43 protein-coding genes (1 of these 43 only partly in view) are annotated in these 47,735 nt (G+C 64.4%); 18 read left to right on the top strand and 25 right to left on the bottom strand.

Going from position 1 to position 47,735, the window contains the following annotated elements; translation table 11 throughout:
- Nucleotides 1-89: 89 nt before the first annotated feature.
- Together AC1RR3_RS35200 and AC1RR3_RS35195 are read right to left on the bottom strand one after the other, a co-directional pair.
- Nucleotides 90-710: a TetR/AcrR family transcriptional regulator gene (locus AC1RR3_RS35200; protein WP_492829333.1), complete on the bottom strand. Its 621-nt coding sequence runs from the start codon at nt 708-710 to the stop codon at nt 90-92.
- Between the two features lie 69 nt (nt 711-779).
- The gene (locus tag AC1RR3_RS35195) at nt 780-1,310 is read right to left on the bottom strand and encodes a PaaI family thioesterase (protein WP_492829331.1); all 531 of its coding nucleotides are present in this window, start codon (nt 1,308-1,310) and stop codon (nt 780-782) included.
- 157 nt (nt 1,311-1,467) lie between these two features.
- Between AC1RR3_RS35195 and AC1RR3_RS35190 the strand changes: the two genes are divergently transcribed.
- The 3 genes from AC1RR3_RS35190 to AC1RR3_RS35180 all read left to right on the top strand — a co-directional run bounded on the left by AC1RR3_RS35190 (nt 1,468) and on the right by AC1RR3_RS35180 (nt 5,110).
- Nucleotides 1,468-2,238, top strand: a complete 771-nt coding sequence (locus AC1RR3_RS35190) for an enoyl-CoA hydratase (protein ID WP_492829329.1) — start codon at nt 1,468-1,470, stop codon at nt 2,236-2,238.
- Between the two features lie 264 nt (nt 2,239-2,502).
- Complete coding sequence (locus AC1RR3_RS35185) at nt 2,503-3,699, top strand: acetyl-CoA C-acyltransferase (RefSeq protein WP_492829327.1); 1,197 nt, start codon at nt 2,503-2,505, stop codon at nt 3,697-3,699.
- A 115-nt stretch (nt 3,700-3,814) separates the two neighbouring features.
- Nucleotides 3,815-5,110 carry an MFS transporter gene (locus tag AC1RR3_RS35180; protein ID WP_492829325.1) on the top strand — a complete coding sequence of 432 codons (1,296 nt, stop codon included), beginning with the start codon at nt 3,815-3,817 and terminating at the stop codon, nt 5,108-5,110.
- Here the strand turns inward: AC1RR3_RS35180 and AC1RR3_RS35175 are convergent.
- The 3 genes from AC1RR3_RS35175 to AC1RR3_RS35165 form a co-directional block, all read right to left on the bottom strand.
- Nucleotides 5,107-6,504, bottom strand: a complete 1,398-nt coding sequence (locus tag AC1RR3_RS35175) for a carbohydrate porin (RefSeq protein WP_492829323.1) — start codon at nt 6,502-6,504, stop codon at nt 5,107-5,109. The two genes, AC1RR3_RS35180 and AC1RR3_RS35175, sit on opposite strands and share 4 nt — an antisense overlap.
- Nucleotides 6,505-6,526: 22 nt before the next feature.
- Nucleotides 6,527-7,543: a transporter gene (locus AC1RR3_RS35170; protein ID WP_492829321.1), complete on the bottom strand. Its 1,017-nt coding sequence runs from the start codon at nt 7,541-7,543 to the stop codon at nt 6,527-6,529.
- Between the two features lie 111 nt (nt 7,544-7,654).
- A complete protein-coding gene (locus tag AC1RR3_RS35165; RefSeq protein ID WP_492829319.1) occupies nt 7,655-8,437 on the bottom strand; it encodes an acetoacetate decarboxylase in 783 nt (260 codons plus the stop codon).
- A gap of 226 nt (nt 8,438-8,663) precedes the next feature.
- On the opposite strand from AC1RR3_RS35165, the gene AC1RR3_RS35160 reads away from it, so the two are divergent.
- A complete protein-coding gene (locus AC1RR3_RS35160; RefSeq protein ID WP_492829317.1) occupies nt 8,664-9,839 on the top strand; it encodes a patatin-like phospholipase family protein in 1,176 nt (391 codons plus the stop codon).
- Nucleotides 9,840-9,977: 138 nt separating this feature from the next.
- Here AC1RR3_RS35160 and AC1RR3_RS35155 read toward each other — a convergent pair whose 3' ends face one another.
- Nucleotides 9,978-10,772, bottom strand: coding sequence for an IclR family transcriptional regulator (locus AC1RR3_RS35155; RefSeq protein ID WP_492829349.1), 795 nt, complete (start codon nt 10,770-10,772; stop codon nt 9,978-9,980).
- Nucleotides 10,773-11,006: 234 nt separating this feature from the next.
- Here AC1RR3_RS35155 and AC1RR3_RS35150 point away from each other — a divergent pair, with 234 nt between their 5' ends.
- From AC1RR3_RS35150 to AC1RR3_RS35110, 9 genes are all read left to right on the top strand, one after another.
- Nucleotides 11,007-12,167: an aminotransferase class V-fold PLP-dependent enzyme gene (locus AC1RR3_RS35150; protein ID WP_492829315.1), complete on the top strand. Its 1,161-nt coding sequence runs from the start codon at nt 11,007-11,009 to the stop codon at nt 12,165-12,167.
- 27 nt (nt 12,168-12,194) lie between these two features.
- Nucleotides 12,195-13,091 (top strand): amino acid ABC transporter substrate-binding protein, encoded by an 897-nt coding sequence (locus AC1RR3_RS35145; protein WP_492829313.1) that lies wholly within the window; start codon nt 12,195-12,197, stop codon nt 13,089-13,091.
- A gap of 63 nt (nt 13,092-13,154) precedes the next feature.
- Nucleotides 13,155-13,946, top strand: a complete 792-nt coding sequence (locus tag AC1RR3_RS35140; protein ID WP_492829311.1) for an amino acid ABC transporter permease — start codon at nt 13,155-13,157, stop codon at nt 13,944-13,946.
- Nucleotides 13,943-14,635 carry an amino acid ABC transporter permease gene (locus AC1RR3_RS35135; RefSeq protein WP_492829309.1) on the top strand — a complete coding sequence of 231 codons (693 nt, stop codon included), beginning with the start codon at nt 13,943-13,945 and terminating at the stop codon, nt 14,633-14,635. The genes AC1RR3_RS35140 and AC1RR3_RS35135 overlap by 4 nt, the downstream gene beginning before the upstream one ends.
- A 22-nt stretch (nt 14,636-14,657) precedes the next feature.
- A complete protein-coding gene (locus tag AC1RR3_RS35130; protein ID WP_492829307.1) occupies nt 14,658-15,425 on the top strand; it encodes an amino acid ABC transporter ATP-binding protein in 768 nt (255 codons plus the stop codon).
- A 192-nt stretch (nt 15,426-15,617) separates the two neighbouring features.
- Nucleotides 15,618-18,401 (top strand): ATP-binding protein, encoded by a 2,784-nt coding sequence (locus AC1RR3_RS35125; protein WP_492829305.1) that lies wholly within the window; start codon nt 15,618-15,620, stop codon nt 18,399-18,401.
- Between the two features lie 157 nt (nt 18,402-18,558).
- Nucleotides 18,559-19,023, top strand: coding sequence for a (2Fe-2S)-binding protein (locus tag AC1RR3_RS35120; RefSeq protein ID WP_492829303.1), 465 nt, complete (start codon nt 18,559-18,561; stop codon nt 19,021-19,023).
- A gap of 1 nt (nt 19,024) precedes the next feature.
- Nucleotides 19,025-21,277, top strand: a complete 2,253-nt coding sequence (locus AC1RR3_RS35115; protein WP_492829301.1) for a xanthine dehydrogenase family protein molybdopterin-binding subunit — start codon at nt 19,025-19,027, stop codon at nt 21,275-21,277.
- An 8-nt stretch (nt 21,278-21,285) separates the two neighbouring features.
- Entirely contained in the window at nt 21,286-21,918 is a 633-nt protein-coding gene (locus AC1RR3_RS35110) for a hypothetical protein (RefSeq protein WP_492829299.1), read from the top strand.
- Between the two features lie 6 nt (nt 21,919-21,924).
- On the opposite strand, the gene AC1RR3_RS35105 is transcribed toward AC1RR3_RS35110, so the two are convergent.
- The 3 genes from AC1RR3_RS35105 to AC1RR3_RS35095 all read right to left on the bottom strand — a co-directional run bounded on the left by AC1RR3_RS35105 (nt 21,925) and on the right by AC1RR3_RS35095 (nt 25,022).
- Entirely contained in the window at nt 21,925-22,419 is a 495-nt protein-coding gene (locus AC1RR3_RS35105; protein WP_492829297.1) for a hypothetical protein, read from the bottom strand.
- A gap of 139 nt (nt 22,420-22,558) precedes the next feature.
- Nucleotides 22,559-24,118, bottom strand: coding sequence for an acyl-CoA carboxylase subunit beta (locus AC1RR3_RS35100; RefSeq protein WP_492829295.1), 1,560 nt, complete (start codon nt 24,116-24,118; stop codon nt 22,559-22,561).
- Nucleotides 24,048-25,022 (bottom strand): IclR family transcriptional regulator, encoded by a 975-nt coding sequence (locus AC1RR3_RS35095; RefSeq protein ID WP_492829293.1) that lies wholly within the window; start codon nt 25,020-25,022, stop codon nt 24,048-24,050. Before AC1RR3_RS35095 ends, AC1RR3_RS35100 begins: the two co-directional genes overlap by 71 nt.
- A 47-nt stretch (nt 25,023-25,069) precedes the next feature.
- On the opposite strand from AC1RR3_RS35095, the gene AC1RR3_RS35090 reads away from it, so the two are divergent.
- The 4 genes from AC1RR3_RS35090 (at nt 25,070) to glsA (ending at nt 30,844) form a co-directional block, all read left to right on the top strand.
- Nucleotides 25,070-25,339, top strand: a complete 270-nt coding sequence (locus tag AC1RR3_RS35090; RefSeq protein WP_492829291.1) for an acyl-CoA carboxylase biotin carboxyl carrier protein subunit — start codon at nt 25,070-25,072, stop codon at nt 25,337-25,339.
- A gap of 166 nt (nt 25,340-25,505) precedes the next feature.
- Complete coding sequence (locus tag AC1RR3_RS35085; protein ID WP_492829289.1) at nt 25,506-26,672, top strand: TAXI family TRAP transporter solute-binding subunit; 1,167 nt, start codon at nt 25,506-25,508, stop codon at nt 26,670-26,672.
- A 236-nt stretch (nt 26,673-26,908) separates the two neighbouring features.
- Nucleotides 26,909-28,981 carry a TRAP transporter permease gene (locus AC1RR3_RS35080; protein ID WP_492829287.1) on the top strand — a complete coding sequence of 691 codons (2,073 nt, stop codon included), beginning with the start codon at nt 26,909-26,911 and terminating at the stop codon, nt 28,979-28,981.
- 21 nt (nt 28,982-29,002) lie between these two features.
- Nucleotides 29,003-30,844 (top strand): glutaminase A, encoded by a 1,842-nt coding sequence (glsA, locus tag AC1RR3_RS35075; RefSeq protein WP_492829285.1) that lies wholly within the window; start codon nt 29,003-29,005, stop codon nt 30,842-30,844.
- Nucleotides 30,845-30,997: 153 nt separating this feature from the next.
- On the opposite strand, the gene AC1RR3_RS35070 is transcribed toward glsA, so the two are convergent.
- The 5 genes from AC1RR3_RS35070 to AC1RR3_RS35050 form a co-directional block, all read right to left on the bottom strand.
- Nucleotides 30,998-31,300: a nucleoside triphosphate pyrophosphohydrolase family protein gene (locus AC1RR3_RS35070; protein WP_247506159.1), complete on the bottom strand. Its 303-nt coding sequence runs from the start codon at nt 31,298-31,300 to the stop codon at nt 30,998-31,000.
- Between the two features lie 26 nt (nt 31,301-31,326).
- Complete coding sequence (locus AC1RR3_RS35065; protein ID WP_492829282.1) at nt 31,327-31,854, bottom strand: carboxymuconolactone decarboxylase family protein; 528 nt, start codon at nt 31,852-31,854, stop codon at nt 31,327-31,329.
- Nucleotides 31,855-31,946: 92 nt separating this feature from the next.
- Nucleotides 31,947-34,175 carry a N,N-dimethylformamidase beta subunit family domain-containing protein gene (locus AC1RR3_RS35060; RefSeq protein WP_492829280.1) on the bottom strand — a complete coding sequence of 743 codons (2,229 nt, stop codon included), beginning with the start codon at nt 34,173-34,175 and terminating at the stop codon, nt 31,947-31,949.
- A 13-nt stretch (nt 34,176-34,188) separates the two neighbouring features.
- Complete coding sequence (locus AC1RR3_RS35055; RefSeq protein WP_492829278.1) at nt 34,189-35,793, bottom strand: ABC transporter substrate-binding protein; 1,605 nt, start codon at nt 35,791-35,793, stop codon at nt 34,189-34,191.
- Nucleotides 35,794-35,813: 20 nt separating this feature from the next.
- On the bottom strand, nt 35,814-37,205 hold the full coding sequence (locus AC1RR3_RS35050) for an aspartate aminotransferase family protein (RefSeq protein ID WP_492829276.1): 1,392 nt from the start codon (nt 37,203-37,205) through the stop codon (nt 35,814-35,816).
- Between the two features lie 130 nt (nt 37,206-37,335).
- Between AC1RR3_RS35050 and AC1RR3_RS35045 the strand changes: the two genes are divergently transcribed.
- The gene (locus tag AC1RR3_RS35045; RefSeq protein WP_492829274.1) at nt 37,336-38,103 is read left to right on the top strand and encodes a FadR/GntR family transcriptional regulator; all 768 of its coding nucleotides are present in this window, start codon (nt 37,336-37,338) and stop codon (nt 38,101-38,103) included.
- 471 nt (nt 38,104-38,574) lie between these two features.
- Here AC1RR3_RS35045 and AC1RR3_RS35040 read toward each other — a convergent pair whose 3' ends face one another.
- The 11 genes from AC1RR3_RS35040 to AC1RR3_RS34990 form a co-directional block, all read right to left on the bottom strand.
- Nucleotides 38,575-38,934 carry a Zn-ribbon domain-containing OB-fold protein gene (locus tag AC1RR3_RS35040; protein WP_492829272.1) on the bottom strand — a complete coding sequence of 120 codons (360 nt, stop codon included), beginning with the start codon at nt 38,932-38,934 and terminating at the stop codon, nt 38,575-38,577.
- Nucleotides 38,931-40,067 (bottom strand): thiolase family protein, encoded by a 1,137-nt coding sequence (locus AC1RR3_RS35035; RefSeq protein ID WP_492829270.1) that lies wholly within the window; start codon nt 40,065-40,067, stop codon nt 38,931-38,933. Before AC1RR3_RS35035 ends, AC1RR3_RS35040 begins: the two co-directional genes overlap by 4 nt.
- Before the next feature lie 121 nt (nt 40,068-40,188).
- The gene (locus AC1RR3_RS35030; protein ID WP_492829268.1) at nt 40,189-41,388 is read right to left on the bottom strand and encodes a CaiB/BaiF CoA transferase family protein; all 1,200 of its coding nucleotides are present in this window, start codon (nt 41,386-41,388) and stop codon (nt 40,189-40,191) included.
- A 119-nt stretch (nt 41,389-41,507) separates the two neighbouring features.
- Complete coding sequence (locus AC1RR3_RS35025) at nt 41,508-41,714, bottom strand: hypothetical protein (RefSeq protein WP_492829266.1); 207 nt, start codon at nt 41,712-41,714, stop codon at nt 41,508-41,510.
- Nucleotides 41,715-41,833: 119 nt separating this feature from the next.
- On the bottom strand, nt 41,834-43,003 hold the full coding sequence (locus AC1RR3_RS35020; RefSeq protein WP_492829264.1) for an acetyl-CoA acetyltransferase: 1,170 nt from the start codon (nt 43,001-43,003) through the stop codon (nt 41,834-41,836).
- 59 nt (nt 43,004-43,062) lie between these two features.
- Nucleotides 43,063-43,713, bottom strand: coding sequence for a bifunctional 4-hydroxy-2-oxoglutarate aldolase/2-dehydro-3-deoxy-phosphogluconate aldolase (gene eda, locus AC1RR3_RS35015; RefSeq protein ID WP_492829262.1), 651 nt, complete (start codon nt 43,711-43,713; stop codon nt 43,063-43,065).
- Nucleotides 43,714-43,741: 28 nt separating this feature from the next.
- Complete coding sequence (locus AC1RR3_RS35010; protein WP_492829260.1) at nt 43,742-44,719, bottom strand: sugar kinase; 978 nt, start codon at nt 44,717-44,719, stop codon at nt 43,742-43,744.
- A gap of 29 nt (nt 44,720-44,748) precedes the next feature.
- Nucleotides 44,749-45,735, bottom strand: coding sequence for a D-erythronate dehydrogenase (denD, locus tag AC1RR3_RS35005; RefSeq protein ID WP_492829258.1), 987 nt, complete (start codon nt 45,733-45,735; stop codon nt 44,749-44,751).
- 90 nt (nt 45,736-45,825) lie between these two features.
- On the bottom strand, nt 45,826-46,701 hold the full coding sequence (locus AC1RR3_RS35000) for a carbohydrate ABC transporter permease (protein WP_492829256.1): 876 nt from the start codon (nt 46,699-46,701) through the stop codon (nt 45,826-45,828).
- Nucleotides 46,702-46,703: 2 nt separating this feature from the next.
- On the bottom strand, nt 46,704-47,651 hold the full coding sequence (locus AC1RR3_RS34995) for a carbohydrate ABC transporter permease (RefSeq protein WP_492829254.1): 948 nt from the start codon (nt 47,649-47,651) through the stop codon (nt 46,704-46,706).
- Nucleotides 47,652-47,718: 67 nt separating this feature from the next.
- On the bottom strand, nt 47,719-47,735 hold the final stretch of the coding sequence (locus tag AC1RR3_RS34990; RefSeq protein WP_492829252.1) for an ABC transporter substrate-binding protein. The gene runs 1,297 nt beyond the window's last position; only the last 17 of its 1,314 coding nucleotides appear in the window; the start codon falls outside the window, past its right edge; the stop codon is at nt 47,719-47,721.

The raw sequence follows: 47,735 nt of genomic DNA, 5'->3' as shown, positions 1-47,735 counted from the left end.
CAGCCGAAGGCGTAACCCACCATGCTTCCGCGCACGCGGGACGAAGTTGGTGGGTTACGCTTCGCTAACCCACCCTACGGCACCCCGGCCTAATTCTGCTTCGCCCTCTTCGCAGCCGACACCTTCGGCTCGCGCTTCGCGCCATCGAGCGCACTGTCCCTGCCCGCCTTCAGCACCTCGTCCGACAATTCGCTGGAGCCTGCGATGCGCGCCAGCAGCATGGTGCCGGCCATCGTGGCCAGCGTCGCGATCGCCTGCTTGCGCGCGGCCTTGCGCGGCAGGTTCGGGATGAAATCGGCCATCATCTCGACCATCTCGTCGAGCTTGCCGGCAAACGCCTTGCGCGTCTTCGGGCTCTCGCGAGCGATCTCGGCGCCGAGCGCCGGGATCGAGCAACCATGGCCGGGATTGTCGCGGTGGAGCGCAGAGAGATAGGCCTCTGCGATCAGCGCCAGCTGCTTTTCGGGCGCGGCCTCGCCGGTGAGCTTGCGCCAATGCTCCATCGAGCGGTCCATGGCGTAGCCAAAGGCCTCGATCACCAGCGCCTCGCGGGAATCGAAATGCGCGTAGAAGCCGCCATGGGTCAGGCCCGCCTCCTTCATGAGGTCGGCGACGCCGATGCCGTGGGCGCCCTTTTCGCGCAGCCGCACGGAGGCCTTCTTCACGATGCGGTCGTGGGTTTCCTGCTTGTGTTCCCGGGAATAGCGCATGCGCGTCTCATTGAATGTCGGAGATCATCTCATAACACAGAAATGGACCAGGCGGTGAATTAAATCATGTTAAGTTGCTGCGCCGATCATGGAAAAGGTTGCAGTTGCATGGACCGCGAGCGCGCCCTTGCCGTCGCGCACAAAACCCTCGGCGTAGCTGGTCTGGCGTCCCAGCTTGATCACTTTACCTTCCGCCGAGATCAGCCCGGACCGGACCGACAGCGGGCGCAGGAAGGTCATTTTCAAGTCGAGCGTCACCGACGATTGCCCGGCCTCCAGCCGCGTCGAAATTGCACAGCCCATGGCGGTATCGATCAGCGCCGCAGCGGTCGCGCCATGCAGAAGGCCGATGGTATTTTCGAGATCCTCGCGCGGCTCCAGTTCCATCACGATCCGGCCCGGCTCGACCACCGCCATGGTGAAGCCGATCAACTTTGCAAAGGGCGGCGGCGGCAACCGGCCGTCGCGGATGCCCAGCATGGCGTCCATGCCTGATAGGCCCATCGCCACTTTCGCAACCGGCGCAGGCACCTGCCAGTCCACCACGCGCTCACGCCGCTGCGCGGACGAAAACAGGTCGAGTAGATCGGTGTTGGTCATGAGGCGCCTCTTTGAATGATATACGTCATACTATGCTGCGGACTTCGCGCTGGCAACTCGACCTCGCCTGCCGGCTTGACAAGGAGGGTGTTTCGGCCCGGAAGTGATCTCGACCTGCGCGCCTTGCGCCTGTCCACGAAACCTTCGAGATCCCACGATGGAAATGCTCAACAACCATTGCGGCGTGACGCGCGATGCGCGCGGCGTCGTTCATGTCGCGATCTGCAACGCGGGCTCGCTCAACATTCTGGGCTCGCCCATCACCGATGCCGTCCGCGAAGGACTCCAGAGGCTCGCAGCTGATCGCAGCATCCGCGCCTTGGTGCTGCGCGGCCAGAGCGAGAAGAGCATGATCGGCGGTGCCGACATCAAGGAGATGGCCAAGCTCGACCAGAAATCCGCCGAGGCCTTCATCAGCCGCCTGCGCGATCTCTGCGAGGCCGTACGCCAGTTCCCCGCCCCCGTGATCGCGCGCATGCCCGGCTGGTGCCTCGGCGGCGGCCTCGAGGTCGCAGCGGCCTGCGACTTCCGCATCGCCGCGTATGATGCGCATTTCGGCATGCCGGAGGTCCGCGTCGGCATCCCCTCGGTGATTCACGCCGCTCTGCTGCCGCGCCTGATCGGCTGGGCCCGCGCGCGCTGGCTCGTGATGACGGCGGAGAACATCGACGCGCCGACGGCGCTTGCCTGGGGCCTGGTGGACAAGGTCGCGCCCGAAGGCGGACTGGACGCAGCCGTCGAGCACCTCGTGAACGCGCTGCTCGAATGCGGCCCCGAGGCGCTGCGCTCGCAGAAGGCGCTGCTGCGGCAATGGGAGGAATTGCCGCTGACGGAATCGGTGAACCTCAGCGTCAAGGTGTTCGGCGAGTCGTTCCTGACCGACGAGCCGACGCGGCTGATGGGCGCGTTTGTGAACCGGAAGCGATAGGCCCCTCCAACAACGGTGTCATGCCCCGCGCAGGCGGGGCATCCAGTACGCCGCGGCCCGTCGGTTCATCACAACGGCCTCGGCGTACTGGATCTCCCGCCTGCGCGGACGATGACAGCAAGTTGTGGGGCAACCTCCTCCGATCACACGAGGAAATCTCATGCGAACGGCAAGATTTTCTCATGCCGGCCGCGGTTGCATTTTTTGCGCCGCATCATATGATGGTCATAATCTTACTCAGCCATCATCGCAGGGAGTTTTGTCATGGCCGAAGCCGCCGACCCCGTCGTCATCGTCTCCGCCGTCCGGACCCCGCTCGGCCGCTTCATGGGCGAGCTGTCGCCGCTGGCCGCGCACAAGCTCGGATCGCATGTGATCGGAGCCGCACTGGAGCGCGCCAAGCTCGCGCCGGAGAAGGTGGACGAGGTCTTCATGGGCTGCGTGCTGCCCGCCGGACAAGGCCAGGCGCCGGCGCGGCAAGCTGCGCGTGCAGCCGGACTGCCAGACGCGACCGGCGCCACCACCGTGAACAAGGTCTGCGGCTCCGGCATGAAGGCGACCATGCTGGCGCACGACATCATCCGCGCCGGCTCGGCCGAGATCGTCGTCTCCGGCGGCATGGAGAGCATGAGCAACGCGCCCTATCTGCTGGCGAAGGCACGCGGCGGCTATCGCGCCGGTCACGACCGCATCATCGACCACATGATGATGGACGGCCTCGAGGACGCCTACGAGACCGGCCGCTCCATGGGCGATTTCGGCGAGGCGACGGCTGAGGCCTACCAGTTCACCCGCAAGGACCAGGACGCCTATGCGATGGAGACGCTGAGCCGCGCCCGCAAGGCGGTCGAAAGCGGCGCGTTCAAGGCCGAGATTGCGCCGATCACGCTGAGCGAGAAGGCAGGTCCCCGCGTGGTTGCCAATGACGAACATCCGCTGAAGGTCGATCCCGCAAAGATCCCCGGATTGAAGCCGGCATTCCGTGCCAACGGCACCATCACGCCGGCCGCCTCCTCCGCCAATGCCGACGGCGCCGCCGCACTGGTGCTGACCAAGCGCTCGCTCGCCGATCGGGGCGGCCTGCCGGCGCTGGCCGTGATCAAGGGCCACGCCACCCACAGCCAGGAGCCGCAATGGTTCACGACGGCGCCGATCCCGGCGATCCGCAAGCTGCTCGACAAGGTCGGCTGGGCTGCCTCCGACGTCGACCTGTTCGAGATCAACGAAGCCTTCGCTGTGGTGGCGATGGCGGCGCAGCGCGATCTCGGCATTCCCCGTGACAAGCTCAACATCAATGGCGGCGCCTGCGCGCTGGGTCATCCCATCGGCGCGACTGGCGCGCGGCTGATCGTGACGCTGCTGCATGCGCTCGAGGCCAACAACCTCAAGCGCGGTGTCGCGGCGCTCTGCATCGGCGGCGGCGAGGCGACCGCGATCGCGGTCGAGCGTCTTGCCCACTGATCGCCCCGGATGTCCGAAATAGAGGGAAGTCTGTCATTTCAGACTTCCCGCTTCCATGCCAGACTGCAACAATGACGCGGGTCTCCCTGAGCCCGCCAACCACGATTGAGGGGCAATGATTTCGAACTGGCTCGCGGCAGCGCTCGGCCGCCGCAATATCCACTACGGCTGGGTGATGGTCGGCGTGACCTTCCTCGCCGCGCTGATCAGCGCCGGCACGGTCGGCGCGCCCGGCGTGTTCATCGTTCCACTGCAAAAGGAATTCGGCTGGAGCACCGCGCAAATCTCCTCCGCGCTCTCGATCCGCTTCATCCTGTTCGGGTTGATGGCGCCGTTCGCCGCGGCCCTTCTGAACCGCTACGGCCTGCGCAACGTGACGCTGACCGCACAGCTCATCGTGGTCTCGGCGCTCGTGCTCTCGCTCGGCATGACCGAGGTCTGGCAGCTCGTGGCGCTCTGGGGCGTCGTGATCGGCATCGGCACCGGCATGACCGCGCTGGTGCTGGGCGCGACCATCGCCACGCGCTGGTTCGCGGCGCGGCGCGGCCTCGTCATCGGCATCATGACTGCGAGCGTCGCCACCGGCCAGCTCGTGTTCCTGCCGCTGCTCGCAAGCATGACTGAACGTTACGGCTGGCGGCTTGCGCTGGGATTCGTCTGCATCGCGCTTGGCGTGTCCGCATTCGCCGTGCTGCTGGTGATGCGCGACCGGCCGAGCGATGTCGGCCTGCGTCCGTTCGGCGACGAGGGTACCTCACCCCTGCCCGTCCCGCCGGTCAACCACGGTTCGATCACGGCGGTGGCGCTCGGGACATTGCGCGACGCCTCGAAGTCGAGTGCGTTCTGGATTCTGTTCGCGACCTTCTTCGTCTGCGGCGCCTCGACCAACGGCCTCGTTCAGGTCCACCTGATCCCGATGTGTCTCGATTTTGGCATCCCGCAGGTGCAGGCGGCGAGCCTGCTCGCGGCGATGGGGATCTTCGATTTCTTCGGCACCATCATGTCGGGCTGGCTGTCGGACCGCTACGACAATCGCTATTTGCTGTTCTGGTACTACGGCCTGCGCGGGCTCTCGCTGATCTTCCTGCCCTTCAGCGATTTCTCGTTCTATGGGCTCTCGATCTTCGCGATGTTCTACGGGCTCGACTGGATCGCGACGGTGCCGCCGACGGTGCGTCTCACGGCGCAAAAATTCGGGCCCGAGCGCGCCAATCTGGTGTTCGGCTGGATCTTTGCCGGCCATCAGCTCGGCGCCGGCACCGCGGCATTCGGTGCAGGCTTGTCTCGGACGCTGCTGCAAAGCTACCTGCCCGCTTTCTTCGTCGCCGGCGCGCTCTGCGTGCTCGCTTCGCTGATCGTGCTCGCGATCTCGCGGCAGCCGAAGGCCGAACCGAAGCCGGCGATGGCCTAGTACCTGATCGTGGTGGTGACGCCGAACACTGCGGCGTCACCGATGCGCGAAACACCGGTCGAATCGTTCGGGTTCGGGATGCCGCCGGAGGGACGGAACACATACTGGAAGTATGGCGCGATCAGCCAGCCCGGCTTGATGTGCGCCTCGTAGATCATCTCGAGCAGGGTCTCGTTGCTGCGCAGCGGGCCCTGGACGCCAGTGTAGAAATTCGTATCGATGTCGAGATTGCGCGCGGTGTTCGATATCCGCATATAAGCCGCCGCCACGCCGAAGCGGTCGAGCGGACGGCCCGGGACAAACCCGACGAAGCCGATGCCGCCATCGAGATAGAGATCGATCAGATTACGGTCCGGCGGACTGTAGGCAATGCGGCCGAATGCCGTGACGCCGGGGATCGAGGCCGAGGTAGTGTTGTCCTTGACCTCCGGCGGGCGATAGAGCACCTGCTCGATCACGGCGAAGATGCCGTAATTGCCCCGGAGTTTTGCAGGAATGCCGCTCCCAGAGGGATCGGCGATCGACTGCCCGTCCGTCGTAAACCGCTGGCTGTCGAACGAGCCATAATGCTTCCAGGCACCGGGCGTGACATTGCCGGCGAGCGAGCGGCCGCCGATATCGATGTCGTAATTGAAGCGGACCTGCCCGATCACCCAGGGCGGGTCGTTGACGCGGAAGGCGAGACCGTGATGGTCGCGCAGCTGTGGGTCCTGATCACCCGGCCCTGAGGGATCGCCGTTGAACACTGCACCGAACAGGGTGACCTGGTCTGACAGCGTGGCCTTGATGCGGATGCCGGGCACCGCGATCGGCGGCGCCGGGCCGCCAGCCGGAAGGTTGCTAGCCTTGATTGCGGGCCAGCCGAAGGTGCCGTTGATGAAGAGATCGTCGGTCTGGCTGTCGAAGAACTCGACGTCAGCCGCCTGCTGCCCGGCCCGGATATTCAGCCGATCGTTGAAGAAGCTCTGCTCGAAATAGGCGTTGTACAGCCGCTGGTCCGGCAGCGCCTCGATCTCGCTGATGGTGGCGAGGTTCTGCACGTAGTTGCGCGAGAGCCCCTGGCCATAGATCACGAAGGCATTGGCGTAGAAGCGGCCGCCGGTCCAGCCGACGAGCTTGTCCAGATCGGCATCGACGGAGAGATCGAGCCGGCCGAAATGGATGGCACCGCGCTTCACGCCGCCGGAGACGTTGCCAATATTATCGGCGATGTAGGTGGCGCCAAAATTCAGGCCTTTGTTGGCGAGACCATCATGCCATTCGTTGAACCATTTTGGCGCCAGCCATTCCGCCGCGCTTTCGTCCTTGGCGCCGGCCAGCGCAGCCGTGCTCGTCATCGCGCAGGCAAGCACGATCGCATATCGCAATGAAGAGCTGTGGGCGGTCGCGATCACGGCTGGTATCCGCAGGCTTATTCTATTTGAATATGCCCGTGCGCCGCATGAAGAGATAGGCAGCACCGATCGACGAGGCCATCAAGACGGCCGCCCAGAGAAAACCGCTCTCGACGTCGGTCAGCGGCAGGCCCTTGGTGTTCATGCCGAAAATGCCGGTGATCAGCGTCGGCGGCAGCAACAGCGTCGTCACGATCGAGAGCGTGTGGAGGTGGCGATTGCTCTCCTCCTCGTTCTTGAAGCGCAGCTCCTCCTCAAGCAGGCGGCTGCGCTCCCTGAGTTCGACGATGTCGTGATCGAGACCGTCGAGCCGCTGCGCCAGCTTGCCGGCCTGGATTCGCAGGTCCGGCGCGAGGTGATCGGTGTTCTTCTGGTCGAGGCGATGAAACAGCGTGCGCAGGCCGGTGAGCTGGCGATGCAGCCTGACACAGGTACGGCGGAGACGGCCGAGATTGCGGCGCATCTCCGGCTTGGCGTCATCGGCGAGGATGCGCTCCTCGATCTCGTCGATCTCCTGGCCGAGCTTGTCGGCCATCCTGTCCAGCGTGTCGGCGACCTCGTCGACGATCTTTTCCAGGAGATGGGCGACGTTGTCGACGCGGTAGCCGCCTTCGAGCACCCGGCGCGTCGCGTCCGCCGAGCACAGCGCCTGATGACGTCCGCTGACCAGCAGGCGCTCGGTCATGGCGAAGCGCAGGAAAGCGGTCTCCTCCGTCGCGCTGTCGATGTCGCGCACGAGATCGGAGAACACACCATAGACGCAATGGTCGATGACATGGAGCTGCTGGAAGGTGTCATTCGAGAGCAGCAATTCGCGCGCCAGCGGCGGCAGATGCGAGGTCGCGATCCACGGCCGCGCCCGCGCATCGGTCAGGTTGAAATGCAGCCAGAGCCGGCCGTCATGGCTGAACTCGATCGCCTGATCGATCCGCAGCGGTTCGGCGCTGCCGTCGCTGTGCAGGCGGAACGCCCACACCAGGCCGGGGATGGCCGGTTCGGCGTTCGATGTCGCGCTGACAAGCTTTGCCGGCTCAGCCATGGCCAACCCCAACCGTCAACAAATGCCCCGTCTCCGGAAGATGGCTGACGGCATCTTCCGGATCCACGCGGGTACTCAATTACGGCTTTGTTACAGTTTGATGATGGCCGCCTATTCCGCGGCCAGCCCTGTCGCAGCCGCCGCCTCGGCTTCCCTGATGTAGTCGTGCACGACGCGGCCGAACGGCAGCGTCAGATCGGCAATGTAGTGATGCGCGCCGAGGCAGCGGCGGACCGGGAAATCGGCAACCGGCGCATTCACATGCGGCACCAGATGCAGCCGGCCGGGTCCGATCCAGGAGCCCTTCGGCACGATGTCGATGAGGTTGATGGCGACGAGCTGGCAGATCTCGAGCCGGCCGTCGACGCCGGGGATCATCTTCAGATTGACTTGCGTCTTCGACAGCGTCGCGCGGGTGAGATCGCCGTTGCCGGCCATGCTCTCGTGCTTGTAGCCCATCGTGCCCATGGCAACGAGCTGGCCGGCATATTCCAGCGTGCCGGTCAGCGTGTCCTTGACGATCTCGAGTTTCGGATGGGCGTATTTCTTGGGGAAGCCCCAGATCTCGCGGCCCGCGGCGATCGGCGGATCATCGTCGAGGTACATCTGCGAGACGAAGTTGACCTCCTCGCCGTTGAGGCGCGCGGGGATGACGAGGCCGGATTCGGTGTAGCTGCCGAAGCCGGACGAATCCGGCATCTTGATCCATTCGTAATGCACGATCGGCTGGTCGATCGGCTCCAGCGGCTCGGGCAGTCCGGCACGGATCAGGTCCGGGTCGGTCTCGTAGGTGATGACGAGGAATTCGCGGTTGACGAAGCGATAGGGCCCGGCCGGATAGCTCGGCCCCGCGGCCGGCATGGATGGAAGCCTCAGCAAATCTTCCCTGCGCATCGCTGGTCTCCTGTGTGATGTCTGTGAGGCCCGCCCGGCCGCTTCAGGCTCATGCAAATTGCTAGCCGCCAACATTGACTGCGATGTGAAGGATTTCCGTCAGACGCACGACCCGAGGCCATTCCCGCGGCGGCCATCCGGCATGCAAGCGATGCATCAGCGCCAGCATTGTCATCACGCCGTCACTGCCGGACGCAATCGTTCGGCGCAAGCAGGAGGCATCGCCATGGACGCCCGCACGTCGCAACCGACTTATGCAACGCATCAGCCGCCCGCACGGGGCTGGCGGCCCGAACGCTGCGACCGCGTCGCACTGGTGCTGCAAGGCGGCGGCGCACTCGGCGCCTACCAGGCCGGCGTCTACCAGGCGCTGCACGAGGCCGGCATCGAGCCCGACTGGGTCTGCGGTGTTTCAATCGGTGCGATCAACTCCGCCATCATCGCCGGCAACAAGCCGGAGCAGCGGTTAGATGCGCTGCGCACCTTCTGGGAGCGCATCACTGACCGCAAGATCTGGCACTACACGCCTGATGGCGATGTCTTCCGCCAGTGGCGCAACCTCACCAGCGCCTGGATGACGTCGGCGATGGGCCAGCCCGGCTTCTTCAGCCCGCACCAGGTCAATCCCTGGTTCAGCCCGGTCGGCGCCCGAACCGCGACGAGCTATTACGACACGGCGCCGCTCAAGGAGAGCCTGCTGGAGCTCGTCGATTTCGATCTCATCAACGAGAAGAAGGTCCGCTTCGCGGTCGGCGCGGTCAACGTGCTCTCAGGCAATTTCATCTATTTCGACAACGCCCATGACGAGATCGAGCCGGAGCACATCATGGCCTCCGGCGCCCTGCCCCCGGCGCTGCCGATGGTGCGGATCGGCACCGATCATTTCTGGGACGGCGGCATCGTCTCCAACACGCCGCTGCAGCATCTGCTCGACCAGGAGGACGCGCTCAATTCGCTGGTGTTCCAGGTCGACCTGTTCAGCGCCCGCGGCGTGCTGCCGCGCTCGATCCAGGACGTGATGGCCCGCCACAAGGACATCATGTATTCCTCACGCACCCGCCACAACACCGACGTCTATCGCCGCACGCACAATCTCAAGGTCCTGCTCTACAAGGCCCTGGCGAAGCTGCCGGAGGAACAGCTCTCCGACGAAGAGCGTGATCTCAAGACCAGCCTGTGCCACATGCCGGAGATCGCGATCCTGCATCTGATCTACCAGCAGAAGGCCTATGAGGGCGACGCCAAGGACCACGAATTCTCGGGCACCTCGATGCGCGAGCACTGGGCATCGGGCTATGAGGACACCAAGCGCACGCTGAAGCGCCGCGACTGGATCAAGATGCCGGAGCAAGGCATGGGGCTCGTGGTGCACGACGTGCACCGGGAGACGGAGAGCGCGTGAGGGGCGCTTCGGGCGGGCCGCTCAAGACAAAAATGCGAAAACAACCCCATGCACAGTAGAAGGGGCTTGGCGGATCAATGACTTACGCTTTTCCCGAATAAGATTTGACTCGTCGGGCAAAACAGGAGCATGATGGCATCATCGAGCATCCCCGCCGTCGTCCTCCTCAACCTGCAGAATTGTCTCCGATAGCAGCGCCGCGGCCTTTTGCAGCGGTGGGATGAACCGGTCCAGCTCGGCGAAGCTCACGCGCGCCACTGGCACGGAGACGCCGAGGCAGGCAATCAACTCCCGATCCGGGGACAGGATGGGGACGGCACATCCCACTACGCCCTTCACGTATTCTTCGTTGGTCTTGGCCCAGCCGCGTTGTCGCGTGTCATCGAGGACCTTCATCAGTCCGTGGACATCGACGATCGTCGTTTCCGTGAACTTTGTGAGAGGGAGTGCGCGGCACAGGTCCGCTCTGGTCCGCTGGGGCAATCTGCTCATGTAGATCTTTCCCGTGGACGTGCAGTGGAGCGGCGCCGCTTCGCCCGGATTGAACTGAAGACCCTGCGGCTCTGACACGCGGACGCTGTCGACATAGGCAACGACATTGTCGCGCACGACGCCGATCTCGCATTGCTCGCCGATCTCTCCCGCGACCGCCCGAAGCACGGCGTGCCGCCGCGCGGTACGGAAGGCCGCTCCGATGACAGAGGCGGACAACGTGACGAGCTGGTTTCCTACGACGTACCGCTTCGTCCCCAATGCTCTCTGAAGCAGTCCGCGGTCCTCGAGATTTCCGATCAACCTGTGTGCGGTCGGAAGAGGCAGCGAAAGAGCCTTTGCGATCTCGGCCGCCGAGACGGCTTTGCGTTGGTCGGCAACGTGCCGAACGATCGCGAAGGCGCGATCCAACGGTCCATCCTTATCAACTGGCTTGGTCATTTTCCCACCGGCTGGAATTCGCAGCGAAATCAAGATCAACGCCACTCATTATCATTTTTCGGAATAAAATATATTGAAATTCGACAAATTCGTTTGTCGAAATCGCCAAAGCTCATATTCTTGGCGTTGCCGGTGATTGACTAGAAATTGTGCAATGCAGTCTCGCCGTTCCGAGAATCCCGCTCCGCCGCTTGGCCGAGGGCCAGGTCCTGACGGCGCCAACAGGAGATGTGCATGTCTCGTCACTACGACGTGGACGCTGTGAGGAAGGAATTCCCCGCTGTCGAACGAATGGTGTACCTGGACGCCGGCTTTCAAACACCCCTCGCGCGTCCGGTGAAGGCAGCAATCGAGCTCTTCCTTCGCGAGGGTTTCGAGACGGCCGGTCCGAAGAGCGTCTGGCTCGACCGGGTGGAGCAGACCCGCGCGAAGGTCGCTCGCCTTCTCGGGGTCACGGCGGCTGAGATCGCCTTCACGAAGAACACGTCGGAAAGCATGAACATCGCGGCCAATGCGCTGCCGCTTCTGGCCGGCGACAATGTCCTGATGATCCACGGCGATCATCCGAACAACGCCTACGCGTTCCTCAACCTGCAACGGAAGGGCGTCGAAACGCGCTTCATTCCGATGACCGACATCGTCGATGCCGACAGCTTTGCTCCGTTCATCGACGACAGGACCCGTGCGATCTCGATGTCGCATGTAACGTTCCATGCCGGTCACCGCTTCGACATCGGGAGCGTCGGCGCACTGTGCGCGAGGAAGAAGCTCTACTTCGTCGTGGACGTGATGCAGGCAATCGGCGTCGTGCCTGTTGACGCCAAGGCGATCGGCGCCAGCTTCATCGGCTCCGGAAGCCACAAGGGATTGCTCGTGCCGCAGGGGCTCGGCCTGCTCTACTGGGACAAATCCCTCGGAGAGCTCGAACCGGCCTATCTCGCCGCCGCGAGTCTCGCCGAGGTCCCCGATGATCTCATCGCGCGTCCCGACAGGATGGCGCCCTCGCCGGCCGCAAGGCGGTTCGAGCTCGGCAATTTCAATCTGCCCGCGATCCATGCCCTGGGTGCGTCCCTCGACATGATCGAGCAGATCGGGGTGCAGAACATCCAGAACCACTGCTTCGACCTCGGCGACCACCTGATCGCGCGGCTGGACGAGCTGGGCGCGCGCCTCGTCGGCCCGCGCGATCGACAGCATCGCGCTCCGCACATCTATGTCATCGCCCTGCCAGCCACGGACTGGCTCAGCCATTTCGAGCAGAACGGCGTGCGCGTGTCGCCCGAACGCGACGGCATTCGCGTCTCGCTCGGCATGTTCAACACCACCGACGACATCGATCGCCTGATCGACGTCATTCGCCGGCGGGGGCTCGGACGCCCGTCGGTCGCAGCTTGAATTCGGCAAATGAGGGAAGGCAAAACCATGAAGAAGCTCGTTCAGGCGCTGGGACTTCTCCTGGCGCTCGTGGCTGGCAGCGCAAGCCCGTCCATGGCCGCTGACAGCCCGACGCTGGACAAGATCAAATCCAGCGGCGCGATCACCATCGGCTACCGCGAGGCCTCGATTCCATTCTCCTATCTCGGGCCCGATCAGAAGCCCGTCGGCTTCTCGCTCGATCTCTGCGCGGCGATCGTCGATCGCATCAAGGATGACCTGAAGTTGGCCAGTCTCAAGGTCAACTATACCCCGGTCAACTCCTCCAACCGGATACCGCTGATCCAGAGCGGGACCGTCGACATCGAGTGCGGCGGCACCGCGAACGACAAGAAGCGGCAGGAACAGGTCTCGTTTTCGGTCGCAACGTTCGTCAGCCAGCCGCGATGGCTCGTCAAGGCCGCCAGTGGCATCAAGACCGCCGGCGAACTGAAGGGCAAGACGGTGGTGGTCACGCAAGGCTCCAACGCGGTCGGTTTTGCACAGAGTGTCAATGCCAAGGAGCAGCTCGGCCTCAACATCGTCCAGGCCAAGGACCATGCGGAATCCTTCCTGATGCTGAACACCGGCCGTGCCGTCGCCTTCATGGAGGATGATATCCTGCTTGCCGGGCTGAAGGCCGCGGCGCCGAATCCGGACGCGCTCCTGTTCCTTCCCGAGGGTTACGCGAAAATCTACTACGGGCTGATGTTCACGAAGGGCGATGCCGGCTTCAAGGCACTCGTCGACGACGTTCTGTCCAGGCAGATGGCGTCCGGCCAATTCGAGAAGACCTACGCGAAATGGTTCACCAAGCCGATCCCGCCCAAGGGAGAGAATCTCGCGTTCCCGCTCACCGACGAATTGATCGGACGGATCGCTCATCCCAGCGACGCCGTCGACTGATTGACGGAGCTGATCGTCTGGCAAGGTCATCCTCGTCCGCACCTGCAACCTTGAGGACTCACGATGTTCGGAGTGCTTTTTGAACAGGCGGCAGACGGCCAGCGCTACATCGACTGGCTGCTGTCGGGTCTCGGCTGGACGCTCGCTCTCGCATTCTTCGGCTGGTGGATCGCCTTCGGCATCGGCGTGATCGTCGGCGTGGGCCGCACGGTGCAAAATCGCCTCTTCGCGATACCCGCCCGGCTCTATGTCGAGATATTCCGGAACATTCCCGTCCTCGTTCAGATGTTCCTCTGGTATTTCGTCTTTCCGGAGGTCGTGCCCAGCGCGCTCGGAGATGCCATCAAGCAGATCCCGCCGCCCTGGGCATCCTTCTTTCCGGCACTCCTGTGCCTGGGGCTCTATACGGCGTCTCGCATAGCCGAGCAGGTCCGGGCGGGAATCGAAGCGTTGCCGAAAGGACAACTTGAAGCGGCCAATGCTCTCGGCCTCGGCGGTTACCTCACCTATCGACACGTTATCGTGCCGCAGGCCTTGCGCCTGATCTTGCCGAGCCTCACCAGCGAGGTGATGGGCATCTACAAGAACACCTCCGTTGCCCTCACGATCGGCCTGATGGAGCTGACCGCCCAGGCTCGCCAGATCAGTGAAGCCACGTTTCAGACATTCACAGCCTTTGGCGCGGCGACCATCATCTACCTCTGTCTGGCACTGATCGCCTATCAAGCCATGACGCTGATCGACAAAGCCGTCCGGATTCCAGGTAGCGCGCCCGCCAGGCTCCCAGCTGACCAGGATCTCGCCGGTGAAGTGCAGCAGGACACCTTGCCCGGCACCATGGAGGCCGCGAAATGAATGCCCTCGATTTCTCCATCGTTGCGCAAGCCTGGCCCTATCTCTGGTCAGGGCTGATCTTCTCGCTTTCGCTCACGGCGGCCGCGTTCACCGTCGGCATGGTTCTCGGGACCTGTCTTGCGCTGGTCCAGCACTTCGAGATCCCGGTGTTCGCCCAGCTCATCCGCGGCTACGTGGCGGTCATCCGGTCGATCCCGCTGATCCTCGTCCTGTTCTGGTTCTTCTTCCTGGTGCCGATCTTGCTCGGGCATCTCGTCGGCAACGGTCGAGCGATCCCGATCGGGGCCACCTATACCGCCTTCATCACCTTTGGCTTGTTCGAGGCCGCCTACTACTCCGAGATCATCCGCGTCGGGCTGCGTGCCGTGAACAAGGGCCAGTTCGAGGCCTGCCAGGCGCTCGCACTGTCCACCTACGACACTTACCGCCATGTCGTCCTGCCGCAGGTCCTGCGCGTGGCCAGTCCGATCATCCTGAGCCAAACCATCATCCTGTTTCAGGACACCTCTCTCGTTTACGTCCTTTCGCTGACGGATCTTCTGGGCGCCGCCTCCAAGCTCGCGCAACTCAACGGCCGCCTCGTCGAAATGTACCTCGCCGTAGCCCTGGCCTACCTCGCCATCAGCTCCGCGGCGTCGCAGTGTGTCGCGGCCCTCCGCAAGCGATACGCCATTACCACATCGCGATAACGCCTCGAATTGGGAGAAAAGCATGCCTCAAGACACTCAGAGCGCTGCCGCGCAGGCTGCTGCGATCGTCGTGGTCGAGAACGTGATCAAGCGGTTCGGCGCATTCACCGCGCTGAACGACGTCACCCTTACGGTCGGCAAGGGTGAGAAGATCGTGCTTTGCGGGCCATCGGGCTCCGGCAAGTCGACGCTGATCCGGTGCATCAACCATATCGAGAAACACGACGGAGGCCGGATCATCGTCGACGGTGTCGAACTGAGCCATCGCGTCGCCGACATCAACAGCGTTCGCTGTGAAGTCGGAATGGTGTTTCAGAGTTTCAATCTCTTTCCACATCTCACCGTCGCCGAGAATCGCATGCTGGCCCCGACCAAGGTTCGCGGCCTGTCACGAGCCGAAGCGCGTGAACGCGCACTCAGCTTGCTGCGGAAAGTGCGCATCCAGGATCAGGCAGACAAGTATCCTGCCCAATTGTCTGGCGGCCAGCAGCAACGCGTCGCCATTGCGCGAGCGCTGTGCATGCAGCCCAAGATCATGCTGTTCGACGAACCGACATCCGCGCTCGACCCCGAGATGGTCAAGGAAGTGCTGGACACCATGGTCGAGCTGGCGCGAGAGGGAATGACGATGGTCTGCGTGACCCACGAGATGGGCTTCGCCCGCGAGGTCGCCGACCGGGTCGTCTTCATGGATCGCGGGAGCATCATCGAGGAAGCAGATCCCGAGACATTCTTCCGGACTCCGCGCACCGAACGGGCCAAAGGCTTCCTGAACCGGATCATCCACTAGCAGGCAAGACAGGGACGTCTTGTCATACTTGCCAAATCGCACGACAGACCCACTCCGCGCCAATCCGCGCCATTGGCGAGACCGCTCGCGATGCCATAAACTGCGGACCAGGAGCGTCAGGAGGCTAACGTGCGCCCGGTCAGCGAAGGCGCGTATTTCTTTGACGAGTATCGATTTTTTCCCCGGAGACAGTTGCTGCTGCGGGGACAGGTGCCCGTCCGGGTCGGCGCGCGCGCGCTCGATCTGCTTCAGGTGCTGCTCGAGCGCCAGGGCGAGCTGGTCAGCAAGGCCGATCTGATCCGCTTCGCCTGGCCCGACACTTTCGTGCATGAGAGCAATCTGAAAGTGAACATCGCGGCCCTGCGCCGGTCGCTGCCGCAGGACCAGGCCGAGCTTCCCTACATCATCACCGTTCCGGGCCGCGGTTATCGGTTCGCCGCGCCGGTCCGGTTCGAGACGGCCTCTGCCTCGTCCGCGACACCCTCACAGGGTGGCGGCGGCTTCGACCGGCATCCGCAAGGGCCTCCCCTCCTGATCGGGCGCGAGGATGACGTCGCCGAACTCACAAGGCGGGTTTGTGATCGCGGCTTTGTCACCGTTGTCGGCCCCGCCGGCGTCGGCAAGACCAGCCTCGCCATCGCAGCCGCCCGGGAGCTCGGAGAACGTTTTGGCGACGGTGTCTGCTTCGTCGATCTCGCCGCGATCAACGATCCCCAATTGGTGTGCGCGGCGATCGCGTCCGCCCTTGGATCGGGCGCCGGGCTGGTCGATCTGCTCGTCGGCATCGTCGAAGCCTTGCGTTCCAAGGACATGCTGCTGATCCTGGACAATTGCGAGCATGTGCTGGCCACCGCCGCCGTCGTGGCCGAGCACATTCATCTCGCGCTGCCCGATATCGGCATCATCGCGACCAGCCGCGAGCCCTTTCGCTCGAAGACGGAGAATGTGTACCGGCTGCCGCCGCTCCGCTGTCCCGCAGATGATTTGCGCCTCGACGGACGACGGGCGATGGCGTTCCCGGCGGTCGAGCTGTTCGTCACAAGGGCCCAGGAGGCGGCAGGTTTTGGCCTGAGTGATGGCGACGCGCCAGTGATTGCCGAGATCTGCCGGCGGCTGGATGGAATTCCCCTCGCCATCGAGCTTGCGGCACCGCGGCTGAAAAGCCATGACCCGGCCACCCTGCTCCGGCATCTCAACGAGAGCTTTGACCTCCTGAACTACGGCCCGCGCACCGCGCCGCTCCGGCACCAGGCGCTTCAGGCCACCCTCGACTGGAGCTACCGGCTGCTGTCCGAGGGCGAAGCGTCGCTGCTGCGTCACTTGTCCGTGTTTTCAGGACGCTTCACGACCGAGGACGTCCTCGGCATCACCAGCGACATCGTGGCCTCGCCGGGCGAGACAGCGGCATGCCTCGAAAGCCTCGCATCGAAGTCGCTGGTCGCGCAGACCATCACGGACGGCAAGGCCGCCTACCGGCTGCTCGACACGACCAAGAGCTACGCCGCCGAGCGGCTGCGCGCCGAAGGTGAACATCGGCGTGCCTGCGAGAGCCATGCCGTCTATCTGCTCGATCTGTTCGAGCGGGCCGAGGCGGAATGGAAATGGCTGGCGCGGGACGACTGGATGGCGACCTATGGCCAGCGCGCCAATGATCTGCGCAAGGCGATCGACTGGGCTTTCGGCGCGGAAGGCGATGTCGAGACTGGCCTCAGACTATCCGCTGCCGCCATACCGCTCTGGGACGAGCTCTCGTCGGTCGCTGAATGCCGGCAGCGCGTGCGCACGGCGCTGGACACCGCAAAGCAGACGGCTCATCCGGATCTCGAATTGCAGATGAAGCTGGCGACGGCCTACGCCCGCAGCCTCTCCTTCACCGCCCGGCTGGAACCGGAGGCGGAAGCGGCGTGCCGCGAGAGCGTGCGGCTGGCCGAGCTGAAAGGCGATGCGGATTATCAGCTCCGCGCGATCTGGGGTCTCGCAGTGCTCCAATCATTCGCCGGGCGTCACCGCGACGTTCTGGCGAGCCTCGATCGCTTCGATGCGATCAGCGCGCGGGCCAAGGATCGTTCGGCGGCAGCGTCCGGCGCGCGCTTTCGGATCATGACGCAGTTCTATCGCGGCGACATCGGCGGCGCGCATGACGCCCTGAAGCGGCTCGCCAGACAGCACGACCGTCTTGCCCAGCGCACGCGCATCTCGCGCTTCCAGGTCGATCCCTATGTCGTGATCCGCGTCTCGCTCGCCTTCGTCGGCTGGGTGCGCGGGGATACGCTCGAAGCCGTCAGGACCGCCAGAGCCGCCGTCGAAGGTGCCGCCGCGACCGAGCACCTGGTGACACAGTCCAACGCGCTTGCCCTGGCCTTCATTCCCATCGCGATCTGGACCGGCGATGTCGATGCCGCCGAGCAGCACCTGAACCTGCTCGACGACAACCTCAACCAGAGGAACCTTGCGAGCTGGGCGCCGCTCAGCCACTTCTTCCGTGCCGCGATCCACCACCAGCGCGGCAAGGCGGATGCCGTCGAACAGATGCGCATTGCCGCCAACGAGATCCTCGGCAGCCAATTCCTGATACGCGCCCCGATCTATCTCGGCATGCTGGCCGAAGCAGCGCTCGAGCGCGGCCGGATCGACGTCGCGTGCGCAAGCATTACTGCGGCCTTGAGGCATGCGGAGCAACTGGATGAGACCTGGTGTCAGCCTGAACTGCTGCGCATCCTCGGGCGGATCGAATATCGACACGGCGATCGGATGCGCGGCGAGCAGACCCTGATCCGCGCGGTGCAGACCGCCGGCGAGGCAGGCGCCCTCTCCTTCCAGCTCCGCGCGGCCACCGACCTTGCGGATGTGTGGGCAGAGACCGGGGCGCCTTCGGCGGCCATCGCCCTGCTCGATCCGATCTGCCGGGTGTTTGCCCCTGATGGCGCGGACAAGGACATCACGAGGGCGCGGCGTTTACTGGATCTTCTGCTTTGAGAATTGCAGAGCGCCGGTTCCACCTGATCCCAGCCGTACGCTTTTACCACATTTAACCGCGGCTCCCTCGACACCTCGCTAGACTCGAACGGCGATGGCCGAACTCGGACCGGGACTTCAGCCGTGAGGACGGCAATCTTTCGAAGGACGCACCGACATGATCGAGCTCACCGTCAATGGGACCAGGCATCGGGTCGATGTCGTTCCCGAGATGCCCCTGCTCTGGGTCCTGCGCGACGAGCTCGGCATCACCAGCCCCAAATACGGCTGCGGTGTCGCGCAATGCGGGGCCTGCACCGTCCGGATCGACGGCATGGCCGTCCGGTCGTGCCAGGCGCATATCGGCGAGGTCGCGGGCAAGTCGGTCGTCACGCTCGAAGGCCTGGAGAAAAGAGAGCAGAACCCGGTCATCCAGGCCTGGATCGAGCATCAGGTGCCGCAATGCGGCTACTGCCAGACCGGCCAGATCATGCAGGCGATCTCGCTGCTCGACCTGATTTCGAATCCCACGGATGACGAGATCAACCAGGTGATGTCAGGCAATCTCTGCCGCTGCGGCACCTATCCGCGCATCCGCGCCGCGATCCATGCGGCCGCGGCCAAGAAGATGGCGGAGAAGTGAGATGGGCCATATCGAAAACCTCTCCCGCCGCGCGTTCGTCTTCGGCTCCGCCGCCATCGCCGGCGGCATCGCCTTCGGCGCCTTTGGCACCGCTGAAGCCGCTGCCAGCGCCGATGACAATCCGCTGACCGCCGGTCTCGGACCGAACTCCGTGACCTTCAATCCCTGGGTCGAGATCAGCCCGGACAAGATCACGCTGATCGCGCAGCATGCCGATATCGGCCAGGGCGTCGGCTCGGTGCAGCCGATCATGATTGCCGAGGAGATGGACCTCGATCCCGGCCAGTTCGAGGTTCGCTTCGCAGGCCCCAGCCCCGCCTATTTCAACACCGGCTTTGCCGACGAGCTGGCACCGTTCGTGGCTGCGGACCAAAGTCCGGCCGCCGAGGAAGCGCGCGCCAAGATGCTCGAATGGCTGAGACAGGCTGGCCTGCAGATGACCGGCGGGTCGAGCACGCTGCCGGATACCTATGACAAGCTGCGCGTTGCCGGCGCGGTCGCGCGCGAGACGCTGAAGGCGGCTGCCGCCAAGCGGTCAGGCGTGGCTGTGGCTGACCTGCGCACCCAATCGGGCCATGTGATCCTGCCCAACGGCACCAAGATCGCCTATGTCGATCTCTCCGCGGATGCCGCGAAGATTCCGCCGGTGCTCGATGCCAAGCCGCGCGATCCCTCGAAATGGCGCATGCTGGGCAAGCCGATGACGCGCCTCGACATTCGCGACAAGGTCATGGGCGAGCTGAAGTTCGGCATCGACCTGAAGATGGACGGCATGCTGTATGCCGCCGTCAAGCTGAACCCCGGCAAGGGCCAGCCGCTGAAGTCATACGACGCCAGCAAGGCGCGCGCGATGCCGGGGGTCAAGACGGTCCTCGAACTCAAGACTGGCGTCGCGGTGATCGCCACCAACAGCTGGTACGCCATGAAGGCGGTCGACGCCGTGGTTTGCGAGTGGGCGCCTTCGGCGTATCCCGCCGAGCAGGCTGACCACTGGAAGGTGCTGGAATCCTCGTTCAAGCCTGAATTCCTCGGCAAGGAGTGGCGCAAGATCGGCGATATCGAAGCCGGGCTGAAGATGGGCAAGCTCGTCGAGGCCGAGTATCGCGCGCCCTATGTGGGGCATCAGCCGCTCGAGCCGCTCAATGGAATCGGCCTCGTCACCGACAAGGGAATGGAGATCTGGGTCGGCCATCAGAGCCCCCGCTTCGTGCAATATGTCGCGGCAACGGCGATCGGCCTCAAGCCGGAGCAGGTGACCTTCCACAATCAGTGGGTTGGTGGAAGTTTTGGCCACCGTCTCGAATACGAGAACGTCCGCGCCCTCGCCGAGATCGCCAATCAGATGAAGGGAACGCCGATCAAGCTGGTGTTCTCGCGCGAGGAAGATTTCCTCCAGGACATTCCGCGGCAGATTGCGCTCGCCCGGCACCGCGGCAGCGTCGACAAGGGCAAGATCGTCGCAGCCGATCTGCAACTCGCCTCGACGGCACCGTTCAAGGGGCTGCTCGAGCGTTCGGGCACACCAACCAAGGATCCCGACGGGCAATTGGCCGCAGGTCTGTGGAACGTCTATTACGACATTCCCAATTTCCGGGGCACGAGCTTTGAGGCGCAAGGACTGTCGCCGTGCACCACATGGCGCTCGGTCGGCGCCTCGACATCGGGCTTCTTCACCGAGAGCTTCATCGACGAGCTGATTCATGCCGCGGGTCTCGATCCCATGAAGGCGCGCATCGCGATGTGCAACGTGCCGCACTATCGCAAGGTGCTGGAGACGGTCGCGGAGATGTCGGACTGGAATGGACCGCTCGGCAACGGCCGGGGTCGCGGCGTCGCGTTCGTCGAATCCTTTGGCACGCCGGTCGCCGAAGTCGTCGAGGTCTCGGTGACGGACAGAGGCATCAAGATCGACAAGGTCTGGATTGCGGTCGACGTCGGCAAGGTCGTCGATCCCGTCAATTTCGAGAACCAGGTGCAGGGCGGCGTGATCTGGGGGCTCGGCCACGCCATCAACTGCGAGCTCACTTACGCCAAGGGCGCGGTGCAGCAGACCAACTACAACCATCACGAGGCGATGCGGATCTACCAATGCCCCGTCATCGAGGTTCGCGGGCTCGAGAACGATCCCAAGGTGAGAGGCGTCGGGGAGCCGCCCGTTCCCCCTGCCGCGCCCGCGCTCGCCAACGCGATCTTCGCGGCGACCGGAAAACGGATCCGCGAAATGCCCTTCAACAAGTTCATCGATTTCGTGTGAGGCGCGCCATGAAGAGATCTCTGATCGCGCTCGTCTTCGCGGCCTCGTCCATCGCGGCCCTCACGGGCATCGTCGTGGCCAAGGACGAGCCCGCCAGGGGCGCGCTGCCGCCGGGCAGCGTCAGCCGCGCCGAGGGGCTGGAGGCCTGGAAGCGGATCGAAGCCGTGGTGACGCATCCGCGCTGCGCCAACTGCCACGTCGACGCCAAGGCGATCCCGATCTGGACGCCGGCCGGCGAAACCAGGCCGCGTGTGCACGGCATGAACATCCACGGCGGAGAGAGCCGGATCGGGGCTGAAGCGATCCGCTGCTCGACCTGCCACATGACGTCAACCCAGGCGAATGAGCCGGCACCGTCGCCGCCGCGCGCCGGCATCGACTGGCAGCTTGCGCCGGTCGCCTTCATCTGGTTCGGCAAGAGCGGCGCCGAGATCTGTGCGCAGCTGAAGGACCCCAAGCGCAATGGCGGCCGCGACGCCGCCGGCCTGGTCGAGCATCTCAGGCACGATGCGTCCCTCAACGGATTCATCCCGCGCGGATGGGCGCCCGGCGCAGGCCGCTCGACGCCGCCGGGCAGCTTTGAGGAGCACGTCAAGGACATGGCGCTGTGGGGAGCAGCGGGACAGCCCTGCCCGAATTGATCGAGGTTACTTCGCGTCCTTGTTCAGTTCGATCGCGACCTCCGCCATCCAGGAGCCCGGCGCTTCCATCAGGAAGGACTGATGGCTGGCCTTGGTCTGGATCGTGACTAGCGCAGCGACGGTGTTTCCTTCAATCCGCGCCTCGATCAGGCCGTCCTTGTTGGTGCCGTAGACCTTGCCGCCCTGACGATATTCGCTCTCGAACCAGTTGCCCGAGAGCTCCGTCCCGCTCTGCTCGATGTTGGCGGACAGGACCATCTTGTAGGCATCGCTGGCGCAGCGCAGGTCGAGGGTCAACGAGCGTCCAGGCCGCGTGACGTTGTACGCCACCTTGCAGCGAACCTTTTCACGCGGACCATCGGACGGCTTCATGGTGCCGATGCCCGACCATGCGCCGGCGAGCGTGTCGAACACCGGCTCCGCGCGTAACGGCTTGATGCCGGCAAGCACGAGGCAAATCGCGCTGGTGCCGATACGCGCGGCCATGGTCTTCAATAGCATCTGCCCATCCTGATCCCGTCAAATCAGGGCGCGTCCTACGCGCCAACAGCCGCAGGATGTTGGCGAAGATGTTTTGGGATGTTGCAGAGATTGGCTGAATGTTGCCAAGACGTCATTGCGAGCGCCGCGACGGCCAGGCTTACGGCCTGATCGAAAAATTCTCCGGCGGCCCGGCCTTGCGCAGCGGCTCGGCCAGCCTTGCGAACTCGCACAGCAGCGAGCGCGTCTTGCGGGGATCGATGATCTCCTCGACCCAGAATTTTTCAGCCGAGCGGAACGGCGAGCGCAGCTTGTTGAGGCGCTGCTGGATCTCCTCCAGCTTTGCGCCCTTGTCCTCGGCCGCCTCGATGTCGGCGCGATACGCCGCCTCGATGCCGCCTTCGAGCGGGAGCGAGCCCCAATAGGCTGACGGCCAGGCGTAGCGGATCGAGAAGCGGTCTGCCGGCTGATGCACGACGCCGGCGACGCCGAACGCATTGCGCAGGATCACCGTGCACCACGGCACCGTGGTCTGGTTGACCGCGGCCATGGCGCGGACGCCGTGGCGGATGGTCGCCGCCTTCTCGGCATCGAGGCCAATCATGAAGCCGGGGCAATCCATGAGATAGACGATCGGCAGATGGAAAGTCTCGGCGAAGTCGACCCAGCGCACCACCTTCTGGCAGGCGTCCGCGGTCCAGGAGCCGCCATAGTGGAAACTGTCGCTGGCGAGCAGCATCACCGCCCTGCCTTCGAGCCGCGCGAGACCGACGATGACAGGCCTGCCGAAATTGGAGGCCACCTCGAAGAACGAGCCCTTGTCCACGACCTGCTCGATGATCGGCCGGATCTTGTAGACCTGCTTGCGGTTGCGCGGCACCGCGTTCATCAGCGCCTCTTCGCTGCGCTCCGGATTATCGGCGCAGGGCACGGTCGGCGGCAGCTCGTAGACCGATGACGGCAGGTAAGAGAGGAAACGCCGCGCGCAGGCGAACGCCTCCTCTTCCGTATCGACAGCGTGGTCGACCGCGCCGGCGCGGGTCTGGATATCGGCGCCACCGAGCTCCTCCTTCGAGAGGTCCTGCCCCAACGCCTTCACCACCGGCGGCCCTGCGACGAACATCGCGGACTTCCGGGTCATGATGGAATAGTGGCTGGCGGCGAGGCGCGCGGCGCCGAGGCCCGCGACCGAGCCGAGGCCGAGCGCGACGACAGGCACGCGCGACAGATTCTCCGTCGTGAAGCGATACCAGCGGGTGCCGCCGATGCCGCCGGGCAGATTCGCAGCGCCCTTGGTCTCGATGGTCTTGACCGAGCCGCCGCCGCCGGATCCCTCGATGATGCGGACGATGGGCAGGCGGAAGTCGTGCGCCATCTCCTCCGCCATCAGCGGCTTGGCCGAGATCGACGCATCGGCCGAGCCGCCGCGCACCGTAAAATCGTCGCCGACGACGACCACGGTGCGGCCGTCGACGCGTCCGCGGCCGAACACGCAGTTCGCCGGCGTCAATTTCTGCAGCTCGCCGCTGGAATCGTACTCACCGATGCCGGAGACGGCACCGATCTCGTGAAAGCTGCCTCTGTCGATCAGCTTGTCGATACGCTCCCGAACAGTCAGCCGGCCCTGGTCATGCTGACGCTTGACCTTGTCAACGCCGCCCATCTCCCGCGCGAAGGCTTCGCGCCGGGCGAGCTCGTCGAGTTCCGGCTTCCAGTTCATTCACTCCCTCCGAATTGATCGGCTTGTTATTGTTGTGCACGGCCATTGCGACCGGTTTACGCGGGATGCGGTTGTTGAAGACGTCGCCTTCCGCGCCCTCGAGCAGGCTGCCGAGCGAGCGGCCGAGCGCGAGCATCAGCGGCGCGACTTCGGCATGCAGACGCTGCTCGTCATACATCGCCGAGAGCAGACCGATCGTGATGACGACGAAGGTCTGGTACTGCGGCGACCAGATCGGCACCGCGAGCCCGTTGATGTGCGGGCTCCAGATGCCGCAGGCGACGACATAGCCGCGCTCGCGCAGCGACTGCCTGTTGGCCTCGATGCGGGGCCGCAGGATTTTCGCAGCCTCGGGCGCTTCGCGCTCCATGTCCGCAATGAAGGCATCGCCGATCTCGGGCGCCAGCGCCGCGGTGTAGGCCGCGCCCGCGGCGGTCGAGGCCATCGAGATGCGGCTGCCGGTGCCCTCGTGCAGGCCGAGTGCGGTGGCCGAGCGCGCGAACTGGAGATAGACCAGATGGAAGCGATCGGGGACGACGAAGCCGACCGTGCCGGGCAGTTGCTCGGCGACTTCCTGGAGCCGCTGGCGGATCATGCTGCGGAGCTGCGCGCCCTTCATCATCGAGGCGCTCATCGCTACCGCGCTCGGACCGATGCGATATTTCTGATCGCGCGGCAGATAGACCAGCTGGCCCATGCGCGTCAGCGTGTGCGTGAGCCGCGACACCGTCGAGCGCGGCAGACCGCAGCGATTTGAAATCTCGAGATTGCCGAGCCTGATCTCGTGGCCCTCGAAGCATCGCAACACGTCGAACGCGCGCGACACCACCTGGATGACATCACCCTCACCGGCTTCGCCAGCGAGCGCACCTTGCCTACTCAACCGCTCCGAACGTCGTCCCATGATCCCTACCGTTTGTTCCGCTGTGCGGAATTAAATTCCACTTGTAGATGACGCTACCTCAGGCATTTTGCGACGACAACAAAAAGGCGATTGGCATGCCAGAAATAAAGATCGTCACCGAAGTCGCGGGACGCATCTGCGCAACGCCCGTGCAGGTTGGAGGAACCGTCGCAGATGGTGATGACGTTGTGGTCGTCGAAGCCATGAAGATGGAGATTCCGGTGCCCTCGCCCGCGAGCGGCACCATCACATCGCTTCTGGTCAAGCTCGATGATGTCGTTGCCGAAGGACAGGCGATCGCGATCGTCGCGAACTGACTGCATTCTCCGTCATTTCCGCGACAATCTGTCTGCCTCATTGCTGCGTTCGCGGTACGGCGTTGCCATCGCCTGATCGCGATGACATGATCTGTTTCAAACAAATCTTGTTTCAAACAAAGAAAGAAAATCTTCGCGGCCAACGCGGGGATCATTGGAGGGGAACATGTTTCGTGGACTGCTCATGCTCGCGCCTGCCTTGGTTGCGGACATTTCTTTTGCGTCTACACGCTATGCATTCGCCGAAGACATCAAGCTGCCGGCGACATTGACCTTCACCGCCTATGACACCGGCACCGCCGGCTTCAATATCGCGGTCGGCGTCGGCAAGATGATGAAGGACAAATACAGTACCGATGTGCGCGTGCTGCCCGCGGGCAACGACGTCGCGCGGCTCGCGCCGCTGCGCGCCAAGCGCGCGGCGGCCGCGGCGATGGGATCCGGGACCTATTTCGCGCAGGAAGGCGTGTTCGAGTTCGGCTCCAGGGAATGGGGTCCGCAGCCGCTCCAGATCCTGCTCTCGACGGTCGACTGCAATTGCGGTTCGCTTGGCGTCGCCGCCGATACCGGAGTGAAAGATCTGAAAGACCTGAAAGGCAAGCGCGTCGGATTCGTCGTCGGCTCGCCCGCGCTGAACCAGAACTCGCTCGCCGTGCTCGCCTTCGCCGGGCTGACCCAGAAGGACGTCAAGGTCGTCGAGTTCGCCAGCTACGGCGCGATGTGGAAGGGCTTGATCAACAACGACACCGATGCCGCCTTCGGCACCACCATCACCGGCCCGGCGAAAGAGGCCGAGACCTCGCCGCGCGGGCTGGTCTGGCCGCCGCTGCCGGCGGGCGACAAGGAAGGCTGGGCGCGGATGCAGAAAGTCGGCTCGTTCTTCTTCCCGCAGCTTGCCACCTGCGGCGCGGGCATCACGCCGGAGAAACCGATCGAGCTCGGCAACTATCCCTACCCGATCTTCGTCACCTATGCCTCGCAGCCGGCCGACCAGATCTATGCCATCACCAAGGCGATGATCACCAATTACGATGCCTACAAGGACTCCGCGCCCGGCGCCGGCGGGCTCGCTGCTGACCGGCAGACCAAGAACTGGGTGGTGCCGGTGCATCCCGGCGCCGTGAAGGCGCTGAAGGAAGCGGGTCAATGGAGCGACGCGCAGGACGCCCACAACAACAAGCTGATCAAGCGGCAGGAGGTGCTCGGCGCCGCCTGGGCCGAATACGGCAAGTCCAGCCCGCCAGCGGATGACAAGGCGTTCCTCGACGGCTGGATGAAGGCGCGCGCGGCTGCGCTTGCGAAGGCCGACATGGTGAACGGCTTCGAGGACTAGAGCGGGATGGGATCGATCGTCGCCACGCACGAGATGTGCTCCCTCTCCCGCTTGCGGGAGAGGGTTGGGGAGAGGGTCTCTCCACAGTGGGGTTCCCCAGAGGCGAGAGCCCTCACCCGCCGCTTCGCGCCGACCTCTCCCGCAAGCGGGAGAGGTTTGGTCGCCCGCGGCCCGACCGCTTCAACCAACTGCCATTCGCCTAGTCTGCATTCAACAACCCACGCGCGGGGTCGATCATGTCTGCTTCAATCTCCACCGCCCCGCAGGACGACGCCAAGCGGGTCGTGTTCGACGATCCGCACGGCGCCGCCGCCAACATGCAGGAGGCGGAGGTCACGCGCGTCCGCACGCTGCGCGGTGCATGGCGCTGGACGCTGATCGCTGCGACCGCCGCAACCATCCTGCTCTGCATCAACCAGCAATTCTCGCTGCGCTTCTTCATCGGCTACACCCAGCTCAACACGGAGTATTTTTATCTCCTGATCGCGTTGATGCTGCCCTTCACCTTCCTGATCTTTCCGGGGACGGAGCGCGCGCCGCTCGATCGCATTCCCTGGTATGACCTGCTCTTCTTCATCGTGACGTTCGGCGCGGCATTGCTGCTGATGTCGAACGTGCGCAAGGCGGCCGAGGCCGGCTGGGAGTTCGGCGGCGCGCCGAACACCGTGATCGCCGCGGGCCTCGTGATGTGGGTGATGCTGATGGAGGCGCTGCGCCGCACCGGCGGCTGGAGCCTGCTCTTGAGCGTACTGCCCTTCACCGTCTATCCGCTGTTCGCGGAGTCCGGCTGGTTAGGTCCGTTCCGCGGCACGCAGTCGACATTGGAACAGGCGACCGCCTATCACGTGCTCTCGGGCGAGAGCCTGCTCGGCATTCCCATCCAGGCCTTCGCCGACACCGTGATCGGCTTCCTCGTATTCGGCACCGCGCTGATGATGACGGGCGCCGGAAAATTCTTCATCAACCTTGCCTTCGCGCTGTGCGGCACGTTTCGCGGGGGCGCGGCAAAAGTCTGCATCTTTGCCAGCGGGCTGCTCGGCATGATGTCGGGCTCGATCATCTCCAACGTGCTCACCGCTGGCACCATGACCATTCCGGTCATGAAGAAGAGCGGCTTTCGCGCCTCCTATGCCGGCGCGATCGAGGCCTGCGCCTCCACAGGCGCGGTGCTGGCGCCGCCGGTGATGGGCGCGACCGCCTTCGTGATCGCCCAGTTCCTCAATGTCAGCTATGCCGACGTCGCGATCGCCGCGATCATTCCCGCGGCGCTCTACTACATCGGCCTGTTCATGCAGGTCGATTCCTACGCCGCGCGCCACGGGCTGAAGGGGATTCCGCGGGCCGAGCTGCCGCGGGTCATGGATACGATCAAGGACGGCTGGTACTACGTCTTCGTCATCGCGCTGCTGATCGTGATGCTGCTCTATTTCAAGCGCGAGAGCCACGCGCCTTTCTACGCGACCGCGCTGCTGCTGGTGCTCAACCAGCTGTTCTCCAGGGATACCCGCTGGACACTGGCGACGATCGGTAAATTCCTCGAGGTCAACGGCCGCACCTTCGTCGAGCTGGTCGGCATCCTCGCCGGCTGCGGTCTCTTGATCGGCGCGTTCTCGATGACCGGCGTGGTGTCGAGCCTCGCCAACGACCTCTTGCACATTGCCGGCGACAATCCGTTCCTACTGCTCGGCATGTGCGCCCTCACCAGCCTCATTCTCGGCCTCGGGCTGACGACGACGGCCTGCTACATCTTCCTCGCCATCCTGGTCGCACCCGCGCTGGAGAAGCTCGGGCTGAACAAGATGGCCGTGCACATGTTCATCTTCTACTGGGGCATGCTGTCGTCGATCACGCCGCCGGTGGCGATCGCTTCGTTCGCGGCGGCAGGCATCGCCGGCTCGCCGGCGATGAAGACCGGCTGGGAATCGATGTGGGTCGGCAGCATCATCTATTTCATCCCGTTCTTCTTCGTGCTCAATCCGGCGCTGGTGCTGCAGGGGCCGAGCCCCTATCTCGCCGGTCTCGGCCTGATGGGACTTGCCGCGTTCGGAACGTTGTTCATCTGCGGCGGCATCCAAGGCTACCAGCCCTTCGTCGGCGATCTCCGCGGCGCTGGTGCGCTGGAATGGCCGATCCGCGTGCTGCTGGTGATCGGCGGCTTCGTGGTGGCAACCCCGGGCGGCGGCATCATGCCGCTGTCACAGATGCAGGTCACGCTGCTGGGGCTCGCGATCCTCGCGCCCACGGTCCTGATCGCCCTGTTGCTGGTTCGGCGGCAGGCCTCGATGCCTGATGGGTTGCGCGTGCCCTGATTGCGTTGCACAAGAGGGGCGATGACATCGCCTCTCGCCTCCGCCTGGACCCGTTCGAAGCCGCCTTTGTTGCGGTTTCTCGACACTTGCCTCAACGAATTCTCGGCCGAAACATCCGGCCATGTGGCCGACTACATCCCCGAGCTCGGCAAGGCCGACCCTGCCTATTTTGGCATCAGCCTCGCGACGCTCGACGGCCATGTCTATGAAGTCGGCGACTCCAGGGTGCCCTTCACCATCCAGTCGATGTCAAAACCGTTCGTGTTCGCGCTGGCGCTGGACCTGCTCGGCGCAGGCAAGGTCGAGAGCGCGATCGGCGTTGAACCCTCCGGCGATCCCTTCAACTCGATCCGGCTGAATGCGGAAAACCATCCATTCAACCCGATGGTCAATGCCGGCGCGATCGCCTGCACCGGGCTGATCTACGACAGCAAAGGCCCTGAGGCTTTCGAGCAGATCCTGCTCGCACTCAGCCGTTTTGCCGGCCGCGATCTCGCGGTGGATGAGGCGGTCTACACTTCCGAAAGCCAGACCGGCGACCGCAACCGCGCCATCGGCTATCTGCTCAAGACCAACGCCGTGATTTCCGACAATGTCGCCGGCGTGCTCGACGTCTATTTCCGGCAATGCGCGGTGCTGGTCACTGCGCGCGATATCGCGGTGATGGCCGCAACGCTCGCCAACCGCGGCGTCAACCCGGTCACGGGCGAGCAGGTGATGACGCCGTATGCGATCTCGCGCACGCTGTCGGTGATGACGTCGTCGGGCATGTACGATTATGCCGGCGAATGGATCTACCGGATCGGCATCCCCGCCAAGAGCGGCGTCGGCGGCGGCATTCTGGCGGCCCTGCCCGCCCGCCTCGGCCTCGGCAGTTATTCGCCAAAGCTCGACAAGCACGGCAACAGCGTGCGCGGCATCAAGGTCTGTGAGGCCCTGTCCTCGCATTACGATCTGCACATGCTCAACCGCAGCGACGACGCGCGCAACGCGGTCATCGCCGATTACGACATCGGCAAGAGCCCGTCCCGCCGCGTGCGCCGTCCGCAGGAGCGCGAGATCCTCGCCGCCCACGAGCAGGAGGTGCGGGTCATCGAGCTGGTCGGCACGCTGTCGCTCTCCGCGGTCGACTACATCTCGCGCCGGCTTGCGGGGCGGCCGCGGCCGCAATTCGTGGTCTTCGACCTTCACCGCGTCACCTCCACCACACGGGCCGGCGCCCGGCTCGTGGCCGAAGCCTTCGAGGAGCTCGCCGCGCTCAATGTCACCGTGATCTTGTCCGGTGTCAGGCGCGCGTCGAAGGAATGGAATACGCTGCGGGAGTGGACCGCGGAGCTGAAGAACGTCCGCGATTTCTATCTGCTCGACACCGCAATCGAATGGGCCGAAGACCAGATCGTCTACCGCCATGGCGGCTCGATCGATTTTCACGAGACCACCGAGCTTGTCGAGCAGCCGCTGCTTGAAGGTCTCAGCACGGAAGAGCTGGCGGAGCTCGGCGCGACCTGCACCATCAGGACTTACCCATCCGGCGCAAAGATCCTCACGACAGGCGATCCCGCCGATGCCCTGTTCTTCCTGCGCAGCGGCGCGGTGCATGTCACGCTGCCGGACGGCGTGCGCCTCGCGACGCTGACCGCCGGCATGGCGTTCGGCGAGATGGCACTGCTGGAGCAGACCCGCTCGGCCGACGTCTTTGCCGACATGGCGGCCACCGCCTTCGAGGTCCCGTTGAAGGATTTCGAACGCTTCCGCGAGCAGCACCCGCGCGCGTCCGAGCGCATCATGCGCAATCTGGCAAAGCTCCTGGCCGATCGCCTGATCGTGGCCAATGCCAAGGTGGATATCCTGACGTCGACGTAATGATAGTCGAGGTTCATTCACGAGAGGTCGTCATGCCCGGGCTTGTCCCGGGCATCCACGTTCTTTTTGCTGCATGGCGAGACGTGGATGGCCGGGACAGGCCCGGCCATGACGCCGCGGAGACTGTCGGTGTCCCCAGCATACGCCTCGTGCTCAGCGGCTCGCCGCCTCGCTGATCCGCCGATTGATCTTGGCCGCACTGGCCTTGAGCAATTCGGATGGCTGCTGGCCGGTCGCGGCGCACAAGCAGGCCCAATAGTAGATGACATCGCCGAGCTCTTCGACGAGACCGGCCTTGTCGAGCCAGTCATCGCGCAGCAGCTTCTTGATGTGCTCGGCGACCTCGCCGGATTCACCGGCGAGGCCGAGACCGAGGTAGGACAGCCGCTCGTTGGACGGATGCTCGTCGACTTTCGCAATGCTTGCGGCCCAGGCCGCGTATTCATCGATCGTCATCGGCAGACCTCGCCGCGGTTTTTGGATCAGCCCACCACTTCCGTGACGGGCTGGAGGTCGATCTCGAACGTCTCCAGGAATTTCGAGGTCATGATGTAGAAGCCGACCGAGAGCTGGAGCTCGACCAGCGCGGCCGGCGTCAGCTTCGAGGCGATCGCCTTGAAGGTCGCATCCGTCGGCTTGTTCAATTTCACGATCTCGTCGGTGAAAGCGAGCGCGGCACGCTGTACCTCATTGAAACAGGTCGCGGCCTGCCAGTTCTCGAGCGCCTCGTTCTGCTCGTCGGTGACGCCGACATTCTTGCCGATCCGCTTGTGCGCGACGATCTCGTACGGCGCCTCGCACAAAATTCCGGTGCGGGTGATCGCAAGCTCGCGCACGACAGGATCGAGCTCACCCTTGTGGCGGATAGCGCCGCCGAGACGGCAATATTGCTCAAAATAGCTTGGCGAATGCGCCATCATGCGGAAGATGTTGGCATGACGGTTCTTGTCGAGGATGTCGCGGGTGCGGTCGGACGCGTTGATCGGGTCGCTGTAGAGGATGCGGGCCATCAGTCACCTTGGGGCTTGTTCTCGTTTTTAAGCAACCCCAAGAGTATTCTTGCGCCAGCACAAGAGCAACATCCTCGCGTGAAGCCCCAGCCTTACGCAGGCGTCTTCGGCACCGGGAACGGCGCGGGATCGGCAAAGCGCCTGACGATGTTGGTCACCAGCAGGGCCGCCACGTTGTCGTAGCCGTCCACCGGCAACGCGCCGATGAAATTCATCGAGCCGACCGAAAACACCGCACCGCCATTTTCCGTCTCGAAGAAGGTCAGGTCGGAGCGGATGATGTCCTCGCGCGAGGCCGGCCAGGTGTGGTCGTAGCGCTCTTCGTTGACGGGCTGATAGGTCGGATCGGTCAGAACGGCGCGGCCGATGATGATCGCATGATGCGGCGTGCCGAGGCGGGTGTCGGCACGGTCGAGCTCGTGGCCGGCGGCGCCACCGCCCATGAAGCCGCGCTCGCCGAGCTTGGCGCCGGGCCTCGCCAGATCCTCGATGCCCTCGCGCATGAAGGCGACGCGGGGATCGAGAACGCCGTCGAGGAAGGTGTAAGGGAAACCCATGTAGTCCCCTTGCGTGCTGAAGCCGACGCCGACCAGAGCCTGTGGCGGACGGCCGAGCCGTCGCCAGAGGCCGCCATAAGACCCGTCGAATGCATGATAGCTCTCGCCGGGCAGCGTCTCCCAGAGACGGATGCCGCCCTCGGCGCGGCGCAGCTCGAAAGCCCAGGTGCCTGTCGCGTGCGGCACCACTTTCCAGTAGAAGCCGTTGCCGCCGAGATACATGAAGCGGCCACCATTGCCGAGATAGGCGCCGAGCGCATCGAGTGTCTCGTGCGTGTGGTATTCCGGGTGCTGACCGGTCAGGACCACCGAATATTTCGACAGCAGGTCGACGCCTTCGGCATGGACGTCGTGATCGGTGATGACCTCGAAGTCGATGCCCTTGCGGGTCAACAGATCCGTGATGGCGCTGTCGGCGGAGATCCAGTAGAGGCCGGAACCATAATCGCTGGGATCGACCAGATGGATCTGGTTGACGCGCTTGTCGATCAGCGGGCGGCGCATGGTCGACATCACCACGCCGCTGCCGTCCGAGTGGAAATTGTAGGGCGAGACGCCGTATTCAGGATGGCCGTCCGGCGCCTGCGCCAGCGCGCCCCAGGCCAGCGACCGCTCCGTGATCAGGGCCTGCCGGCCCTTCTTCTGATACTGGCTGTAGACCGTGTAGCTGAAGGTCGGCGCGAGGAACGCCACCTTGGCCTGCGATCCCGGGATTTTGGCGCGGACATAGAAGACGATGTTGTCGCGCGCGCCGTCCTTGTCGAGATGCAGCGCATAGACGCCGCTTGTCCAGTCATCAGGCACGGTGAAGCTCAGCGACGGCTGCCAGCCGGAATCGCCGATATCGTCGTCGTGGAAATGGATCGCGCCCCAGAGCTTTGGCTCTTCGGTCCAGCGATGGGTCACGCCGCCGGTCCAGCGCGAGCCCGTCATCGCGCGCGTCGGCAGATTGATGCAGGTGCCGTGCGCCTTGGCGGGGCCGATATCGGTCGCGGTGTCGGTCGGAATACCGATGGAGAAATCCCATTCGGCGAGGACCGGAGCCGACGTTCCAGAGGCTTGCGCGGCGATGATGCCGTCAAGGCCGGTGCTGCCATCGGTGACGCGCGGCCGCTCGATCTTGCCGTTGAAGTGATGGGCTACGCCCTGCCCCGCGCGCTCCGCCGCGATCGCGGCGGCCCCCGCGCCGGCCAATGCAGCCTTTGGCGCGCTCAGCGATTTCGTCGCGCGCTCGTCGCGATCGAGCCTGAGCTTGCGGGGCGCCTGCGCGATCGACAGCGATCCGGTCACGGGGTCGAACAGGCAGGCGATGTCGTGCCAGGCACGCTCGGTGAGCGCGATGCCGGTTTCGACCTCGACGGTCGCGCCACCAATCACGAGCCGGGCGAAAGCGCCCGCCTTGCCAACGCCCAGCGTCAGCGCGACGCCGGCACCCGTCCAGCTCAGCACGGCTTGCTGGCCGGCGGCGAGCAAGGTCGGCCAGACCGTCGCGGCGAACGCGACTGGACCGGCCGGCAATGCCAGCGCAGGCACATCGACCCATGAGCCCTTGGCGATGGTCTGCTCGATCCCGTCGTGCTGGCCTTCGAGATCCCACTTCACGGGAATCTCTCGATAGCCCGGTCCCCTCGGGTTCGGATCGCCGCAGATGACGCGGGCGATCCGTGCCGAATAGCGGCCGCCGCCCTTGACCGCGATCATGAACCTGATGTCGTCGCCGGGGCGCACGCTCCAGCGATCCGCATAGCCGGTGATCGGAAGCATCGAAAATCCTTCTTCAGGCGCCGCGCACGTTCCAGAACAGCGGCAGGCCCTTGAGCATGCCCGTCAGGCTCTTCTTGTACGCGGTCGGCTGATAGAAGACACCCAGCGGCACATAGGGAACATCGACAAAGCACTGCTTCTGCATCTCGATGCCGATCCTGGCCTGCGCGGCGGCATCGGGCGCGGCGAACCAGGAATCCCGGAGTTGTTCGAGCTTCTCGCTCTTCGCCCAGCCGAAGGTCGCCTTGTCGCCGCTGCCGCGGATGAAGTTATGGGCGGACGGATTCAGCTGCGTGACGCCCGCCGAATAAGTGCAGAAGGCGCTGTATCCGCCCTTGTCCGGCGTCTCGCGGTTGCCCATGCGCCGCAGCATCGAGCCCCAGTCCATCGCCGCGTAGTCGAGATTGAAACCGAGCTTGCGGAACAAGTCGGCCGCGACTTCGCTCATCTGCCCGATGACAGGGAAATCGCCGGGCGCCATCAGCAGCACTTTCTCACCCTTGTAGCCGGCGTCCTTGATGGCCCTGGCAGCGGCTGCGATATCGCGCGGGCCGTTCAGCGCGTCCATGCCGGCATCGTTCGCCATGATGCCGCCGGGCGCGAAGAAGCCGATCTTGTCGCGCCACAGGCTGGTGTCCTCTCCCGCGACCGCGGACATGAATTCCTTCTGGCTGATAGCGGAGAGCACCGCGCGGCGAATGGCCGGGTTGTCGAACGGCGGCTGCGTGTGGTTGAAGCGCAGCACGCCGACATTGCCGATGGGGTCGAGCAGTTCGATATTGAGCGCCTTGTTGGCCTTCAACTTCGGCAACAGGTCGACGATGGGCTGATCCCACCAGTCGATCTCACCCTGCTGAAGCGCGGCCGCGGCCGTCGCTGGGTCCGGGATGACCTGCCACTCGACCCGGTCGAAATGCGCGATCTTCGGACCGGCGAGCAGGCTCGGTGTCCCCTCGGGGCGCGGCACGTAGCCGTCGAAACGCGTATAGACCAGACGCGCGCCGGGCACGTGCTGATCAGCCTGGAATTTGAACGGACCGGAGCCGATCAGCTCCTTGACCGGCGTGACGCTGTCCGTCTGCGCAAGGCGTTCCGGCATGATGAAGGCGATGATGGCACCGACCTTGCCGAGCGATTCAGGCAGCATCGGGAACGGCGACTTGAGCCGCCAGCGCACGGTCCTGTCATCGGGCGCCGAGAGTTCGTCCACCAGCGTGAAGAGCGAGTTGCCGAAGGCGTCGCGCGAGGCCCAGCGTTTCAGGCTCGCCACCACGTCGCGCCCGCGCACGGGCTCACCGTCGTGAAACTTCAAGCCATCGCGCAAGGTCATGGTCCAGAGCTTGCCGTCGTTCTCGACCGTGTGGCCGGCGACCATCTGCGGCTGAACCTGCAACTTCTCATCAACGCCGTAGAGGGTATCCCAGATCAGGAAACCGTGGTTGCGGTTGACGAGGCCGGTGGTGATCATCGGATCGAGAATGGCGGCATCGGCCTGCGGCACGAAGCGCAGCACGCGCGAGGCTTGCGCGCGGGCCAGCCGCGGCATCGCCAGAGTCGAGCCCAGCGCGACGCCGAGACCGGCGCCCAGTGTGGATCGGAGCAGGTCTCGACGGCGCATGTGATGGTCTCCTCAAGGGGTTACGCAGATGGACGTGTCGCGGCAAGCCTGGCTTCGGCGCTGAACAAGGTTTTCCCGAACAGGTCGAGCGCCTCGTCGACCCCGGCTTCGTCGATGATCAGCGGCGGGCAGAACCCGATCGTATCGCCCATCGCGCGGATGATCAGGCCATTCTCGATCGCAAGCGCGTCGAACATCGCGCCGACCTTCAATGCGGGATCGAAGGCCTGCCGCGTCGCGGGGTCGGCGACCAGCTCGACACCGATCATCAATCCCTCGCCCCGCACCTGGCCGACGATGCGCGAATCCCGCGCGATCTGGTCGAGCCCGGCGCGGAGCCTGCCGCCCATGCGGCGGACATGCGGCACTACATCCATCTCGTGGTAGATTTTTAGCGTCTCGAGCGCGATGGCGGCGCCGACCGGGTGGCCGGAATTGGTGAAGCCGTGGCCGAACAGCTCGCCGCCCTTGTTCATCTCGCTGAGCGCGTCGCGAATCGGACGTCCCAGCAACACCGCCGACATCGGGAAATAGGACGAGGTGATGCCCTTGGCGAGCGCCACCATGTCCGGCTTCATGCCGACCGTCTGGCAGCCGAACCAGTTGCCGGTGCGGCCGAAGCCGCAGACGACCTCGTCACCAAGCACCAGGATGTCGTGACGGCGCAGCACCGCCTCGATCTTCGCGAAATATCCCTTCGGTGGCACGACGATGCCGCCACCGGCATTGATCGGCTCGGCGATGAAGGCTGCGATCGTATCCGGCCCCTCGGCCATGATCAGCGCTTCGAGATCGGCTGCGAGCCGATCGACGAACGCCGCCTCGCTCTCGCCGGGCCTGGTGCCACGATAGGCGTCCGGGCAATGCGTGTGCAGGAAGCCGTCGAGCGGCAGACCGAACTCGCGGTGCATGCGGGGCAGGCCGCACATCGAAGCCGCAACGATCGTCGAGCCATGGAAACCGCGGTCGCGGGCGATGATCTTGCGCTTGCCGGGCTTGCCATGGACCGCGTGATAGACCCAGGCGAGCTTCACCATGGTCTCGGTGGCTTCCGAGCCTGAGGTGGCGAAATAGGCCTGCGCATCCGGGATTGGCGAGATCTCGACCAGCTTCTCGGCGAGGTCGATCGTGTTGTCAGGCGTCTTGTGATTGAAGCTGTGGTAGAAGCCGAACTTGTCATAGGCCGCCGCTGCCGCCGCCTTCAGCCGCGTCTCGGAAAAGCCGAGCGAGGTGCACCACAGGCCCGCCATCGCTTCCAGATAACGCTTGCCGCCGGCGTCATAGACATGGACGCCCTCGCCGCGCGCCATGATCAACGGTCCGATTTCTGCATGACGCTGCGGGTTGGTCTGCGAGTGCAGATGGAACGCGATGTCGCGCGCCTCGGCTGAATTCAGTCTTCTGTCGGACACGCTTCGACGCTCCGTCTTCCCGCCCCCCGGCGACCATATCAGGGCTCCGGGCAACCAAATTGGTCAGTCCAAATTGGTCAGACCAGCTTGGCTTTCGTGCCTCAGCTTGTCAAACTCAAAAAAAGAGCTGATGAGCACGAAGATGTTGCACGATCCCCCGTCAAAGCCCGAACGCAGCTTCGAGATCGTCGCCCGGCGCATTGCTGCGATGATCCAGGCGAGTTACCGGATCGGCCAGCGCCTGCCGGCTGAGCGCGACCTCGCGAAAACTTTTGGCGTGTCGCGGCCGACGGTGCGCGAGGCCATCCTGTCGCTGGCGATGGCCGGCATGCTGAAGGTGCGCAGCAACAGCGGCGTCTATGTGATCAGTCGTCAGGAAGCACCTGACGTGCATGCGCTCGAAGGTTTTGGGCCGTTCGAGAATCTGGAAGCGCGCCAGTTGATCGAGCCGCAGATCGCGGCGATCGCGGCGCAGCGCGGCACCGAGGCCATTTTCGCGCAGCTCGCCGAAGCGCTCGCCATGATGCGCTGGGAACATGCGCAGGGACGCGAGGCCGACACGTCGGACCACCGCTTCCACATGGTGCTGGCCGAGGCGACCGGGAACGGCGCGCTGGTGTCGATCAGCGACTCGCTGTGGCGCGCACAGACCGAGTCCGGCATCTGGCAGGAGATTCACAACCACATGCAGATGGAGGATTATCGTCCCATGTGGCGCAGGGATCACGAGGCCATCTTCGAGGCCGTGCAAGCGCGGAACCCACGCAAGGCGAGCCTCGCGATGACGCGTCACCTCAACAATATCAGGGACGCGCTGATGGAGGCGTCGAAGGCCAAATCGATGGCCAAATCGACGGCCACGACCAAGCCTGCGAATTCTCGTGGAAAAATCCGATGATTTGTCGCGGTTGAAGAAAGTTTCCGCACACCCTGCGCTCCGCGACCGCAACAGCAACATCATCGAGTCAAAATGCCGCCGCATTGCTGATCGACCTTGGCACAGTCGATATTCGCCGCGTGGGGACAAATCGCGGTGAATACTCGCAAGGGGTGTTCCGAGTAAAAACAATTGACCGTCTTGCGCTGCAAACGCGCATTGATGAGTCACGCCCAAGTCTAGGGAGAAAAAGGCATGAAGGAAGCCACCAAGGGGGCGGCCTCGGGAGCGCTCGCGCATATGCTGGCGGTGATGGCGATGCTCGTCATCGCCAGCATCTTGTTCTACGGGCGTTAATAAGCGTTTCAGAGTTTTCGTCATTCCGGGGTGGCTCTCGCACAAGCCAGGCCCAGAATTCCCGTTCCAGGCTCGGTCTCTCAGGACCGCCCCCGAATGACGAATCCCATCCGGGCTACGGCAATCCCGATCTCACTATTTCTGTTTGGCGAAGAACGGCACCAGTTTTCCGGCGAACGGTTTGAAACTCGCAATGACCTCGTCGCCGATGGCAAGACCGTTCTCGCCATGCGCCATCATGCGAAAGCCCTCGGCGCAATCGACCAGCAGGATGTTGTAGGGCACGTGCGCGCGCGTCTCGGGCGTGGCGGCGCGGCAGACCAGCGAGGTCGCGTAGACCCTGCCCTTGCCGCTGGCGCGAGCCTCTTGCGGATCGGATGCGCCGCAGGCCGCGCAGAAAGCGCGGTGGAAATACTGCACATGGCCGCATGAGGTGCAGGTCTGAAAAGTGATGGCCTGTTCGCCCTTGGTCCAGTCCGCGAGATGATCGCTCATCGCACCCGCTCCAGAAACATGCTGACATGGGACGACAGCACGCCGCCGTCGCCGTGCAAGAGCGCGATCGAAGCATCGCGCACCTGGCGGTTCGCGGCCCGTCCCGTCATCTGCAAATGCGCCTCGACCAGATGCGCCATGGCGCCGCCGACGCCGCAATGGCCATAGCTGAGCAGGCCGCCATGGGTGTTGAGTGGCATCGCGCCGTCGCGGCTGAAATGGCCAGAGCGCACGCACGCAGCCGCCTCGCCGCGGCCGGCAAGGCCAAGGTCTTCCAGCAGCATGGCCAGCGTGATCGTAAAGCTGTCGTAGATCGCGGCGTAGCGCACATCCGAAATTGCAAGGCCCGTGGCTTCCTTGACTCGCGCGATCGAGATCTCGGCGCCGAGCTCGCTGAGCGCGGGCGCGGCCGTCACGTGTTGATGGGTGTGCGCCTGGGCGCAGCCGCGGATGCGTACGCCCGCCTCACCGGTCCGCTCGCGGCTGATGACGAAGGCGGCGCCGCCGTCCGACACCGGGCAGCAGTCCAGCAGCTTGAGCGGCATCGCCACCGGCTTCGAGGCCATGACATCGGCCACCGTAATGGGATCGTGGAATTGCGCACCGGGATGGGTGCAGGCGTGCGCGCGCATCAGCACCGCGAATTCGGCGAGGTCTTCTTCGGTCACGCCGTATTCGTGCATGTATCTGCTAGCAACGAGGCCGTAATAAGCGGGAATGGTCGGGACGAGCGGCACCTCGTAGTCGGGATGACCAACCTGCGCCAGCGCCTGGATCGAGGCATCGCGGCTCTGCCCGGTGAGACGGTTCTCGCCGGCGACGACGAGCACGTTGCGCGCGACGCCGGCCTCGACGAGATGATGCGCGAGCATCGTCATCGCGAGGCCGGTGGCGCCGCCGACCTGGACGGCGTGGGCGTAGGACGGGCGGATGCCGAAATGCTCGGCGAAGACGGTGGCGAGCATGATGTGCGGCGACACCGTGGAGTAGCCGCAGAGGACGCCGTCGATCTCGGCCCGCCTGAGGCCGGCATCGTCGAGCGCGGCTTGCGCGGCCTTGCCCATCAGGTCGAGCGAGGATGAGCCTTCGTGCTTGCCGTAAGATGTGAGGCCGACGCCGGTGATGAAGCTCATGATGCGAACCTTGGTGTCATTCCGGGGCGATGCGAAGCATCGAACCCGGAATCTCGAGATTCCGGGTTCGGTCCTACGGACCGCCCCGGAATGACGGATGAGAGAGACATCGTCATCCTGCCTACTCCGGTGCTGCGCGCGTGACGCCGCCGCCGACCATGGCGGCGATCTCATCAGTGGAATAGCCGACCTCGCGCAAAATCTCCGCGCCGTGCTCGTTGAGCCGCGGCGCAAGCCGCACTGGCTCCGCCTCCGTCTCCGACCAGGTTGCCGTCACCTTCATGCTGCGGATCGGGCCTTCGCTCGGATGGTTCACCACCGGGAAGAAGCCGGTCGCCTCCAGATGCTCGTCGTGCAGGATGGATGAGAGGTCATGCATCGGCATGACCGGCACATCGGCCTTGGTCAGCAGCTCGATCCATTCCGCCGTGCTACGCGTCTCGAAAATGCGCGCCAGCTCGGCATAGACGACGTCGATATTGGCGGCGCGGCCGGCGAAGGTCGCGAACATCGGATCGGCGCGCAGGTCGTCACGGCCCGTCGCCTTGAAGAAATTCTCCCACTGCTTGTCGTTGTAGACGATGACGCTGAGATAGCCGTCCGAGGTCTTGTACGGCCGGCGATCGCGCGAGAGGTGGCGGGCGTAGCCGCCCTTGTCGAGCGGCGGCTCGTAAGTCAGCCCGCCCATGTGGTCGCCCATGACGAAGCCGGCCATGGTCTCGAACATCGGGATGTCGACGCGCTGGCCGCGGCCGGTGCGGTCGCGATGCACGAGGCTGGCGCAGATCGCGCCGACGGCGGTGAGGCCGACGATGCGGTCGACCAGCGCGTTCGGCACGTAGCGCGGCACGCCGTCGCCGGTCTGCGCCATCAGTGCAGGCAGTGCGGTGGCGCCCTGGATCAGATCGTCATAAGCGGGTTTTGCCGCATAGGGCCCGTCCTGGCCGAAGCCGAACACGCCGGCATAGACCAGGCGCGGATTGATTTTGGAGACGACGTCGTAGCCGAGCTGAAGCCGCGCCATCGCCTGCGGACGGACGTTGTAGACGAGCACGTCGGCGTCCTTCAAAAGCCGCAGCACGGCATCGCGGCCAGCAGGCTTCTTCAGGTCGAGGCAGATCGAGCGCTTGCTGCGGTTGGTGTTGAGGAAGACCGGGCCCATGCCGGTGTGCCGCATCGGGCCGATCAGGCGGGTGACGTCGCCGTCGAGCGACTCCACCTTGATGACATCAGCACCGTAATCGCCGAGCATCTGGGTCGCATAGGGCCCCATCAGCACGGTGGTCATGTCGACGACCTTGATGCCCTTCAGCGGCCCCATTCGTTCGCTCCCGATTGCGCGGGCTCAGTTGGGCCCAGCGATTTCGGTCCAGCTAACGGCAGTGACGCCGCGCACGCAAGAGCGGCCGGCGTATGGCTGCATGCGTGACGACGCGGCCGCTATTTCTTCTGGCGGGAATCGCGGATCTTGATGAGGCGGTCGAGCTCGTCGTTCTGCTGGCTGATGCGGTCGGCGATGCGCGACTCGCTCTGCTCGCCCGAGGCGGCCGCCGCCTGCTCGATGAGCTGGCGGATATTGTCCTCGAGGATGGCGATGCGATCGTTGAGTGCGTCCATCGACAGTGAGTCTTCGTAGTCATTGCTCATGATGTATTCCCTGCAAATCGATCAAGAGCTTTAAGGGGCCCGGGCGGGCCCACCATGATCTGGCGCAAAGAAAGATGGTGGGCACGGCGCTTTCGCGCCTTTGCCCACCTTACGAGAGCTTACTTCAGCGGCTCCAGCACGGAGACGTAATTGGCGACCGCGGCGCCGCCCATATTGAAGATGCCGCCAAGCTTGGCGTTCTTCAGCTGCATGCCCTCGGGCGCCTGGCCTGCGAGCTGCATCGCGGTCATCACGTGCATGGAGACGCCGGTGGCGCCGATCGGATGGCCCTTGGCCTTCAGGCCGCCGGACGGATTGACCGGCAGCTTGCCGTCCTTGAGCGTCCAGCCTTCCTTGATGGCGCGGGCGCCCTGCCCCTTCGGCGTCAGGCCCATCGCTTCGTATTCGATCAGCTCGGCGACGGTGAAGCAGTCATGGGTCTCGACGAAGGAGAGATCGGTGAGCGCCACGCCCGCCTTTTCCAGCGCGCGCTGCCAGGCGACCGTGCAGCCCTCGAACGCGAGGATGTCGCGCTTGGACATCGGCAGAAAGTCCTGAGCATGCGCGGTGGCGCGGAAGCCGATCGACTTACTCATGCCCTTGGCGGTCTCGGCATCGGCGAGCACCAGTGCGGCGGCGCCGTCGGAGACGAGCGAGCAGTCGGTGCGCTTCAGCGGACCGGCAACATAGGGGTTCTTCTCGCTCTCGGCGCGGCAGAAGTCGAAGCCAAAGTCCTTGCGCATCTGGGCGAAGGGATTGGCGACGCCGTTCTTGTGGTTCTTGGCCGCGATCAGCGCCAGTGCATCGGACTGATCGCCGTATTTCTGGAAGTAGGAGCTGGCGATCTTGCCGAACACGCCGGCGAAGCCGCCGACGGTGTCGCCGTCCTCGGGCAGATAGGAGGCCTTGAGCAGGTTCTTGCCGATCTCCGGGCCCGGCGTGCGCGTCATCTGCTCGACGCCGACGACCAGCACGATCTTGGCGGCACCTGCGGCGATCGCGCGCAGGCCCTGATGGACGGCTGCGGAGCCGGTCGCACAAGCGTTCTCGACGCGGGTGGCCGGCTTGAAGCGCAGCTTCGGGTCGGCCTGGAGCACCAGGGAAGCGGTAAAATCCTGCGCCGAGAAGCCGGCGTTGAAATGACCGAGCACGATCTCGTCGACATCGCCAGCCGAAATGCCGGCATCGGCCATCGCCTCATTGGCCACGCGGGTGACGAGGCTTTCGACGGTTTCGGTGTCGAACTTGCCGAACGGCGTATGGGCCCATCCGACGATGCTGGCGGTCATGGTCTCTTCTCCCTGGAGTCTCTACCTGAGTTAAGTCTTAGCCCAGGGATGGCAAGACTTCACGCGGGTTTCAGGGCCTGGAGGGTGCGCTGGCAGATGGCAGTTATGCCGGCCCAGTTGCCGGCCTTGATCTCGGCGGTCGGGCAGAGCCAGGAACCGCCGACTGCGACCACATTGGGCTCGGCAAGCCAGGTCGCCGCATTGGCCTCGCCGACCCCGCCGGTCGGGCAGAACCGCACGTTCGGGAACGGGCCGCCCAGCGCCCGCAGGCCCTTGATGCCGCCGGCCTGCTCTGCGGGGAAGAATTTTGCAACGTCGAAGCCGTAGGACAGCGCCGTCATCAGCTCGGACGCCGTGGCAATGCCCGGCGCGAACGGCAGGGAGCTGTCGGCGGCGACCTTGAGGAGATCGGGGGTCAGGCCCGGACTGATGCCGAAGGCGACGCCGAGCTTCTCGACGCGGACGAAGTCGGCCGACTTGAGGATCGTGCCGATACCGACGACGGCCTCCGGCACTTCGGCCATCATCGCCCTCGCCGCCTCGATCGCAACAGGGGTGCGCATGGTCACCTCCAGCGTGCGGACGCCGCCAGCCACCAGCGCTTTCGCCAGCGGCACGGCGTCCTGGATCCGCTCGATGGTGAGGACGGGAATGACGGTCGCAGCCTTGAACAGCGCGACGAGGTGGTTCTGTTGGGCGGTCGTGGTCATCTTGGCTTTCGTTTCACTTGGTCGCGTGTCACTTGGTCGCTTGACGCGTGGTCGCTGGCCGGTGCCGTTTCTTCGGCGGCATGGCATAGCCCGGAATGATGGCGCCGGCATAGCAGATCACGAGGCTGGCAAGGCGATGCCCGGCCTGGGCCGCCTCGACCGGATCGGCGCCGCCGAGTCGGGCGGCGATATAGGCCGCGGCAAAGCTGTCGCCGGCCGCCGTGGTGTCAACGACGGGTTTTGTCATGGGTTCGGCGCGAACCTCGCTGGTTCCACCGGGGAAGCGCAGCAGGCTGACGGGCTCGGCCAGACGGAACACCAGCTCGGGCGTGGGGATGCGTGCCATCAATTGCTCGTAGCTCTCGCCGGGATAAAGCGCGAGCAGATCCTCGGTCGAGGTCAGCACGATGTCGGCGGTTGCAAACGCCGCGGCAAAGACCTCGCGCGCGACATCGCGATCGGGCCATCCCCGCGCGCGGAAGTTGGTGTCGAACACGAAGCGGGTGCCGAGCAGGCGGCCGCGCTTGATCGCCGCGAACAGGCGATCGCGGCCGGCCGCATCGTAAATCGACAGCGTGATTGCGGAGAGATAGACGATGTCGTAGCTCATCAGCGAATTGAGCAGCTCGTCCGTTTCCGGCAGGCTCATCAATTGGCGCGCCGCCGCGCTGTCGCGCCAGTGGAAGAACTGGCGTTCGCCCTTTGCATCGGTCTGGATCATGTAGAGGCCGGGCAGCTTGCCCGGCAACCGCACGACGCGGCGGGTGCCGATGCTCTCCGCATTCCAGGCCGCGATCATCTCGTCGCTGAGGGCATCGTCGCCGAGCGCGGTGAGGTAGTCGACCTTGACCTCGAGCCGCGCCAGGTACACCGCCGTGTTGAGGGTGTCGCCGCCGAACCCGCGTGAGTACAGGCCACCGCCCTGTCCGGCCTGCCCAGTGGAATGTCCCCCCTGGGCCTGCCGGAGCTCAACCATGCATTCACCGATGCAAGCAACGCTCGCCATCGTCATATCCACGCTGTTCATCTGATAGCTCAGGCGACGAAGTTGCCGCCGAGCTCGTCTTCGATGTGAATGCGGATGATATCGTCGAACGTCTTCTCGGCCGTGGTGAAGCCGAGCTCGAGCGACCGCTTGGCGTTGAAGTTACGCGGCCAGCCGCCGACGATGCCGACGATGAAGGGATCAGGCTCCCGCTTGATGCGGGCGGCGACCTTGTCGCCGGCAACGCGCTTCAAGGCGGCGATCTGCTCGCCCACCGTTGCCGACAGGCCCGGCATGGTGATGTTGCGGCGCGGGCCGACGCTGGCGAGATCCATGGTGCCGGCATGCAGCAGGAAGCCGACCGCGGAGCGCGGCGTCGCATGCCAGTGGCGGACGTCCTCGGACACCGGCAGGACCACGTCCTTGCCGGCCAGCGGCTCGCGCAGGATGCTGGAGAAGAAGCCCGATGCCGCCTTGTTGGGCAGGCCGGGCCGGATGCAGATGGTCGGCAGGCGGATGCCGATGCCGTCAAGGAAGCCGCGGCGGGAATAGTCAGCCAGCAGCAATTCGCCGATCGCCTTCTGGGTGCCGTAGCTGAGCAGCGGGGTGTGGAAAAACTCGTCGCCGATCGCCTCCGGGAACGGGGCGCCGAACACCGCGATCGAGGACGTGAACACCACGCGCGGCTTGTAGCCGCCGCCGACGAGGCGGATGGCATCGAGCAGCATCCGCGTGCCGTCGAGGTTGATGCGGTAGCCCTTGTCGAAATCGAGCTCGGCCTCGCCCGAGACGATGGCGGCGAGATGGAAGATCACGTCCGGGCGGCCGGCGATCAGCTTCTCGGCCGCGCCCGGTACGGCGAAATCGCCCGACACGGTCTCGACGGGGAAACCGGCCTTCTCCGGCTTCTTGGGCTCGACCACGTCGTGCATGGTCAACTTGGTGATCTCGCTCTTGCCGAGCCGGCCGTCGCGCAGCAGCCGTTCACAGAATTTACGGCCGACCATGCCGGCGGCGCCCAGAACCAGAATGTGCAAGAGCCTACTCCTTTTTATTGGCCGGAACGCGCCTCTCTCAGGACGTTCACTGGAACGCCCTCTTGGCGCGATCTCAGGCAGGCCCCGCGATCATTCCTTCACGGCGCCGGTCATTGCCGACACATAATACTCCACGAAGAAGGAATAAAGGATAACTACGGGGACCGAGCCGGTCAGGGCTGCGGCCATCAGCGCGCCCCAATGGTAGACGTCGCCGTTGACGAGCTCGGTGATGGCGCCGACCGGGATGGTCTTGTTCTCCGAGGAGGAGATGAAGGTCAGCGCGTAGATGAACTCGTTCCAGGACAACGTAAAGGCGAAGATGCCCGCCGAGATGACCCCTGGGAGCGACAGCGGCAGCGTGATCTTGATCAGGATCTGGAGCCGCGTCGCCCCGTCGATCAGGGCGCATTCCTCCAGCTCGTAGGGAATGGTGCGGAAATATCCCATCAGCAGCCAGGTGCAGAACGGGATCAGGAAGGTAGGATAGGTCAGGATCAGCGCCAGATTGCCGTCGAACAGGCCGAGCTGGAACACGATCGCGGCCAGCGGAATGAACAGGATCGAGGGCGGCACGAGATAACCGAGGAAGATCGCGAGGCCCACATAGCGCGACCCCTTGTAACGCAGCCGCTCGATCGCATAGGCCGCGCAGACGCTGGCGAACAGCGAGATGCAGGTCGAGGAGACCGAGACGATCACGGTGTTCCACATCCACTGCGGATAATCGGTGTCAAAGAACAGCTTCTTGATGTGCTCGAAGGTCGGATGCACGATCCAGAACGGATTGTACTTCTCGTAGTCGTACATCTCCGCGTCCGGCTTGAACGTCGCGACCGTCATCCAGTAGAACGGGAACAGCAGGAAGAAGATGATCAGCCCGAGCGGAAGGTACACGCGGAGGAATTTCCGCGGGAAGCTCTCGAGATAGTCCATTCCGACGCTTTGGTCGTCTGCGGTGCTCATGGTCAGTCCCTCCCGCCCTGCTGCCAGCGGGAGCGCTGAAGCCCGAAGAAGCTGAGCAGGATCGCCGCGACCAGGAACGGAATCATCGCGTTCGAGATCGCCGCGCCCTCCCCGAGATTGCCGCCGGTGATGGCGCGCTGGAACGACAGCGTCGCCATCAGATGCGTGGCATTGATCGGCCCGCCGCGCGTGATGGTGTAGATCAGCTGGAAGTCGGTGAACGTCATCAGCACCGAGAACGTCATCACGACCGCGATGATCGGCGACAGCATCGGCAGCGTGATGTGGCGGAAGCGCTGCATGTTGGTGGCGCCGTCGAGATTGGCGGCCTCATAGAGCGAGGGTGAAATCGTCTGCAACCCCGCCAGCAGCGTGATCGCCACGAAGGGCACGCCGCGCCAGATGTTGGCGGCGACGACCGACCAGCGCGCGTTCCAGGGATCGCCGAGGAAGTCGATGTAGCGCGTGATCAGGCCGGCCTTGATCAGCACCCACGAGATGATCGAGAACTGGCTGTCATAGATCCACCAGAAGGCGATCGCCGAGAGCACCGTCGGCACCACGAAGGGCAGCAGCACGATGGCACGGACCATCGACTTGAACGGCAGCCGCTCGTTGAGCAGCAGTGCGAGATAAAGCCCGATCGCGAATTTCACGGCGCTGGCGGCCACCGTGTAGAAAATGGTGTTGAATACCGACAGCCAGAACACCGAGTCCTTTGCCAGCGAGACGAAGTTCTGGAAGCCGATGAAGCGCCCGGCCCCGCCGATCTTGGTGTCGGTCATGCCGAGCCAGAAACCCAGCGCGAGCGGATAGGCCAGAAACAGGATCAGAATCGCGATTGCCGGCACCATGAACATCGCGCCGAGAAAATTCCGACTCTCGAATGCTCTGGTCCACATACTGCTGCGCTTGATCTGCGCGGCAACGGGCTCGGCCATAACTGCCATGTCGGATTCCCCTTGGACGAACCGTCACGGCGTCCGGCGAACCGGACGCCGCGCAGATTGGAGCTGATCAGACCTGGTAGTAGC

The organism is Bradyrhizobium sp. GW821-FHT13H05, from assembly GCF_058804065.1.
This window is presented reverse-complemented; position numbering and strand designations above follow the sequence as displayed.

Excerpts from the sequence above, each read along its gene's own strand:
- AC1RR3_RS35200 (WP_492829333.1), bottom strand. The coding sequence starts at position 710 with ATGCGCTATTCCCGGGAACACAAGCAGGAAACCCACGACCGCATCGTG.
- AC1RR3_RS35195 (WP_492829331.1), bottom strand. The coding sequence starts at position 1,310 with ATGACCAACACCGATCTACTCGACCTGTTTTCGTCCGCGCAGCGGCGT.
- AC1RR3_RS35190 (WP_492829329.1), top strand. The coding sequence starts at position 1,468 with ATGGAAATGCTCAACAACCATTGCGGCGTGACGCGCGATGCGCGCGGC.
- AC1RR3_RS35185 (WP_492829327.1), top strand. The coding sequence starts at position 2,503 with ATGGCCGAAGCCGCCGACCCCGTCGTCATCGTCTCCGCCGTCCGGACC.
- AC1RR3_RS35180 (WP_492829325.1), top strand. The coding sequence starts at position 3,815 with ATGATTTCGAACTGGCTCGCGGCAGCGCTCGGCCGCCGCAATATCCAC.
- AC1RR3_RS35170 (WP_492829321.1), bottom strand. The coding sequence starts at position 7,543 with ATGGCTGAGCCGGCAAAGCTTGTCAGCGCGACATCGAACGCCGAACCG.
- AC1RR3_RS35165 (WP_492829319.1), bottom strand. The coding sequence starts at position 8,437 with ATGCGCAGGGAAGATTTGCTGAGGCTTCCATCCATGCCGGCCGCGGGG.
- AC1RR3_RS35160 (WP_492829317.1), top strand. The coding sequence starts at position 8,664 with ATGGACGCCCGCACGTCGCAACCGACTTATGCAACGCATCAGCCGCCC.
- AC1RR3_RS35155 (WP_492829349.1), bottom strand. The coding sequence starts at position 10,772 with ATGACCAAGCCAGTTGATAAGGATGGACCGTTGGATCGCGCCTTCGCG.
- AC1RR3_RS35150 (WP_492829315.1), top strand. The coding sequence starts at position 11,007 with ATGTCTCGTCACTACGACGTGGACGCTGTGAGGAAGGAATTCCCCGCT.
- AC1RR3_RS35145 (WP_492829313.1), top strand. The coding sequence starts at position 12,195 with ATGAAGAAGCTCGTTCAGGCGCTGGGACTTCTCCTGGCGCTCGTGGCT.
- AC1RR3_RS35140 (WP_492829311.1), top strand. The coding sequence starts at position 13,155 with ATGTTCGGAGTGCTTTTTGAACAGGCGGCAGACGGCCAGCGCTACATC.
- AC1RR3_RS35135 (WP_492829309.1), top strand. The coding sequence starts at position 13,943 with ATGAATGCCCTCGATTTCTCCATCGTTGCGCAAGCCTGGCCCTATCTC.
- AC1RR3_RS35130 (WP_492829307.1), top strand. The coding sequence starts at position 14,658 with ATGCCTCAAGACACTCAGAGCGCTGCCGCGCAGGCTGCTGCGATCGTC.
- AC1RR3_RS35120 (WP_492829303.1), top strand. The coding sequence starts at position 18,559 with ATGATCGAGCTCACCGTCAATGGGACCAGGCATCGGGTCGATGTCGTT.
- AC1RR3_RS35115 (WP_492829301.1), top strand. The coding sequence starts at position 19,025 with ATGGGCCATATCGAAAACCTCTCCCGCCGCGCGTTCGTCTTCGGCTCC.
- AC1RR3_RS35110 (WP_492829299.1), top strand. The coding sequence starts at position 21,286 with ATGAAGAGATCTCTGATCGCGCTCGTCTTCGCGGCCTCGTCCATCGCG.
- AC1RR3_RS35105 (WP_492829297.1), bottom strand. The coding sequence starts at position 22,419 with ATGCTATTGAAGACCATGGCCGCGCGTATCGGCACCAGCGCGATTTGC.
- AC1RR3_RS35100 (WP_492829295.1), bottom strand. The coding sequence starts at position 24,118 with ATGAACTGGAAGCCGGAACTCGACGAGCTCGCCCGGCGCGAAGCCTTC.
- AC1RR3_RS35095 (WP_492829293.1), bottom strand. The coding sequence starts at position 25,022 with ATGGGACGACGTTCGGAGCGGTTGAGTAGGCAAGGTGCGCTCGCTGGC.
- AC1RR3_RS35090 (WP_492829291.1), top strand. The coding sequence starts at position 25,070 with ATGACGCTACCTCAGGCATTTTGCGACGACAACAAAAAGGCGATTGGC.
- AC1RR3_RS35085 (WP_492829289.1), top strand. The coding sequence starts at position 25,506 with ATGTTTCGTGGACTGCTCATGCTCGCGCCTGCCTTGGTTGCGGACATT.
- AC1RR3_RS35080 (WP_492829287.1), top strand. The coding sequence starts at position 26,909 with ATGTCTGCTTCAATCTCCACCGCCCCGCAGGACGACGCCAAGCGGGTC.
- glsA (WP_492829285.1), top strand. The coding sequence starts at position 29,003 with ATGACATCGCCTCTCGCCTCCGCCTGGACCCGTTCGAAGCCGCCTTTG.
- AC1RR3_RS35070 (WP_247506159.1), bottom strand. The coding sequence starts at position 31,300 with ATGACGATCGATGAATACGCGGCCTGGGCCGCAAGCATTGCGAAAGTC.
- AC1RR3_RS35065 (WP_492829282.1), bottom strand. The coding sequence starts at position 31,854 with ATGGCCCGCATCCTCTACAGCGACCCGATCAACGCGTCCGACCGCACC.
- AC1RR3_RS35060 (WP_492829280.1), bottom strand. The coding sequence starts at position 34,175 with ATGCTTCCGATCACCGGCTATGCGGATCGCTGGAGCGTGCGCCCCGGC.
- AC1RR3_RS35055 (WP_492829278.1), bottom strand. The coding sequence starts at position 35,793 with ATGCGCCGTCGAGACCTGCTCCGATCCACACTGGGCGCCGGTCTCGGC.
- AC1RR3_RS35045 (WP_492829274.1), top strand. The coding sequence starts at position 37,336 with ATGAGCACGAAGATGTTGCACGATCCCCCGTCAAAGCCCGAACGCAGC.
- AC1RR3_RS35040 (WP_492829272.1), bottom strand. The coding sequence starts at position 38,934 with ATGAGCGATCATCTCGCGGACTGGACCAAGGGCGAACAGGCCATCACT.
- AC1RR3_RS35035 (WP_492829270.1), bottom strand. The coding sequence starts at position 40,067 with ATGAGCTTCATCACCGGCGTCGGCCTCACATCTTACGGCAAGCACGAA.
- AC1RR3_RS35030 (WP_492829268.1), bottom strand. The coding sequence starts at position 41,388 with ATGGGGCCGCTGAAGGGCATCAAGGTCGTCGACATGACCACCGTGCTG.
- AC1RR3_RS35025 (WP_492829266.1), bottom strand. The coding sequence starts at position 41,714 with ATGAGCAATGACTACGAAGACTCACTGTCGATGGACGCACTCAACGAT.
- AC1RR3_RS35020 (WP_492829264.1), bottom strand. The coding sequence starts at position 43,003 with ATGACCGCCAGCATCGTCGGATGGGCCCATACGCCGTTCGGCAAGTTC.
- eda (WP_492829262.1), bottom strand. The coding sequence starts at position 43,713 with ATGACCACGACCGCCCAACAGAACCACCTCGTCGCGCTGTTCAAGGCT.
- AC1RR3_RS35010 (WP_492829260.1), bottom strand. The coding sequence starts at position 44,719 with ATGGCGAGCGTTGCTTGCATCGGTGAATGCATGGTTGAGCTCCGGCAG.
- AC1RR3_RS35000 (WP_492829256.1), bottom strand. The coding sequence starts at position 46,701 with ATGAGCACCGCAGACGACCAAAGCGTCGGAATGGACTATCTCGAGAGC.
- AC1RR3_RS34995 (WP_492829254.1), bottom strand. The coding sequence starts at position 47,651 with ATGGCAGTTATGGCCGAGCCCGTTGCCGCGCAGATCAAGCGCAGCAGT.